36 protein-coding genes and 1 pseudogene are annotated in these 40945 nt (G+C 69.0%); 10 read left to right on the top strand and 27 right to left on the bottom strand.

Annotated elements, in window-relative coordinates; translation table 11 throughout:
- Positions 1-511, bottom strand: a 511-nt coding sequence (locus tag OXR08_RS13145) for an FAD-dependent oxidoreductase (protein ID WP_267350453.1), incomplete at its 3' end; no start/stop codon positions are given.
- A 115-nt stretch (positions 512-626) separates the two neighbouring features.
- Complete coding sequence (locus OXR08_RS13140) at positions 627-773, bottom strand: hypothetical protein (protein WP_267350451.1); 147 nt, start codon at positions 771-773, stop codon at positions 627-629.
- Positions 774-1042: 269 nt separating this feature from the next.
- On the opposite strand from OXR08_RS13140, the gene OXR08_RS13135 reads away from it, so the two are divergent.
- Positions 1043-3514, top strand: a complete 2472-nt coding sequence (locus OXR08_RS13135) for a PAS domain S-box protein (protein ID WP_267350449.1) — start codon at positions 1043-1045, stop codon at positions 3512-3514.
- 21 nt (positions 3515-3535) lie between these two features.
- Here the strand turns inward: OXR08_RS13135 and OXR08_RS13130 are convergent, their stop codons facing one another.
- The 5 genes from OXR08_RS13130 to OXR08_RS13110 all read right to left on the bottom strand — a co-directional run bounded on the left by OXR08_RS13130 (position 3536) and on the right by OXR08_RS13110 (position 9659).
- On the bottom strand, positions 3536-3907 hold the full coding sequence (locus OXR08_RS13130) for a response regulator (protein WP_112383033.1): 372 nt from the start codon (positions 3905-3907) through the stop codon (positions 3536-3538).
- A 97-nt stretch (positions 3908-4004) separates the two neighbouring features.
- Positions 4005-6374: a TonB-dependent receptor gene (locus OXR08_RS13125; RefSeq protein ID WP_267350447.1), complete on the bottom strand. Its 2370-nt coding sequence runs from the start codon at positions 6372-6374 to the stop codon at positions 4005-4007.
- Positions 6375-6463: 89 nt separating this feature from the next.
- The gene (locus OXR08_RS13120; RefSeq protein WP_112383032.1) at positions 6464-7696 is read right to left on the bottom strand and encodes an MFS transporter; all 1233 of its coding nucleotides are present in this window, start codon (positions 7694-7696) and stop codon (positions 6464-6466) included.
- Positions 7693-8769, bottom strand: coding sequence for an LLM class flavin-dependent oxidoreductase (locus OXR08_RS13115; protein WP_267350446.1), 1077 nt, complete (start codon positions 8767-8769; stop codon positions 7693-7695). Before OXR08_RS13115 ends, OXR08_RS13120 begins: the two co-directional genes overlap by 4 nt.
- Complete coding sequence (locus OXR08_RS13110; RefSeq protein ID WP_240313527.1) at positions 8766-9659, bottom strand: aldo/keto reductase; 894 nt, start codon at positions 9657-9659, stop codon at positions 8766-8768. The genes OXR08_RS13115 and OXR08_RS13110 overlap by 4 nt, the downstream gene beginning before the upstream one ends.
- Positions 9660-9688: 29 nt before the next feature.
- Between OXR08_RS13110 and OXR08_RS13105 the strand changes: the two genes are divergently transcribed.
- The 5 genes from OXR08_RS13105 to OXR08_RS13085 all read left to right on the top strand — a co-directional run bounded on the left by OXR08_RS13105 (position 9689) and on the right by OXR08_RS13085 (position 17835).
- The gene (locus tag OXR08_RS13105) at positions 9689-10774 is read left to right on the top strand and encodes a Gfo/Idh/MocA family oxidoreductase (RefSeq protein ID WP_112383030.1); all 1086 of its coding nucleotides are present in this window, start codon (positions 9689-9691) and stop codon (positions 10772-10774) included.
- A 216-nt stretch (positions 10775-10990) separates the two neighbouring features.
- The gene (locus OXR08_RS13100; RefSeq protein WP_267350442.1) at positions 10991-11725 is read left to right on the top strand and encodes an AcvB/VirJ family lysyl-phosphatidylglycerol hydrolase; all 735 of its coding nucleotides are present in this window, start codon (positions 10991-10993) and stop codon (positions 11723-11725) included.
- The gene (locus OXR08_RS13095) at positions 11722-11898 is read left to right on the top strand and encodes a hypothetical protein (protein WP_161555530.1); all 177 of its coding nucleotides are present in this window, start codon (positions 11722-11724) and stop codon (positions 11896-11898) included. Before OXR08_RS13100 ends, OXR08_RS13095 begins: the two co-directional genes overlap by 4 nt.
- Positions 11891-14506, top strand: coding sequence for a bifunctional lysylphosphatidylglycerol flippase/synthetase MprF (mprF, locus tag OXR08_RS13090; protein ID WP_112383028.1), 2616 nt, complete (start codon positions 11891-11893; stop codon positions 14504-14506). The genes OXR08_RS13095 and mprF overlap by 8 nt, the downstream gene beginning before the upstream one ends.
- 29 nt (positions 14507-14535) lie before the next feature.
- Positions 14536-17835, top strand: a complete 3300-nt coding sequence (locus OXR08_RS13085) for a glycosyltransferase (protein WP_112383027.1) — start codon at positions 14536-14538, stop codon at positions 17833-17835.
- A 146-nt stretch (positions 17836-17981) separates the two neighbouring features.
- Here OXR08_RS13085 and OXR08_RS13080 read toward each other — a convergent pair whose 3' ends face one another.
- The 5 genes from OXR08_RS13080 to OXR08_RS13060 form a co-directional block, all read right to left on the bottom strand.
- On the bottom strand, positions 17982-18152 hold the full coding sequence (locus OXR08_RS13080; RefSeq protein ID WP_112383026.1) for a metallothionein: 171 nt from the start codon (positions 18150-18152) through the stop codon (positions 17982-17984).
- Positions 18153-18156: 4 nt separating this feature from the next.
- Positions 18157-18462, bottom strand: a complete 306-nt coding sequence (locus OXR08_RS13075; RefSeq protein WP_112383025.1) for a metalloregulator ArsR/SmtB family transcription factor — start codon at positions 18460-18462, stop codon at positions 18157-18159.
- A 114-nt stretch (positions 18463-18576) separates the two neighbouring features.
- Positions 18577-20991, bottom strand: a complete 2415-nt coding sequence (locus tag OXR08_RS13070) for an ABC transporter permease (protein WP_267350440.1) — start codon at positions 20989-20991, stop codon at positions 18577-18579.
- Positions 20992-21066: 75 nt separating this feature from the next.
- Complete coding sequence (locus tag OXR08_RS13065) at positions 21067-21744, bottom strand: ABC transporter ATP-binding protein (RefSeq protein WP_112383023.1); 678 nt, start codon at positions 21742-21744, stop codon at positions 21067-21069.
- Between the two features lie 14 nt (positions 21745-21758).
- Positions 21759-23066, bottom strand: coding sequence for an HlyD family efflux transporter periplasmic adaptor subunit (locus OXR08_RS13060; protein ID WP_267350437.1), 1308 nt, complete (start codon positions 23064-23066; stop codon positions 21759-21761).
- A gap of 42 nt (positions 23067-23108) precedes the next feature.
- Here OXR08_RS13060 and OXR08_RS13055 point away from each other — a divergent pair, with 42 nt between their 5' ends.
- Complete coding sequence (locus OXR08_RS13055; RefSeq protein WP_267350435.1) at positions 23109-24413, top strand: response regulator; 1305 nt, start codon at positions 23109-23111, stop codon at positions 24411-24413.
- Positions 24403-25536 carry an ATP-binding protein gene (locus OXR08_RS13050; protein ID WP_267350433.1) on the top strand — a complete coding sequence of 378 codons (1134 nt, stop codon included), beginning with the start codon at positions 24403-24405 and terminating at the stop codon, positions 25534-25536. The genes OXR08_RS13055 and OXR08_RS13050 overlap by 11 nt, the downstream gene beginning before the upstream one ends.
- A gap of 16 nt (positions 25537-25552) precedes the next feature.
- Here OXR08_RS13050 and OXR08_RS13045 read toward each other — a convergent pair whose 3' ends face one another.
- From OXR08_RS13045 to OXR08_RS13025, 4 genes are all read right to left on the bottom strand, one after another.
- Complete coding sequence (locus OXR08_RS13045) at positions 25553-25987, bottom strand: hypothetical protein (protein ID WP_112383020.1); 435 nt, start codon at positions 25985-25987, stop codon at positions 25553-25555.
- A 56-nt stretch (positions 25988-26043) separates the two neighbouring features.
- Positions 26044-27156 carry an ABC transporter ATP-binding protein gene (locus OXR08_RS18645; RefSeq protein WP_112383162.1) on the bottom strand — a complete coding sequence of 371 codons (1113 nt, stop codon included), beginning with the start codon at positions 27154-27156 and terminating at the stop codon, positions 26044-26046.
- A gap of 32 nt (positions 27157-27188) precedes the next feature.
- A complete protein-coding gene (locus OXR08_RS13030) occupies positions 27189-27929 on the bottom strand; it encodes a DUF2243 domain-containing protein (RefSeq protein WP_112383019.1) in 741 nt (246 codons plus the stop codon).
- Between the two features lie 84 nt (positions 27930-28013).
- Positions 28014-29039, bottom strand: a complete 1026-nt coding sequence (locus OXR08_RS13025; RefSeq protein WP_267350430.1) for an endonuclease/exonuclease/phosphatase family protein — start codon at positions 29037-29039, stop codon at positions 28014-28016.
- A 161-nt stretch (positions 29040-29200) separates the two neighbouring features.
- On the opposite strand from OXR08_RS13025, the gene OXR08_RS13020 reads away from it, so the two are divergent.
- Positions 29201-29776, top strand: coding sequence for an STN domain-containing protein (locus OXR08_RS13020; RefSeq protein WP_112383017.1), 576 nt, complete (start codon positions 29201-29203; stop codon positions 29774-29776).
- Positions 29777-29815: 39 nt separating this feature from the next.
- On the opposite strand, the gene OXR08_RS13015 is transcribed toward OXR08_RS13020, so the two are convergent.
- The 3 genes from OXR08_RS13015 to OXR08_RS13005 are packed head-to-tail and all read right to left on the bottom strand — an operon-like array spanning position 29816 to position 33236.
- The gene (locus OXR08_RS13015; protein WP_112383016.1) at positions 29816-31069 is read right to left on the bottom strand and encodes a DUF3526 domain-containing protein; all 1254 of its coding nucleotides are present in this window, start codon (positions 31067-31069) and stop codon (positions 29816-29818) included.
- Entirely contained in the window at positions 31069-32505 is a 1437-nt protein-coding gene (locus OXR08_RS13010) for a DUF3526 domain-containing protein (protein WP_267350427.1), read from the bottom strand. Before OXR08_RS13010 ends, OXR08_RS13015 begins: the two co-directional genes overlap by 1 nt.
- Positions 32502-33236 carry an ATP-binding cassette domain-containing protein gene (locus OXR08_RS13005; RefSeq protein ID WP_112383014.1) on the bottom strand — a complete coding sequence of 245 codons (735 nt, stop codon included), beginning with the start codon at positions 33234-33236 and terminating at the stop codon, positions 32502-32504. Before OXR08_RS13005 ends, OXR08_RS13010 begins: the two co-directional genes overlap by 4 nt.
- A 163-nt stretch (positions 33237-33399) precedes the next feature.
- Between OXR08_RS13005 and OXR08_RS13000 the strand changes: the two genes are divergently transcribed.
- Complete coding sequence (locus tag OXR08_RS13000) at positions 33400-33588, top strand: helix-hairpin-helix domain-containing protein (RefSeq protein ID WP_112383013.1); 189 nt, start codon at positions 33400-33402, stop codon at positions 33586-33588.
- Here the strand turns inward: OXR08_RS13000 and OXR08_RS12995 are convergent.
- The 8 genes and pseudogenes from OXR08_RS12995 to OXR08_RS12960 all read right to left on the bottom strand — a co-directional run.
- Positions 33574-33864 carry a hypothetical protein gene (locus OXR08_RS12995; protein WP_267350425.1) on the bottom strand — a complete coding sequence of 97 codons (291 nt, stop codon included), beginning with the start codon at positions 33862-33864 and terminating at the stop codon, positions 33574-33576. The genes OXR08_RS13000 and OXR08_RS12995 overlap by 15 nt on opposite strands.
- Before the next feature lie 29 nt (positions 33865-33893).
- Entirely contained in the window at positions 33894-35384 is a 1491-nt protein-coding gene (locus tag OXR08_RS12990) for an HWE histidine kinase domain-containing protein (RefSeq protein ID WP_112383011.1), read from the bottom strand.
- A gap of 66 nt (positions 35385-35450) precedes the next feature.
- Positions 35451-37070, bottom strand: coding sequence for a histidine kinase famiy protein (locus tag OXR08_RS12985; RefSeq protein ID WP_112383010.1), 1620 nt, complete (start codon positions 37068-37070; stop codon positions 35451-35453).
- A gap of 137 nt (positions 37071-37207) precedes the next feature.
- Positions 37208-38464, bottom strand: a complete 1257-nt coding sequence (locus OXR08_RS12980) for a DUF2254 domain-containing protein (RefSeq protein ID WP_112383009.1) — start codon at positions 38462-38464, stop codon at positions 37208-37210.
- Between the two features lie 9 nt (positions 38465-38473).
- Positions 38474-39061: a class I SAM-dependent methyltransferase gene (locus tag OXR08_RS12975; RefSeq protein WP_267350421.1), complete on the bottom strand. Its 588-nt coding sequence runs from the start codon at positions 39059-39061 to the stop codon at positions 38474-38476.
- Entirely contained in the window at positions 39058-39702 is a 645-nt protein-coding gene (locus tag OXR08_RS12970; RefSeq protein ID WP_267350420.1) for a PIG-L family deacetylase, read from the bottom strand. Before OXR08_RS12970 ends, OXR08_RS12975 begins: the two co-directional genes overlap by 4 nt.
- Positions 39699-40673, bottom strand: a complete 975-nt coding sequence (locus tag OXR08_RS12965) for an acyl-CoA dehydrogenase (RefSeq protein ID WP_205411633.1) — start codon at positions 40671-40673, stop codon at positions 39699-39701. Before OXR08_RS12965 ends, OXR08_RS12970 begins: the two co-directional genes overlap by 4 nt.
- Positions 40670-40945: pseudogene (locus OXR08_RS12960) on the bottom strand (glycosyl transferase family 2); the annotation flags it as partial. The gene OXR08_RS12965 and the pseudogene OXR08_RS12960, both read right to left, overlap by 4 nt.

Below are 40945 nucleotides of genomic sequence, written 5' to 3'. Positions count from 1 at the left end.
CCGCGATCGATTTGGGTGCAGGGGCAAGGGGAGCCCACTCGGGGTGCGCGAAATAGTTGTAGGCCGATCCGGTCGCCAGCACGAGCTGGTCGAAGGGCAGGTCCGCGCCGTCAGCCAGCTTCACCGTCCGCCCCGCCGTATCGACCCCGGTGACATCGGCGAGCACGACATCGACATTCCGCGCGCGCGCCAGCACCCGGCGGATTGGCGCGGCGATATCGGCCGGCGACAGCGCAGCCGTCGACACCTGATACAACAGCGGCTGGAACAGATGATGGTTGCGCCGGTCGATCAGCGTGACCTGCGCCTCGGCCCCTGCCAGCGCCCGCGCACAAGCCAGCCCCCCAAACCCGCCCCCAACAATAACAATGCGCCGCCCGCGGCAGGCGCTTGGCGGCGTTCTGCCCTGCTGGATTGTCGGTGCGATCGTTCGTCTCCCATGCTGTCGGACCCGCGTCCCGTCCTGATCCGCGATCGCGCGGACGCCCGGCATCACCTGGATCATGATCATGCGCCGGAACGCACCAACTATCCGTCTAAGCTAATGTAGTTGAACAAGAATTGTCTGCGCCCGCCTGAACTGCACCCTGCCCGTTGCGTTTCAATGCGGTTGATATGTTTCACGCTCATGATGGAGGATGGCCATGACCGATCACAAGAAGAAGGGCGATTTCCACAAAAACGGCAAGGACGATATCGGCGGCAATGCCAAGCAGGATAATGATCGCAACCCCGACGATCACAGCCGCACCGGCGGACAGAATGCCGGTCATGGCGGACATAAATAACGTCCTTCGACAACGCTGAAGTGGAGATCGACATGGCGCAGAAAGGTGCGGGTGGAAATCCCGGGGCGATTACTGCCAAGGGTGGGGACGGGGCGAGGGGCAGTCTGGGGACCGGGCGCGGCGGCGGTACGGGGACGGGTGCGAAGAAAACGGCCACCAAAAAGTCGCCCGACAAGGGCGAGGACGGCAAAGACAATTCTAGCGGCGGTCATCTGGATTAGTGTCGATCACCCGTACGCGTCGTAAGAGGCGCGATGGCTGAACCGGCGCACACACTCGAACGCCAACAGGCCCTGGTCGATTTCGGCGATTTCGTGCTGGATTGCGCCGATCTGCCGATCATCTTGGAAGAGGCGAGCCGCCTGATCGCCGGCGCCTTGCAGGCTGCGACGGTGACGATCGTGAAAGGCGAAGCCGACACGACCGGATCGGTCGAGGTGCCGATCCTTCTGCCGGGACGCAGACCCTATGGCGTGTTGCGGGTCGAGCCGGATGCGGCCCGCCCTTTCGATCCGGCGGACATGCAGTTCCTGCGCCTGTGGGCGATCGCGCTCGGCCCGGTAATCGACCGGCTGGACAAGGCGCGTGCGCTGGAACGGGCCACCACGCTCAACCGGTTGATCGTGGAGAATGCGCAAGACTATGCGCTGGTCTTCACCGATGCCGATGGCCGGATCGACGGCTGGTTGCCCGGCGCGCAGGCGGTGTTTGGCTGGACGGAGGCAGAGGCGATCGGCCAGCCCGACGCCATGCTGTTCACGCCGGAGGACCGTGCCGCGGGCGTGCCGCAATGGGAAATGGGCGTGGCGCGCCGCGACGGCCGAGCCCCCGATACGCGCTGGCATTGCCGCAAGGACGGCAGCCGCGTCTTCATCAATGGCCAGACAACCGCGCTCAGGCACGACGACGGATCGATCGCCGGCTTCATGAAGATCGGGCAGGACGTCACCGCGCGCAAGCGGGTGGATGCGGCCCTGCAGGAAAGCGAACTGCGCCTGGCCAGCATTCTGGACCAGGTGCCGATCGGCGTCGGCCTGTTCGATACCGACGGGCGCTTCACGCTGAAGAACCCGCAATTGCAGCACCTGATCGGCGATCGCATACCCTCATGCGATCCGGTGGAGGGGCAGCATTGGCAGGCGTTCGACGCGCAAGGCGATGCCGTGCCCGAGCAGAACTATCCCGGTGCAAGCGCACTGCGCGGGGAAAGAACCACCGTTCCGATCGACTTCCGCCATGTCGAGGGTGACAGCGAGCGCTGGTTGCGTGTCACCTCGGTGCCGATGATGGCGGGCGACACCGTCACCGGCGGCGTCGCCGTGTTGCAGGACGTGACACAGGAACGCAGCGCGCAGATCGCCCTGCAGATATTGGCGGCGCGCAACCGTGAGATACTGGAAAGCATCTCCGACGCATTCTACGCGGTCGATGCACAGTGGCGGCTCACCTATATCAACCGCAAGGCGGAAGAAATCTGGGGCCGCTCGCGCCGCGACCTGCTCGGCCGCAATCTGTGGGAAGCCTTTCCGGCGACGTTCGAGCCCCAGGCGCATGACGCCCACCTGCGCGCCGCAGAGACGCGCGAGGTCGTCCGGATGGAGACGGGCTCGGCGATCCGGGGGCACTGGATCGATCTGACCATCTACCCGGCCGCGGACGGCCTTTCGGTGTATTTCCGCGACATTTCCGAACGCAAGACCGCCGAGGATCGGCTGCGCGAAAGCGAGGAGCGCCACCGCGCGATCCTGGACAGCGTGCTGGACTATGCGATCTTCACCACCGATGGGGAGGGGCGGATCGAGACGTGGCCGCGCGGTGCCGAGGCGGTGTTCGGATGGAGCGCCGCGGAAGCGGTCGGCCGGCATGCCGCCATCACCTTCGTGCCCGAGGATCGTGACGCCGGCGTGCCTGACGCCGAACTGGCGGAGGCGCGCGATACCGGCTTTGCCGCCAATGTGCGCTGGCACCGGCGCAAGGATGGCCGGCGCGTGTTCATCGAGGGATCGACCCGCCCGCTGCGCGGCGACGGTGCAGAGCCGCTCGGCTATCTGAAGGTGGGGCAGGACGTCACCCAGCGCCGGCAATGGGAGGGGCGGCAGACCGTGCTGGTCGCCGAGTTGCAGCATCGCACCCGCAACCTGATCGCCGTCGTCCGCTCCATGGCGGACAAGACGATGCGTCGTGCCGCCGATCTCGGCGATTTCCGCGAGAAGTTTCGCGACCGGCTGGAGGCCCTGGCCCGCGTGCAAGGATTGCTGTCGCGGCTGGACGAGCATGACCGGGTGACCTTTGACGAACTGGTGCGCACCGAACTGACCGCGCTGGGGGTGCCAGATGCCGGGCCGGAACGGGTCGTGCTGGACGGCCCTGCGGGCATCCGCCTGCGCTCCGGCACGGTGCAGACGCTGGCGATGGCGCTCCACGAACTGGCGACCAACGCCGCCAAATATGGCGCGCTGCATCAGCCGGAGGGTCAACTGGTCCTTTCCTGGCGTTTCGAGGCCAATGGCGAGGGCGATCGGCCGTGGCTGCATATCGACTGGCGCGAGCACGGCGTCGTCATGCCCGATCCGGGCACCGCGCCGCATGGCTCCGGCCACGGCCGCGAACTCATCGAGCGTGCCCTGCCCTATCAGCTCAAGGCCCGGACCAGCTACGCACTGGAGGAGGACGGGGTGCACTGCACGATCAGCATCGCGGTCTCCGCCACCGTCGCCGACGGCTAGCGACCGCCTGCGCTCCGCCGTTCAGCCGTGGATCACCCGCCCGATCGCCTGCGTCACGATCCGGAGGTTGATCGGCTTTTCGCATTGCACGACCCCGTCGAAGCGCTCCGGAATCACCGATCGATCATAGCCGGTGGTGAACACGAACGGTACGCCGCGTTCGGCCAGCAGGTCTGCCGCGGCGAACACCATGTCCCCGTCCAGATTCACGTCGAGAATGCCGCCATGGATGGCATCGCTCGCCCGGATCAGCGCCTCTGCATCGCGGATGCTGCCCACCGGGCCCAGCACGACGGCACCGGCGTCTTCCAGCTCCATGCAGAGCTCGTCGGCGAGCATATACTCATCCTCGACAACAAGGATGTGGCAATTGCGAAGCGAGGGGTCAGCCATGCGCCCATGTCCGGATATCGTTCGTCATGGCACGGGCGATAGGCCAGCGTGCGCCGGCCCGCGCCAACGTGCATGAGGTTTCCGACAAACCCGCGGTTTAGAAGCCGACCCGGCCGATCACCCCGAAATAGCGATCCGCCTCGCGCGGGATGATGTAGCGATAGCTGCCGCCCGGCCCGCCGCTGGTGATCGATGCGGCAAAGCTCTGGTCGAACAGGTTCTTCACCTGAAAGCCCAGCCGGAAGCGATCCCGCGCGTCGATCAGCGCGACGCCGAGGTCGACCAAGGCATAATCGCCGATCGTCGTCGCCTGCCGGATCGCGGGCGAGGCATCGAACTGGCTGATCTGGTCGGACTGCCACGATCCTTGCGCGTTCAGCCCGAAATCGACCGCTCCGCCGGTGCGGATGCGCCAGTCGCCGGCCAGCGACGCCTTCCATTCCGGCGCATAGGCCAGCCGCGTGCCGGGTGCGATCACGCCGGTGACGGTGCCGGTCGGCTGGCGGAACCGGTCGACATGCGCATCGGTATAGGCCAGCCCACCCGACAGCGACACGTCGCGCACCGGGTTCCAGATCAGGTCCAGCTCGCCGCCCCGTGTCGAAATCCGTCCGGCATTGGTGAAGCGGGTGACGAGGACGCCGGCCACCACATCCGGGTTGTTCGCCTGGAAATTGTCGTAGCGCGCGTAATAGGCGGCCAGGTTCAACACCAGCTTGCCACCGAACAGCGTGTTCTTGATCCCCGCCTCGTAGCTGTCGACCGTTTCCGGTTCGATCACGTTGGTGCCGGTGCCCGCCAGATTGTAGAAGATGTTGTAGGCCGGGCCCTTATAGCCGCGCGTCCAGGTGGCGTAGACGGTGTGGTCGCGCGACAGGTCGAACTGCGCGCCGGCCATGCCCGACCAGTTGTCGTTGGTCGTCTTGGTGGTGAAGGGGATGCCGTTGGCGGCAACCACCGCCTGGGTCTGCGCCGTTGTCGGCGCCACGCCGTTCGCGACCAGCGACACGTAGCGGTCGTACACGCCCTGATCGAAATTGGGCTGGATACCCGGCCCGGTCAGCGCGGTCTGCCGGATGTGGAAGACGTTCAACTGGTCATGGGTAAAGCGGATACCGCCGAGCAGGCGCAACCGGTCGCTGACATTGACGGTGAAGCGCCCGAACGCGGCAAGGTTCTTGAAGGTCGACCCGAAATCGGCGGTGCCCGTCGGCCGCGTCACGGTGACGCCGGGCGCATCGCATCCGGTCAGCACCGCGGCGTTCGGCGCGCACAGCGTGACGTCGCGGCGGAAGGTACGCTCCGTATCCGCCCAGCTGTAGAACACGCCGCCGACATAATCGACCAGCCCGCCGCTCGGCGAGGTGATCCGAACCTCCTGCGTGAAGGTGCGCCCGACCTGCGGCCCGAAATCGTGCAGTTCGTTCAGCCCGGCATTGGCATAGGGCTGCGCCAGCCAGTCGCCGTCGCGGATTTCGGTATTGTCGTAACGGCGCCATGCGGTGATCGAGGTGAGCGTGTTTCGCCCCAGCGTCGCATCGATCTGGAGCGAGCCACCATAGCTTTCCTCGTTGGTCGCGGTCACCAGATTCTGACGCACCCGGCGCGTGCGGTCGCCTTGCGGGGTGGGAAGGATCTGCGCCGCGAGATTGGTGGGGGTCGTCCCGATCACCTCGGCGCAGCAGTCATCATCGGCCTTGCGATAGTCGCCGATCAGCGTGATCGTCAGGTCCGGGGTCGGATCGGCGACGACAATGCCCCGCACGCCCCAGCGTTCATAGCCGTTGACGCGGCGATCGACATTGGGCGCCTCGTTGAACAGGTTGCCGTCATATTTGCTGTAGAAGCCGGTGACGCGGCTCGCCACCCGCTCGCCCAGCGGCACGTCGATCGCGGCGCGGGCGCGATATTCGTTGCCATTGTCGAAGAAGAAGCCGCCTTCGGCATAGCCAGACAGGTCGCGCCCCGGCTTGCGGCTGACGATGTTGATGACACCCGCCGACGCGTTCTTGCCGAACAGCGTGCCCTGCGGCCCGCGCAGCACCTCGATCCGCTCGATATCGACAAGGTCGCTGAAGGCCTCGCCGGCGCGGCTGTAGACCACGCCGTCCACCACCGTGGACACCGACGGCTCGCCCGCGATCGAAAAGGTGGAGGTGCCGACGCCGCGCAGGAACAGCGACTGGTTGATGCTCGTCCCCGATTTGCGGAAGTTGAGCGTGGGGACCAGATATTGCGCGCTTTCCAAGTTGATGCCGCCCTGTCGCGCGATCAGGTCGCCGCCGATCACCGACACCGCGACCGGCACGTCCTGCAACCGCTCCTCGCGCTTCTGCGCGGTGACGACGATGTCGCCGCTGCGCTGCTCGGCCTGGGGCGTCTCCGGCGTGGCATCCTGCGCCGCGGCGGGGCTGGCGAACGCGGCGACCAGCGCGGCGGTCGCGGCGCGGGTGAAAAGATGGTTCATGGACAGGCTCCCCGGCATCATTGTTTCGGGGGTAGCTTGTATATCCCACCGGTGAAATAGGAATATGGCTTTACTTCATGGCGGGTTGATCAGGCTTTAGCGCGGGGGACGGCCGGCATCATCATGCGCAACCACGCAAATCCCAGCAGATAGGACGCGCCCGCGAATACGAAGAGCGGCGTATAGCCCCCACCCGCGCTCAGCACCGCGCCCGTCACCCACACGATCGCGACGCCGCCCAGATTGCCGCAGAACGCGCCGAACGCGGTCACCCGGCCGACCTTGCTGCGTGGCACCACATCGGTGATCGTGCCGAAGATGCTGAGCGAGAAACCCTGATGCCCGGCCAGCACCAGCCCCATCATCACCGTCACCGCCCAATAGCTGTCGATGCGCAGGATGACCGGCACCGGCGCCACGACCAGTGCGGAGACCAGCATCACCGCGGCGCGCACCCGCGCGGGCGCCCAGCCCCGCGCCATCAACCGCCCGGACACCCATCCCGCCAGCAAGGCGCCCAGCCCCGATCCCAGAAACGCGATCGCCAGCGGCAGGCCGAGTTGCTCGGTAGAAAGCCCCAGCTCGCGACGATAGAAATCGGGAAGCCAGAAGTTCAGCAGCCACCACGTTGCATCGGACAGCGCCTTGGCGACGACGATCGCCCAGGTCCGCCGCTCCAGCAGGATCGGGCCATAGGGCGCCGCGCCGTCCGCATAGTCCAGCGCGGGATCCTCGGCAGCGTCGTCGAACACCACGCCGCGCGCCGCGATCCACCACAGCGCCAGCACGACGAACCCGCCGGCCCCCGCAAAGATCAGCGCGCCCCGCCAGCCCCAGGCTGCCGCCAGCACGGGAATGAAGAAGGGCAAGGTGATCGTGCCCGCCGCGCCGATCAGCGTGCCGGCCCCGATCGCCAGGGACCGCAGCCTGGGGCCGAACAAGGTCGCCACCGTCTTGATGGTCAGCGGCGTCTGCACCGCCTCGGTCGCGCCCAGGCCGACGCGCGCGGCGACCACCTGCCACCCGGTCATCGCCCAGCCATGCACCGCCGCCGCCAGGCTCCAGGCGGTGACGCCCGCCACCATCGACCGGCGCACACCCAGCCGGTCGATCATCCAGCCGGTGAACAGGTAGGATAGCGCCGCGGCAAACTGCGTCACCGCCGCCAGCCGGCCGAAATCGGCGTCGCTCCACCCGAACTCCGCCGACATGTCGGGTTTCAGGATGGCGATGATCGGCCGGTCCATCGCGTTGAAGATGCCCGCCGCGCAGAGCAGCGCGAACAGCAGCCAGGCGCGCGAGCGCGAGAGCGAAGAGGTCAAGGCTGCAGCGGCGCGTGATCGAGGTGCGGCAGCACGTGGCGCGCGAACAGGTCCGCCTCCGCCGCGTGCGGGTAGCCGGACAGGATGAACGCCTCGATCCCCTCCGCCCGGTACGCGTTCAGCTTGGCGAGCACCTGATCGGGATCGCCGACGATCGCCGCGCCGCAGCCCGAGCGCGCCCGGCCGATCCCGGTCCACAGATTATCCTCGACATAGCCGTCCTGCCGCGCCGCTTGCTCGCGCAGTTCGGCCTGCCGTGCGACGCCGGCCGACTGGCTGTCCAGCGACTTGGCGCGGATGGCCGCGCCCGTATCGGCATCCAGCTTCGACAACAGGCGTTCCGCGGCACGGCGTGCCTCGGCCTCCGTCTCGCGCACCACGACATGGACGCGGTAGCCGAATTTCAGCGTGCGGCCCCGCGCCGCGGCGCGCGCGCGCAGGTCCGCGACGATGCCGCGCATGCCCTCCATCGTATCGGGCCACATCAGATAAACGTCCGCCCCTTCCGCCGCGGCATCGCGGGCCGCGGGCGACAGGCCGCCGAAGTAGAAGGACGGGCAGCGGCCGGACACCGTCGTCACGCGCGGCGGCGCGACATCCAGTTGCCAGAACTCGCCGTCATGGCGCAGAGGCTCGCCGTTCAGCAGCGTGCGCAGGATGTGCATGGCCTCCACCGTGCGGCGGTAGCGCGGGGCGCTTTCCAGCGTCTGGCCGGGCAGGTCGCTGGAAATGATGTTCACCGTCAGGCGCCCGCCCAGCATCCGGTCGATCGTGGCGATCTGGCGCGCCAGTTGCGGCGGCCAGCTTTCGCCGATCCGCACCGCCATCAGCAGGCGGATACGCGTGATCAGCGCCGCCATTCCTGCGGCGAAGGCGGTGGTGTCGATCCCCAGCGCATAGCCCGACGGGAGCAGCACATTGTCGAACCCGCCGCTTTCCGCCTGCAACACGATGTCGCGACAATGCTCGAAACTGGACGCCAGCCGGGCGTCGGGCACCCCCAGAAACTCGTAATCGTCATCGCACAGCGCGGAGAACCAGCTTACTTCGCACGGGGGCAGCGCGGCGGTCATGGCAGGCGCTCCCCGGTGCCCGCCTGCATCACCGCATACCAGCGTTCCCGGTCCCATTCGACCTTGAAAGCGTCGGTCGCCGCGCGGATGCGCTCGGCCTTTTGCGACCCTACGATCGGAATGATCCGCGCCGGATGCACCATGATCCAGCTCAGCGCCGCGGCGACCGCATCGACGCCGTAAGCCGCACCCTGTTCCGCCAGCAACGCCCCTGCGGCATGCCCCGTATCGGTCAGCCGCCCTCCGCCCAGCGGCGACCAGGCCAGCACCGAAACATTCGCCGCCATCGCCTGGTCCAGCGTGCCGTCGTACAAGGGTGCGACGCGCAGCGGTGAAAATTCGGGCTGCGTCGATACGATCGGCAGGTTCAGGAAACGCTGCAACGCGCCCAGCTCCGCCGGGCTGTGATTCGACACGCCGACGCTGCGCACCTTGCCCGCCTCGACCAGCCGGGTCAGCGCGGCGGCGACCTCCTGCGGATGGGTCAGGAAGTCGCGGCGGTGGATCTGGTACAGGTCGATCACATCGGTTTGGAGCCGGCGCAGCGAGGCGTCGCACGCCGCCCTCAGATAGTCGGCGCTCGTATCATAGGGCACCGGCGGGGTGATCCCGCCCTTGGTGGCCAGCACGATGCGCCCGCGCAGTCCCCGGTCCGCGGCCAGCACCTCGCCCAGTATCGCCTCCGCGCCGCCAAAGCCCTCGGGCGCGTCGAAACCGTAGATGTCGGCGGTGTCGAACAGGGTGATTCCGGCATCCAGCGCGGCATGGACGAGCGCCGTGGCCGCCGCCACCTCCCCCGTCAGCCGCCACATGCCCCAGGCGATGGGGGAGACGGAAATGTCGCTGTTGCCGAGTTGGCGGGGCTGGCGATCGGGAAGGAGCTTGTGCATATGCCCATCAGGTAAATAGGAAATCGGCTATGACTTCAACCGTTCGCTACGGCATCGTCGGCACCGGGATGATGGGCGTGGAGCATATCCGCAACATCGCAATTCTTCCCGGCGCCGAGGTCGCAGCTATCGTGGATCCGGTGGCCACGTCCCTCGACTGGGCACGCGATGCGCTTGGCGACGGTGCTGCCTCCGTCGCGGCGTTCGGCGACGTGGCCAGTTTCGCGCGCGAGGCGCGGGTCGATGCGGTGGTGGTCGCCTCCCCCAACCATACCCACCGCGACGTGCTGGCGCCGCTGTTCGCGACCGGAGCCGCGATCCTGTGCGAAAAGCCGCTGGCGACGACGATGGCGGATGCGCGCTGGATCGTGGAGCAGACCGCCGACCGCGCCGCGCCGTTCTGGACCGGCATGGAATATCGCTACATGCCGCCCGCCGCCGCCTTTATCGAACAGGTGCATGGCGGCCGCGTCGGCCGGTTGCAGATGCTGTCGATGCGCGAACATCGCTTTCCCTTCCTGCAAAAGGTCGGCGACTGGAACCGCTTCTCCCGCAATACGGGCGGCACGATGGTGGAGAAATGCTGCCATTTCTTCGACCTGATGCGCCTGATCGTGCAGGCGGAGCCGGTGCGGGTCTTCTGTTCCGGCGGGATGGACGTGAACCATCTGGACGAACGCTATGGCGGTATGCGGCCCGACATCATCGACAACAGCTACACTGTGGTGGATTTCGCCAACGGCGTCCGCGCGATGTTGGACCTGTGCATGTTCGCCGAGGGTGCGGAACATCAGGAGGAAATCTCCGCGACCGGTGACAAGGCGCGGCTCGACGTGCTCATTCCGCCCGGCGACCTGGTGTTCAGCCCCCGTGTCGAATGGCCCGCGCCCAAAACGCCGGAGGTCACGCATATCTCGGTCGACGATGCCGCGATGCGTGCCGGCTCGCACCACGGCGCCACCTATTACCAGCATGCCGCCTTTCTGGCCGCGGTGCGGGGCGAAGCCCCCGTGCACGTCACCGTCGAGGATGGCCTGCGCGCCGTCGCGATCGGCACCGCGGCCGAGATCAGCGCCCGCGAACGCCGCGTGGTGGAGATGGCGGAATTGATCTAGCCGGGCGCGGCGGATGCGGCGGGCGCGACATTACCGAAAGATCATCTTCCCGCCAGCCTGTTGATAAGGCGCCCTGCCTAATCGCCGTGATCATGCAGGGCCCGGCTTCCCTTCCCCCTCTCCCCGGGCAGCAGCCGCTGCAACGGGGGGATCATCGCCGGCTCCTCGCCATCGAGAAGGTCGCCGATGCCATCGCCATCACCCCTTGCGCGCCGCATGGCTGAAACCCCGCCGCGCCGCCGGTTCGGTTTCGTCATGCTGCTTGCCGGCCCGGCGCTGGTGCTGGGGGCGATCGGCTATCTGGGATATATCGGCTGGTTCGGCGGCCCCGTTTACCGGCTGGTTCCCGCCGCCCGGGCGGCACCCCCGCGTGAGCGCGGCGTCGCGGCTGTCTTCCTGTCGGGAGACTCCGGGGCCAACACCGGCATGGCCCCGCGTTTGATACAGGCGATCGCGGATCGCGGCGTGCCGGTGCTTGCCATCAATTCCCTGACCGCCTTTGCCCATCGCCGCACGCCCGAACAGGCGCGCATGCTGATCGTGGAGGCGACCCGGCGTGCGCTGGCATTGCCCGGCGTCCAGCGCGTCGTCCTTGTCGGCCAGTCCTTCGGGGCCGACATGCTGCAATTCGGTGTCGCCACGATGCCGGCGAGCCTGCGGCCGCGCATCGTTCAGGTCATTTTGGCGGTGCCCGGCGACTCCCTCGTCTTCAAGGCGACGCCGGGCGGCTTTCTGGATGGCCCGCCGGACCGCGCCGCCTTGCCCAGCGCGCGCAGCATCGACTGGCTGCCGGTCACCTGCATCCACGGCACGCAGGAGGAGAACAGCCTTTGCCCGCTGCTCCACGCGCACAATGTGCGCCGCGTGACGCTGCCGGGCGACCATTATCTGCACCATGACGCCGCGGCATTGTCCGCAACGATCTGGCAGGCGATCCGCCGGGGCGGATGACCGGCACCGCGGATGACGGAATGTTCATCCCGCGTCGATCCGCCGGCAAGCTCGGCAACGCTATCGCGGTCGCATCGCACCGTGCGATGACTGGAGAGCCGTTCATGACCATCACGCCGCGCCTGGCTGCCGCCCGGATCCGGCTTCCCGTGACGGAGGCGCCGCGTGGCTGATCCGCTGGCGCTTGTCCGCCGGTACCGCATCGCGCTGACCATTGCCGCGACGTTGGTGCTGGTGGTGCTGGGGGTTGCGGCGATGGAGGCGCTGACGCGCCAGATCACCTTTGCCCAGGTGCGCGCGGCGCTGCACGCGCTGGCGCCTGCCCGCATCGCGATGGCGATCGCGCTGACCGCCGGCAGCTATCTCGCCCTGACCTTTTACGACGTGCTGGCGCTGCGCATCATCGGCCGGCCATTGCCATGGCGAATCGCGGCGCTCGCCTCGTTCACCAGCTACACGCTCAGCCACAATCTGGGGCTTTCGCTGCTGACCGGTGGATCGGCACGCTATCGCATCTACACCCGCGCGGGACTGGACGGTCCCGATGTGGCGCGCGTGATCGCGGTCGCGAGCGCGACCTTCTGGACGGGCATCGTCATCATCGCGGGGGCCGCACTGCTCGTCCGGCCGGGGGAGCTGGCGATCGGCGGGCTGGTCGTCCCGCCGGCGACGCTCCACATCGCCGGGACCCTGATCCTCGCCGCGGCCGCGCTGCTGGTCGGCCTCTGCGCGCGAACGCGCGGACCGCTGCGGCTGTGGCGCTTCCACCTGCCACTCCCCTCCGTGGGCCAGGCCATGGCCCAGATCGGCATCGCCCTGCTCGACACGTCGGCTGCGGCCGCGGCGCTGTTCGTGCTGGTGCCGGATGCGACGCCCTGGCTGCTCCCCGCCTTCATCCTCGCCTATGCGCTGGGCATCGTCGCCGCGGCGGTGACGCACATACCCGGTGGCATCGGCGTGTTCGAGGCCGTGGTGCTGGCGGTGCTGCCCGGCGACCGGACGACCGCCCTTGCCGCGTTGGTGGCGTACCGGGTGATCTACTACCTCGTGCCGCTCGGCGCCGCGATCACCCTGCTGGCCCTTCGCGAGGGGATGCGGCACCGGCGCCGCGCCGCGCAATGGCTTCACGAGGGGCGTGACGCCGCGGGCGGGATCGCACCGCCGTTGATGGCGGTGGCAAGCGCCCTTGGCGGCGCGTTGCTGCTGCTGTCCGGCTCGCTGCCGTCGCTCCATGCCCGCATGGGCGCCCTGGCCGCGATCGTGCCGCTGCCCTTCATGGAGGCGAGCCATATCGCCGCCAGCCTGGTCGGCACCGGGCTGCTGCTGCTTGCGCCGGGCCTGTACCGCCGGCTCGACGGAGCGTTCGTCTCGGCGCGGGCCTTGCTGATCGCGGGTGCGATATTCTCGCTGTGCAAAGGCATCGACTATGAAGAGGCGGCGGTCTGCCTGTCGCTGGCCGGGCTGCTGCAATGGACCCGCGCCGCCTTCTACCGCCACACCGCCCTCACCCAGACGCCGCTGTCGGGTGCATGGCTGGCCGCATTGGCCGCGCTGCTGACGGGTATCGCCTGGATCGGCCTGTTCGCCTACCGCCATGTGCCCTATGACGATGCGCTGTGGTGGCGCTTCGCATGGACCGGCGATGCCCCGCGCTTTCTGCGGGCGACGCTCGCGGCGGCGGTGTTGCTGGCGGCGGTGACCCTGTGGCGCTGGCTGGGTCCGGCCCCCGTGGTCGAGGAGACGCCGGTCGAGCCGTCGGCGATCGCCGACGTGCTGACGCGGGCCGATCGCACCGATGCCATGCTGGCGCTGACCGGCGACAAGCGGTTCCTGCTGTCCGAGGACGGGCAGGCGATGCTGATGTACCAGCGGCGCGGCGCCACCTGGGTCGTGATGGGCGACCCGGTCGGCGACCCCGCCGCCTGGCCGGCGCTGCTCTGGCGCATTCGTGACATGGCCGACCGTGCGCAGGGGCGGCTGCTGCTGTATCAGATCAGCACCCCCGTTCTCGACCTGGCGATCGGCATGGGCCTGAGCATCGTCAAATATGGCGAGGAGGCGATCATCGACCTGCCGGACATGACGTTCGAGACCCCGCGCCTGCGCTCGCTGCGCAAGGCGGAACGCGCCGCCGCCCGCCGCGGCCTGTCGTTCCGGATCGTGCCGGCGGGCGCGGTGCCGGTGATCCTGGATGCGCTGGAGGCGGTGTCCGACGAATGGATGCGCGCCAAGGGGCATGTCGAAAAGGGCTTCAGCCTCGGCCGGTTCGACCGCGACTATATCTGCCGGTTCGATGTCGCACTGGCGATGGAGGGCGACCGCATCGTCGCCTTCGCCAATCTGTGGTTGACGGCAAATGGCCGGGAAGCGTCCGTGGACCTGATGCGCCACCGCAGCGATGCCCCGCATGGCACGATGGACTTCCTGTTCTACCACATCATCGACTGGGCGATGGCGCGCCGTTACGCCCGCTTCTCGCTGGGCATCGCGCCGCTGTCGGGCATCGCCGGACGCCGGCTGGCGCCCGCATGGGCGCGGGCGGCGGCGCTGATCTTCCGCCATGGCGAACGCTTTTACGGCTTTCGCGGGCTACGCGCCTACAAGGAGAAGTTCGCCCCCCGCTGGGAGCCGCGCTACATCGCCGGGCCGCGCGGGCTGGCGCTGGTCCAGGCGCTGCGCGACCTGTCGCTGCTGGTCGGCAGCGTGGCGCCGCGGCAAGATGACCAAGCGGTAATCTCCGGCCCAGTGTCCGCTCACCCGGCATCCCCTATCGCCGCCTGATCCGCATCTGCCACCGGGATTCACGCGTCATGTCCTCCCCCGTCTTCTTCGATCCCACCGGTCGCCGCAGCCGGATTTCGCGCCGGGCCCTGGCCGCGCTGCTGGTGGTCGTGGTGCTCGCCGCGCTAGCCTTTGCGACGACGCTGGTGATGATGCCCCACCGGCGCGAATTGACCCTGCCCTTTCCGCACCCCCACGCCGCCGCTGCCCGCGGCGAGCCGCACCGCCACGGCATGGCCGCATGGCTGCCGCGCCGCGGGGGGGCGGCCGACCGGACCCCGCTCAGCATCGGCTTCTACGTGCCCGGCGACGATGCCAGCCTCGCCTCGCTGCGGCGCAACGTCGCCGCACTCGACTGGGTGGTGCCCTCGCTGGTGAACGTGGCCGGGCCCGATCACCGGTTCACGGTCGCGGCCGATCCCGCCTTTGCACGCACCATGGCCGCCCTGCCGCATCCGCCCAAGGTCCTGCCGATGGTCCAGAACTTCGGCGGCGATGAATGGGACGGCACCGGCACGGCGCGGCTGCTCGCCGACCCGTCCGCGCGCGCGATGCTGACCGCCCGCCTGTCCGCGTTCGTGGCGCAGCGCCATGTCGCCGGGCTGGTCATGGATGTGGAGGCGCTGCCGGCAAGCGCGATGCAGCCCTATCTCGCCTTCCTGCGCCAGCTGCATGCCGCGCTCCCCGCCGGCAGCATCCTGGCCGTCACCGCCCCGGCGGAGGACGAGCGGTGGCCGCTGAAGGCCCTGGCGGCAGTGTCGGACAAGGTCATCTTCATGGCCTATGACCAGCATTGGGAGGGGGGTCAGGCCGGCCCCATCGCCGGGCAGGACTGGTTCGTCCGCCAGGTCGAGGAGGCACGCCGGGCCATTCCCGGCGACAAGCTGGCGGTGGCGCTCGGCAGCTATGCCTATGACTGGCACGGCGACGACACCGATGCGCTGTCCATCGAAGAGGCCTGGCTTGCCGCGCATGACAGCGACACCGTGCCCCGCTTCGATCCCGCCAGCGGCAACGCCGCCTTCGCCTATGACGATAACGGTCAGCGTCACGACGTCTGGATGCTCGACGCCGCGACCAGCTGGAACGAGATGCAGGCGCTGAAGCGGCTGGGCATCGGTGACGTCGCCTTGTGGCGGCTGGGCAGCGAGGATCCCGGCTTCTTCGCCGATCTGGCGGCGATGCGCACCGGCACCCGCCCCGACCTGTCGCATCCGGCCGCGCTGCTCAACACCGATGTCGAGGGTTCGGGCGAGATCCTGCGCATCACCGCCACGCCGCGCGACGGCGCCCGCACGGTCCGCACCGATGCACAGGGCATCATTCGGGACGAACGCTATGCCGCCCTGCCGACGCCCTATGTCGTCCACCGCACCGGCGCGGCCGATCCCAAGGTGCTGGCGCTGACCTTCGACGACGGCCCGGACGGCACCTGGACGCCGCGCATCCTGGACGAACTGGAATCCGCGCACGTGCCCGCCACCTTCTTCGTGGTGGGGGAGAATGCGCTGGCGCATCCCGCCCTGCTGAACCGCATCGTCGCCGACGGGGACGAGATCGGCAACCACAGCTACACCCATCCGAACATGGCGCGGCTGGGGCCGCGCGGCACGCAACTGGAGCTGAACGCGACACAGCGGCTGGTACAGGCCTATACCGGACGGTCGATGACGCTGTTCCGCGCCCCCTATTTCGGCGATGCGGAACCGACCACCACCGACGAGCTGGGGCCGGCGCTGGCGGCGCAGCAGGCGGGCTATACCGTGGTCGGGCTCCACGTCGATCCCAATGACTGGCAGCGGCCGGGCACCGATGCCATCGTCGATCAGGTATTGACCCAGGTCGCCGACGCCACCGCGCAGAACAGCGGCAACGTCATCCTGCTCCATGATGGCGGCGGCGACCGCGCCCAGACCGTGGCGGCGCTGCCGCGCATCATCGCGGCGCTGAAGGCCAGGGGGTACCGCTTCGTCACCGCCTCGCAACTGGTCGGCGTGTCGCCCGCCCAGGCGATGCCGCGCGTCGCCGGGCACGACCTGTGGGCGGTGCGCGCCGACGTCGCGATCTTCGTGGTGCTCGCCGGACTGTCGGCCCTGCTGGCCTGGCTGTTCTACGTCGCCATCACCCTTGGCATCGCGCGGGCGGTGATGATGGCGATACTGGCCCGCCTCCAGGCACGCCGCCACCGCGTCACCCCGCCCGACTTCTCCCCCGGCGTGTCGGTCGTCATACCCGCCTTTAACGAGGAGCGCGTCATCGTCGCCTCGGTCGCACGCGTGCTGGCCAGCGACTATCCCGGCCTGCAAGTCATCGTCGCGGACGACGGTTCGAGCGACCGCACCAGCGCCCTGGTCGCCCAAGCCTTCGCGCAGGACCCGCGCGTCCGGCTGCTGACGCTGCAGAATGGCGGCAAGGCGGCCGCGCTGAACCGCGCCTTGCTGGAGGCCGATGGCGAGATCGTCATCGCGCTCGATGCCGACACGCAGTTCGAGCCGGCAACGATCGCGCGGCTGGTACGCTGGTTCGCCGACCCGGGCATCGGCGCGGTCGCGGGCGACGCGCGCGTCGGCAATCGCGTCAATCTCGTCACCCGCTGGCAGGCGGTCGAATATATCACCGCGCAGAATCTGGAACGCCGCGCGCTGGCCGGGTTCAACGCGATGACGGTGGTGCCCGGAGCCGTCGGCGCGTGGCGGCGCGCGGCGCTGGACATGGTGGGCGGCTATCCGGAGGATACGCTCGCCGAGGATCAGGATCTGACCATCGCCATCCAGCGCGCGGGCTGGCGCATCACCTACGATCCGCAGGCCGTCGCCTGGACCGAGGCTCCGGAATCCTTCCGCGCGCTTGCCAAGCAGCGCTTCCGCTGGGCGTTCGGCACGCTGCAATGCCTGTGGAAGCACCGCGCCATTCTGCGCACCCGCAAGCCTTCGGGCCTCGCGCTGGTCGGCCTGCCGCAGGCATGGCTGTTCCAGATCGTCTTTGCGGCCATCTCGCCGCTGATCGATCTGGCGCTGCTGGTGTCGGTGGTCACGACCGCCCTGCGCGTCAGCCAGCACGGCTGGGCACAGACCAGCGGCGATGTCGGCACGATGGCGCTATACTGGCTCGCCTTCACCGCGATCGACATGGTGTGCGGCTGGGTCGGCTACCGGCTGGACGGCCGCGGCCTGCGCTTCCCCGCCCTGCTGCTCGTGGCGCAGCGGCTGATCTATCGCCAGATCATGTATTGGGTCGTGCTGCGCGCCATCGCGGCGGCGATCGGCGGCTGGACGATCGGCTGGGGCAAGCTGGAGCGCAGCGGGCGCGCGGATATGGCGGGCGCCTGATCGGCCGGTGGCTCTGGCCGGCAGGGGCAGGGCGATCGGGGTGGATCACGCTGCTATCGCCCGGAACCCGGCGGCGCGCCGGCCGGACGCATAACGAGAAAGGGGCCGGTTACCCGGCCCCTTTGCACATTCTAACCGGTCGTCGATCAGCCGTGGCAGGGGCAACCGGCATGTTCGCAGCCGACCGACTGCTGGTGATGATTGGCGCAGTTCTCGCCGCAGAACATGCGGCCATCGGCCTCCACCGCGTTGCCGGTGCTGACGATGCAGACGCAATCGTTGCAGGCGCACTTCACCATTTCGACGTTGACGCTCATGATCTCATTCCTCGTGATTATGGTCTTCGGGTTCCAACACATGGTCCATCATGTTGGTGAGCATGGTGCGGATGTGGCAGTCGGGCAGTTCGTAGAAGACGTTGCGTCCGCTGCGCGTCTGCTTCAGCAATCGCCCCGCCCGCAGCAACCGGAGATGCTGCGAGACGAGGCTCTGGCTGACGCCGACTTGCTCCGTCAGATCCCCGACGGATCGCGGACCCTCGAGGCAGGCCACTACCAGTCGCAACCGGTTCGGCTCCCCCAACAGGCGGAACAGTTCTGCAAGCTGCGTTCCTTCGTCTTGTGTCATGCACCCATCAACATATGAACACGTCCTAATATGTTCATGTCATGATGCCTGTCAATGAGATTTCAACAGCGATGACATTTTCGCGGGTGCGTCTCCCTCGCACCCGCGTCGGCTTCAGTCATGCCGCAGCGCCCATGCCGGGGCGGCGCGACTGGCGCGCAGCGACTGGCCGAGCACGGTCAGCACCGCGACCGCGATCGCCAGCAGGCTCGCCCCGATGAAATACAACGGCGACAGCGTGATCCGGTCGTCGAACCCGGCCAGCCACGTCCGCATCGCGACAAACGCCAGCGGCCAGGCGATCAGGTTGGCGAGCAGCACCGGGCGCAGGAACTGCCCGACCAGCAACGCGACGATATCGCCCGATGATGCGCCCAGCGTCTTGCGGATGCCGATCTCCTTGATCCGCCGCGCCGTGTTGAACGAGGCCAGCCCCCATAGCCCGACACAACCGATCAGCACCGCCAGCCCCGCACCGATCGCGAACAACCGCGTGGCCTGTTCATCGGCCTGGTAGAAGCTTTCCAGTCGCTGACCGACCATCGCGGCGGAGAATGGCACGTCGGGCGCAATCCGGCGCCATGCCGCCCGTACGGCCTCCAGCATGGCCTTGCGGTCGCCGGAGAAGCGGATCACCGCCACGGGGCTTGGTGGCATGTCCCGGTTATAGACATAATAGACCGCGCCCTCGGGCGTGCGGGGCGAGAAGAAGCGCAGTTGGTCGATCACGCCGATGATGGTGCGCGGCAGGCCGCCGCCGACGGTTTGGCCGATCGCCTCTTGCGGCGTGCGGAAGCCGAGTGCTGCCGCCGCCTTGCGGTTGATGACGATGTTGCGCCCCTGCGGCCATGTCCGCCAGTCGCTGGAATCGTCCGCACGGTGGGCATCATCGAACAACCGCCCGGCCAGCAGGCGCGGGGCATAGGTGTCGAAGAAGCCCTTTCCCGTGGTGACTGCCAGGATCGACACGCCCGGCTGTGGCCTGCCGGGTACCTCCACGGCATCGACATTGGCCGTACCGTCACCACCCGGCCCGATGCTGCCGACGCCCACCGATGCCACCCCGGGAATGTCGCGCATGGCGGCCAGAATGGACCGCGCCCGCTCTGCCCATATGCCCTGATCCAGGAGCGACGGCACGACCATCAACCTGTCGCGCCGGAACCCCAGATCGGTCTTGCGGCTGTGCGCCATCTGCGCCGTCAGCACGACCGTTCCGATGACAAAGGCGATGGCAAGCCCGAACTGGAGCACGACCAGCGCCTCGCGCAGGTGCGATCCGCCGCGCCCGCCGCCCCGACCCAGCATCGCCACGCCCGGATAGCGGGACAGCAACAGTGCAGGATACCAGCCCGCCACCACGCCGACGACAAGAACAAGACACAGCAGCGTCGGCACGACGACCGCATAGGGAATGGTCAGCGACAGCCCGCCCGCGGCATTGACGAAGGGCAGGCCGATCTCCGCCAGGATCAGGGCGACGAGCGCCGCCACCGCCACGATCACGATCGCCTCGCCGAGGAACTGGCGAAGCAGTGCCGCGCGGTCGGCACCCAGGACCTTGCGCATCGCCACTTCGCGCGCCCGCAGGCTCGCCTGCGCGGTGGCAAGGCTCACATGATTGACGATCGCGATCAGCAGGGTCAGCGCCCCGACCACGCCCATCGTCACCACCGTCAGCTTGCGGCCGGCGCTTTCCGGCCCGGTGGGTTGCAGATGGCCCGCGGTGATCGGCAGCAACGGCAGCGAGATGACGGCCGTCGGGTCGGGCCCAAGATCCTGGCCCGCACGCCGTTTGATGAAGGCCGGCAACCGCTGCTGGAAGGCTCGGGCGTCCGCGGGCGTGCGAAACTTCACATAAGTCTCGAGCGACGCCGTACCCCATTTATACCACATCCACTGGGTCGGTGGTGCCGTGCGGGGAATCTGCATCAGGATCGAGAAGCGAAGCGCGGTGTTCGCGGGCAGGTCCTCGAAGATGCCGGCGACACGGTAGGTGGCAGGAGCATCGACGGCGATCCGCATCGTCTGTCCCATGGGATCGCTCTCGCCGAAGAATTTGTGCGCGGCCGATCGGCTGAGCAGGACCGCAGACGGGTCGGCCAGGGCGCGCGCGCCATTCCCGCGCACCATCGGCAGGGCGAATATGTCGAAGAAGGACGGATCGACCTGCGCCACATCCTCCCGTGTCGCCTGATCGCCGCGGATGACGCTGCCGCCATCCTTGCCGCCGCGTATGCGGGTGCCGGCAAGGTCCGGAAAATCTGCTCGCATCTGTTCCAGCATCCCGGCCATCGTCTGCGGATAGGTTCCGTTGAACGTACCGCCGGGCAGATGCAGCTCGGTCTGCACCCGGTAGATCCGGTCGTGATCGGGCAGCCATGTCTCGAACCCCGTCTCGAACCGCACATACAGGCCAAGGACGAGGAACACCGCGATCCCCACCGCCAGCCCGCCGATGTCGAGCGCGGCGTGCAGCTTGTGGCGGGTCAGCGAGCGGTAGAGCGACAACAGGGCAAAGCGGTTCATCGCGGGTGTCCGTTGCAATAAGGTGATGGCGGTCCGCCGCAGCGGACGATGGGGCGCCGCCCCGGCCGGAATGGATCAGATCGCGCGCATGGCGCTGGCGACGATGCGACCGTCGAGCATGTCGATGCGCCGTTTCGCCATGTCGGCATGGCTGGGCGAATGGGTGACCATGACGATCGTCGCCCCTTCGTCGTTCAGGCCGGTCAGGATGTTCATCACCTGCTCGCCATTGGCGGTATCCAGGTTCCCGGTCGGCTCGTCGGCCAGGATCAGTTGCGGTGCCCCGACGATCGCGCGCGCAATGGCGGCGCGCTGCTGCTGCCCGCCCGACAACTGGTGCGGATAGTGGCGGGCGCGGTGCGCGATGCCGACCTTGTCCATCGCCGCGGCCACTTGTGCCCGCCGGTCCCCGGCATCCTTGCGATAGGCGAGGCCGAGCGCGACATTCTCCTCGATCGTCAGTTCGTCGATCAGGTTGAAGCTCTGGAACACGAAGCCGAGTGTCGCCCCCCGAAACCGCGCCAGCGCCTTTTCGTCCAGCGCAGCCAGATTGCGGTCGCCGAACAGATACCGTCCCCCCGTCGGCCGGTCGACCGTGCCCAGCGTGTTGAGCAGCGTCGACTTGCCGCAACCCGATGGCCCCATGATGGCCACGAATTCACCCGCCTCCACGAAGAGGTCGATGTCGTGCAGCGCGGTCGTCTCCACCTCGTCGGAAATGTAGCGGCGCTGGATGTTCTCAAGACGGATCATGACGCTCCCTTGGCCTATCGGATGTTGAGGATGTCGCCCTTTACGGACGCGGTATTGCTGGTCAGGATGCGCTCCCCGGCCCGCAGGCCCGACAGGATCTCGATCTGGTCAGGATTGCGCCGCCCGGTCCTTATCGCACGCCGGCGCGCATGCCCGCCCTGCGCGTCGAGGACGAAGGCGGACGAACCGCCGCTCGCATCCAGCCAGCCGCCGACCGGCGCCACCAGGGCGGGCGCGGTGCTGCCCAGTGTGATGCGGATATCGATCGTCTGGCCCCGGTTCAGCCCGGCGGGCACATGGCCGCCCCGCCCCCTGTCGAAGGCGAGTTCGACGCGGAACCGGCCATCCTTCACCGCCGGCAACACCCTGGACACCGTCAGGTGCACGCCATCGCCCAGGCCGCTGGCGGTGGCCCCCTGCCCTGCCGCGACGCGGCCGAGGAAGTATTCGTCCACGTCCGCCTCCAGCTTCCACGATCCTTCGCTGTCGACCTGCCCGGCCGGATCGCCCGCCTTCAGCGTCTGTCCCGGCTGGATCGCAAAGTTGGTCAGCCGGCCGCCGCTGGGCGCGCGGATCACCAGCGCATCCAGGCTGGCGCGGACCGCCTGCAGGTTGCTTTCCAGCCGCCCGCGCGTGTCCTCCAGCCTCTGTCCCTGTATCGCGGTAATTCGTGCCTCCGTCGCGCCGCCCGATTGCAACTGCGCCAGCCGCCGTTCCTGATAGGCGGCTTCCTCGGCAAAGCTCTTCACCCCGGCGTCGGAAACGATGCCCCGGTCGTGCAGATGCCGGCGGATACCCAATTCGCGCCGTGCCTTGATCAGGTCGTAACCGGCTTGTGCGATCTGCGCCGCCCGGTCGAGCCGGTTGCGCGCAATGCCCAGATCCTCGCCCGCCACACTGCCCAACTGGCTGGCGATCTGTGCCTCGCGGGTCAGCACGTCCAGCTTCAGGGTTGGATTGGCCAGCGTGGCCAGCGGCTGGCCCTCGGTCACCATCGCCCCGTCCTGTACCAGCAGCTTTTCCACCTGCCCGCCGGACAGCACTCCCACCAGCGTGGTCACCCGCGGTGCCACGGTGGCGCGCACCGGCAGATAGTCGGCGAACGGCGCCCGCGCGATCGTGGCCGTCTCGATGTCGGCCGCCGCGACATTGGTCGATCCCCCCGCCGGCAGGAGCCGCCACATCGTCACCGCCGCCACGATCGATCCCAGCACCAGCAGCACGCTCCAGCGCCGCCACCACGGCGTGCGGGCGCGTGCGATCCGGCGATCCATGGTGGCGCCGGTGGAAGCAGTTGCGTGAACGAACTGTTCGGTCATCATGCGAACACTGTCGCCCGGAACAACCGAAAAGCCTAAACCCCGATGAAACAGCCATTTCTATCCGGTGCCCGTCCGGGCGACCGTCCGGCACCGGACACGGTGTCCACCAATGGACACATGGAAATGCCGTCAAGCCGCACGATCCTGTTGATCGACGACAACCCGGCGGTGGCGCGGGCGATGGAGATCGCCTTCCGCATGGCCGGTCACCGGCTCGATACCGCGGCCGGACCGGAGGACGCATTCTCCCGCCTGGCCCAGCGTCGCTATGACGCGATCCTGCTCGACATGAACTTCACACCCGCGGAATCGAACGGCGAACAGGGACTGGCCTGTCTGGCCCGGATCATCGCGGACGATCCCGCCGCCTGCGTCGTGGTCATCACCGCGCATAGCGGCATCCGTATCGCCGTCGCCGCGATGAAGGCGGGTGCGCGCGATTTCGCCATGAAGCCGTGGCGCAATGCCGAACTCATCGCCAAGGTCGATGCCGCCATCGCACGGGGCGCGCCGGCGGCACCGCCCTCGCTCCACCCCGGCGCGCCGCCGGAACCCGCTCGCCTGCTCGGCGACAGCCCGGCCATGCACGCGCTGCGCGATCTCATCCGCCGCGTCGGGCCGACCCCGGCGGGGGTCACGATAACGGGGCCCCCCGGTAGCGGCCGGACGCTGACCGCACTTGCGCTCCACGCCGCCTCCGCACAGGCCGACACTCCGCCACCGCGCATCGACCTGCGTGACGAAGCGGCCTGGGCACGGCTGGATCAGGGGGGCGGCACCGCCATCCTTCGCCATCCCGACCGGCTGGACGGTATCGCACAGGCCCGGCTGCTCGATCGTATCCCGGCCGGGTTGCGCTGCCTCGCCATCGCCGACGGCACCGCGTCGCTCGATCCCGCCTTGCGACGCAGGCTGGCGACCATCGAGATCGCGGTGCCGCCGCTTGCCGATCGCAGCGACGATGCCGTGTTGCTCGCCCGCCACTTCGCCCGCATCGCCGCCGAACGGTTCGGGCGGCCGGGAGCACGGATGACCGAGGCGGCAACGGCCGCGATCCGCGCCGCCACATGGCCCGACGAGGTCCGCGGCCTCGCGCTTGCGGTCGAACGCGCGGTGCTGTTGTCCGAAGACGGGATGATCGATGCCGCCGCCCTCGCCATGCCCGCACCGGTCGCCGTGGCGACATTCGGCGCCGCGCCGGACGCGAATTTCGACCTGAGCGATGCCGAACGCGTGATGATCGAGGCGGCGTTGCGCGAACATCGCCACAACGTCACCCATGCCGCGGCCGCACTCGGCCTCAGCCGCGGCGCCTTGTACCGCCGGATGGCCCGTTATGGGCTTTAGGCGCAGCCTGCCGGCGATCGTCTCCGGCCTTGGCCTCGTCGCCTGTGGCATCGCCGGCACGATCGCCTGCCATGCCGGGCTGTGGGGACTTCTGACGGGGGCGATACTGGCGGCAATCTGGCTCGGCACGCTGCACTGGTGGGCGCTGGTTCGTCCCCGCGACGTTTCACCCCCGGCCGCGACTGGCCGGGCGGATGCCGATGCCATGGCGCTGCGCATCCTGCTCGACGCCGCACCGACGCCGCTGCTCGCGATCGACCGGGGGGCCGTGCGCGCACTCAACCGCGCCGCCCGCGCGATGTTCGCCACCCCGGACCGCGTGCTTCCCGCGCCGGCGATCCTCGACGATCCCGCCGCCACCCGCCTGCTTCACGAGGGGCGCCGCTGGCGGATCGACCGCGTCGCCATGCCCGACGGCCGCAGCGTCGCCGCCCTGATCGACATCGAACACGAAGAACGCACCGCCGAAGCCCGCGCGGCGGCCGATCTGATCCAGATTTTGGGGCACGAACTGATGAACGGCTTAGCTCCAATCGTCTCGCTGGCGGACAGTGGCATGGCCGCGCTTCGACCGCGCGAGATCGACCGGGACCTGCTGCACGAGATCCTCGGCACGCTTTCCCGCCGCGCGGAAGGGTTGCAGCATTTTACCAAGGCCTACCGCGCCCTTGCCCGCCTGCCCCCGCCCGTCCGGCAACCGGTGGCCTTGCGCGGCATGGCGGACGATCTGGCCCGGCTGTTCGCGGGACGCTGGCCGGACATGGCGCTGTCGGTGACCGCGGATGCGGCGGAATGGCCCCTCGACCGCGATCAGCTTTGCCAGGCGCTTTGGGCCCTGCTTCAGAACGCGGCGGAGGCCTGCCTTGCCACGGCCCCTCCCCGGATCGCCTTGCGCCTGCGGGTCGCCGATCGCTGCCTGACGATCGAGGTGGAGGATAATGGCCCCGGCGTGCCTCCCGACAAGACAGGCCATATCTTCCGGCCGTTCCACACCACCAAGCCCGATGGCACCGGCGTCGGGCTCAGCCTCGCGCGGCAGATCGCCCTGGCGCATGGCGGCCTACTGACGCTGCAACAGGTGCCCGGCACCATCTTTCGCATGGTGCTGCCGGACGCCCGTTAAACCGGCGCCGCCATCGTCAGGCGGCGTGGCGGGCCGCCCCGTCGCTGGCCTGAACATGCGCCGGCGCCGCTGCCCGCGCCTTTGTCAGCAGATCGGCATCGCTCAGGTCGCGGTGGTCGATCCACCAGCGGGCATCGCCGACCGCGGCACAGGCCGGGTCCGGATCGCCGCCGCCCGCCGCCTGCACCATGCGCGCCAGTCGCTTCGCCCGGATGCTCGCTGCCCAGCCGACCTGCCGCTCGCTGCCGACCAGCGGGGCAAGGCACAGATGGGCGACCGCCGCATCGTCCAGGGCGCCGGCCGCCGCGTCCTCCGCCTTCCGGTCGGCAACGAAGCAGGCACGGCATTTGGTGGTGGTCAGCCAGCGTGCCTTTCGCGCCTTCTCGCTGGTGGAGCCGGGGATGTAATGCGCCTGCTCATGGCCGCAGGCATGGGTGATGCAGTGGGTCATGGCCCGAATCGTGACGCGCGCGATTCACCGCGCCAAACGGCTTGAGTCGGACCGAATCAAATTTGCGCCGAATGGTTTGCACGGGGCGGCGCACCGATGCGCGGCAGGGCCCGACCCTCGCCGTCGAACGCATGGACCAGCTCGGGCCGGATACCGAAACGCAAGGTCGCGCCCAGCATCACCCGCCGGTCCCCCGGCAATTGCGCGACCAGCGTGTGGTGCGCGCCCGGCGTGCCGAGATGCGCGAAGGACAGGGGGCCCAGCCGCTCGAACAACTCCACCGCGCCGCCGAACGGCCCCTGCTCGTCCAGCACCAAATGTTCGGGCCGCACCCCCATCGTTACCGCCGCCCCGACCGGCGCCCGCACCGCGGCCCGGACCTCGGCACCATCCCCCAGCTGCAACGCGACCCCCGCCGCATCGGCCGCGACCACGGTTGCCGCCGCGAAGTTCATCCCCGGCGACCCGATCGCGCGCGCCACCGCCAGCGTCGCGGGGGCGTCATACAGCGCGATCGGCCCGCCCACCTGTTCCACCCGCCCCTCGCTCATCACCACGATGCGATTGGCCAGCGTCATCGCCTCCAGCTGGTCATGGGTGACGTAGATCATCGTCGCGCCCAGTTCTCCGTGCAGCCGGGCGAACTCGTGCCGCATCCGCACGCGCAGTTCGGCATCCAGATTCGACAAGGGCTCGTCGAGGAGCAGCACGCGCGGCCGGCGGACGATGGCGCGGGCGATGGACACGCGCTGCCGCTGCCCGCCGGACAGGGCACGCGGCCGCCGGTCGAGTAGCGGCAACAGGTCCAGCGACCGTGCCACCGCCGCCACCCGCTCCGCGATCTCCGCCTTGGGCCGGCGCGCGACACGCAACGGAAAGGCAATATTCTCCGCCACCGACAGATGCGGATAAAGTGCATAGGACTGGAACACCATCGCCAGCCCGCGGTCGGCGGGGGCGGCATCGGTCACGTCGCGCCCGCCGATCGCGATCCGCCCCGCGCTCGGCTCCTCCAGCCCGGCAATCAGGCGCAGCAGCGTCGATTTGCCGCACCCCGATGGCCCTACGATGACGACGAACTCGCCATCCTCGATCAACAGGTCGGTCGGTGCCAGCACGTCCACCGCGCCAAAGCGCTTGCTCAGTCCCTCGATCCGGACGCTCGACACATCTTCCCCTTTTTCCCGCAGCATACAGCGGATCAGGCCGCGCTCCAGTTGAAACATCCCGCCGGCAGTCCCGCGCCACTGACCAGCAGCGCACCGCGCCGGTAGAATGCGGCGCGGCGCTCAGGCGCGACGTCCACCACCATCACTCCCATCGCCCGGTCGCTCCACACCAGCCTCGCCCCCTCGGCCAGCACCGCGCCCATTGCCGCCGCCGGCGTCACGCCCGGCGCAAAGACCAGCGTGGTGAACCGCGCCCCCTCCGCCGGCCGCGCCGACCAGAAAGCCGCGCCCAGCGTCACCACCGCCACCATCGCCGCCGCCGCACCGCCCGCCGGCACCACCCGCCCCCGGCGCAGCATCATCCAGCCGAGCAGCAGCGGCACCACCCCGAACGCCGCGAACCAGATTACGTCCCACACCAGGGGCTGCGCACTGTCCACCCGGATCCGGTGAATACCCAGCACCCAGTGCGACAACACGCTGTCGAGCACATGCCACGCCCCGAAGCCGACCGGCACCGCGCCCACCCAGTGCGTCGACCCTGCCGCCGTGCGATGCCGCCACAATCCCACCAGGCCCGCCAGCGCGACCAGATACATCAACGCATGGAAATATCCGTCCCAAAGCACCTGCATCCGCAAGCTGTCGACACCGGGCACCAGGCTCAGCAGGTGATGCCATTGCAGGATCTGATGAAGCACGATCCCGTCGAAGAACCCGCCCAGCGCAAAGCCGAGCACGCCGCCCCACCGCACCACCGGGTCCTTGCCCATCACCCAACTCCCACCAACCGGGAAGGCCAACGCGCGGCACGGCCAAGTAGCGCCAACAGAAGAACAATCGTCGCCCCGACGTGGCTACCAGTCCAGGCGATAGGTCACCCGGAACCCGTCATGATCGGACAGTTGCGGGCCGGAGGCGGCGCCATCGAACATCGCCTCGACCCGGATCGGCGTCACCCGCACCCGCGCCCCGTCGGCGAAGAGCTGAAGATCCTCGGTATCCATCCATGGCGCGTCGCCGTCCCACGACACGCGCACCGCACAGGGCGAGGCGGGGGCCGCGCAGAAACGATGCACCATGGTCAGCCCGTCCAGCGCGGCATCGAACCGTGCCAGCCGCTCGGGCGCACCGCGCATGTTGAAGTCGCCGCCAAGGATGGTCGGCACCTTCGGCTCGCCTGCCGCCGCCACGAAGCCGGCCAGATCGTCCACCTGGATCGCATGCGCGGCACCGCTGCGCGCGGCCGGCACGCGCGACGCGCCTTGCGAGTTCAGATGCGTGTTGAAGATGTCCACCGGCTGCGGCACGCCGGGTATCCGGATGCGCACCTGCTGCATCCCCTTGTTGCTCAAACAGTCGAACCCGGCGCAGCGATGCTTGCCGAATGGTTCGGATGCATCGGCAACGATCGGATAGCGGCTGAGGATCGCCAGTCCGGAGCCGACGAGGTGAAGCCCGGTTTCGCCCTTTTTCCACCGAAACGGCCCCGCCATCGCATCTGGCGCGGGGCGGCGCCGCTTCTGCGTGCGCGACGGCCCCCACGCCTGATAGGGATAGCCCGCCTTCGTCATTGCCGAGACCGCGGCCGGGCTGAACATCTCCTGCACCAGCACCACGTCGGGCGCCTCGCCCTTTGCATTCAGTTCGGCCAGCCGTGCCCCGATGCGGCGCAGGAAGGGCGCCCGGTTGCGCCGCGCCGGCCATCCCAGCCCCTCGATATTGAAGGTCAGCACGTCCAGCGTCGCGCTGCCCCCCGCCACCGCTGCCGCCCCCGCATGGGTGTCCAGATCGACCGACGCCCGCGTCACGGGGGGAAGCGTCGTACAACCGGCCAGCGCCGTCGCGATTCCGCCCGCCAGCCATGGCAGCGGCGCCCACATCCCCCGGCTAACGGTCAACCTGTTACAACGCCACGAAATCACCGGACGACCCGATACCGGACCAGAACCGTTCCGCCAACCCGGCATCGGGCGAAGCCGACAATCGGTTGCAACCAGGACATGCTTTCCTCGTTGAGCCTGCATCACCGACAGGAGTTCATGTGACCAGATTCTACCTTGCCGCGCTCGCCCTCGGCAGCGCCACTGCCTTTGCCGCCCCGGCCGCCGCGGAATGCAATCGCGCCCCCGCCACTTACGCCATGCCCGCCCAGCGGCTGGATCAGGCGGTGCAGCAACTGGCCCATATCAGCGGATGTTTCGTCAAGATGGACCCCGCCATGGTCGCCGACCGCCGCGCCCCCGCGTTGAAGGGTCGCTACCGACCGGAAGAGGCACTGGCGCGACTGGTGCGCGGCACCGGATACACCGCGCACAGCACCCCGGAAGGTCTGGCCTTTGACGGCGATCTGCTGGCGGTCACCATGTCGCAGGCGCGCGCGCTGCGCACCGCCGTGCAGACGCATGCCCGCGCCGGCCATCTCTCCCCGGCTCAGGCCACCCGCCTGCGCGCCACGCTGACCGAGGTGGAGCGCACCGTTCCCCGTCAGGTCAACGCGCAGGGCATGTTGACGCCTGCACAGAAGCGCGACGCGATCACCAAGCTCGATGCGGTGCGCAGCGCCGTCGGCCCGATAGAGGATGCGCGCGGCTGGGCAGCGTTCAAGCGCGCGGCCTGAGCCTCATCGATCCCCTTTCATGCGCGGTGACGGCTGCCGTCACCGCGCATCGAACCGCGGCGCCTTGCCGAAATCCGCCAGCCCGAACGGCCGATCGTGAAACAGATAGGCGTAATAGAATTCGCGCAGGGCCCGGTGATAGGCGCGCACCCGGTCACGATAGGCCAGTTGCGCCTTGGCATCGGTATCCGCCAGCCGGGTCAGCGCGGCCTGCACGCCGACCGGCGGCAACAGCCAGCCCAGTGCATCGCCCACCGCCGCACGCCGCTCCAGCCCGGCGCGATAGGCCGCGACCTGCGGCGCGACGCTGCGGTCGCCATTCTGGTGAAAGGCGAAATACCATTTCCAGTGAAACGCCGTCGGCAACGGCGCTGAATCCGCCCATTGCGGATGTTCGGCATAGAAACGCCGCATCGTCGCCTCGCGCGGAATATCCCATGCCCCGTTGACGGCCTCGCGCTGCGCCAGCGCGATCGCGCTGCCCGGCGGCACCGGTACCAGCCGGTTGACCGCCACATGCGCCGCGGCGGGCACCACCAGCACCAGCAACAGCCAGATCGCCGCCAGCGTCGCGGCATTGGTCACCGAACTCCACCGAAGGCGCGACACCAACGCCGCCACACCCACCCAGAAGCCGGTATAGGCGACGGTCAGCGCCAGCACCGCCAGCACCGTTACCGGGCCGACGCCCGACACCGCCGCACCCACCAGGAACGGCACCCCCACCGCCAGCACGATCAGGGCAAGGCGCAGCAGCGTGCGGCGTCGCATGACGCGGCTCGCGCCACCGGGCAGCACCGCCAGCATCCGTGCACGCCCCGCCTCGCGCTCGCCCGACGCCAGATCGTGGAACAGCGCGATGGTGAACAGCGGCACCAGGAAGACCAGCACGAACGCCCATTCGAACCGGCCGGGCAGCGCCAGTTCGGGGTTGAAATTGTCGCCGTCATAAATTTGCGCTTCCAGCCCCAGCGCGCGGATGCGCAGAATATAGGGGGAAACATCCCGCATGCCGAGCGCGGCGAAGGCCAGCGGCGATGGCGGGTCCCAGGTGGCGTGGAAGGTGTAATAGGCCGCATCGCCCGGATCGCCCTTGGGGGCGGCCCAATGCGCGACCGCGGCGACATCCTCGGCCTGGGCGGGCGCGATCCGCGCGATCGCGGCGCGCTGCCGGGCGACCTCCGCCAATCCCGTCGCGACCGATGCTGCGCCGAGCAGCGCCAGCAGGACCAGCGCAGCCAGCGCCAACCGGTTACGCAGCAGCAGGATCAGTTCGTAACGCCAGATACGCATCAGCGCGCTCCCAACCGGCGGGTGACGAGCGCAAGTCCGCCCAGCGCCGCCATCAGCCATGCCGCCACCATCGCCAGTCCCGGCAGCGCCGCCGCGGCCAGGGTGGCGCCGGTGGGTGCGTCGAAGGTGAAGGGCGGTATGGCCTGCCAATGTCCAGCATCGATCCGCTTGCGGCGGTCGGCGCCTGCGTCTTTCGCGGTGTCGTCGGCGTAGCGGACGCTGTCCGCCTGTAACCGGTTCAACCGCTGCACCAGCATGTAGCGATAGCGTTCCGCCTGCTCCAGAAAGCGCCGGTGTCCGGCATTGTCGGTGCCCGCCGCCGCCATCGACAGGTCGCGCAGCGCCACCGCCGGGCTGAGCAGCCCCGCCACAGCGACCAGCGCACCCTGACGCTCCTGCGCGGCAAAGCCGGCCGCGGCATAGCGGTCGAACAGGCCGGAGGTGATCCGCTCGCCCTCCACCGCCAGCAGGCCCTTGTAATTGACCGGCAGGTCCTCGACCCGCTCGACGCCGTAGCGGGCCAGGGTGCGGCGCTTGAACGCGGCAAAGGTCGGGTCGTCGGGATTGTGGCTGTCGCCGGCACGGCGCAGGTCGCGCGCAATGGCGATGTCGGTGTCGATGCGGTTGGCCAGCGGCACCGCGGCCCCCGCCAGATCGGGCGCGACCCGCGGCACCAGCACCACCGTCACCGACCATAGCGCCAGCAGCACCAGCAGCGCGTCGCGCGACCGCTTCACCGCGGCGGATACCAGCACCACCAGCACCGTCCACAAGGCCAGATAGGCGAAATAGCCGCCCGCGATCACCAGCATGGGCAGCGCATGCGCACCCGGCTGCCCCGCGATCAGCATCAGGGCGATCACCGCCGGCACGCCGGCGACCGCCGCCACCGCGCCCAGCGCTGCCAGCTTGCCGCCCACGATGCTTGCCCGCGACGCGCCGCCGACCAGTAACGGGCGCAGGGTTCCCCGCTCCCGCTCGCGCGCGACCACACCGAAACCCAGAAAGATCAGCAGCAGCGGCGCGACCGACTGCAGGACGAAGGCCGGCGTCAGCTGGCCGAAGCGGACCAGCATCGAACTTTGTTGCACGTCGCCGAAATTGGCGGTGTTCTGGCGATGCCCTTCCAGGAACATGCTGTTGCCGGTGAACGCATCGACCCCGGGATCGAACGCCGCCAGCGGCCCCAGCGGGCGATAGATGAACTGGCCATAATGGACCATGCGGTGCGGGTGCCGGTCCGGCTGCGCGTTGAACGCGGCCGCCGCCTCCGATTGCTGGCGGGCGCGCGTGTCGGCGATGGCACGCTGATGCCCCCATGCGGTCAGCGACGCGACCAGCGTCAGCACCACCAGCAGGATCAGCGCGACCGCCGCGACGCGGTTGCGCGTCATCAGCCGCAACTCGTCGCGCGCGATCAGTCGGGCCGCGCTCATGCCGCGATCCGCTGCTGGAACCGGTCGTGCAACGCGCGCACGTCGAACCGGTCGGGCCCGACCGCGGCGATCTCGTCGGCGATGCGCCCGCCGTCCAGATATCCAATCCGGTCCGCCAGGTCGGCCGCACTCAACAGGTCGTGCGTCACCATCAGCACCGCCGTGCCGCGGTCGCGCACCGCATGCAGCAACCGGTTGAAATCCGCGGTCGCCCGCGGGTCCAGCCCGGATGTCGGCTCGTCCAGCAACAGCACCGGCACCGCGCGCAGCAACGCCACCGCGATCGCCACCTTCTGCCGCATCCCCTTCGAATAGCCGCTCAGGCGCCGGTCCCACGCATCCTCGCCCAGCCCGGCCGCGACGAAGGCTTCCCCGATCGCCCCTCGCGGCTTCGGTTCGCCGGCTAGGGCCAGCAGGTAATCGGCATTCTCCATCCCGCTCAGGTGATCGTAGAGCGCGACGTTTTCGGGCAAATAGGCGATCCGTCCCCGCGCCCCGTCCGCGTCGCGGCCGGGATCGATCCCGGCGACCGACACGCTCCCCCGCTCCACCGTCGTAAAGCCGAGCAGCACCGACAGCGTCGTCGACTTGCCCGCGCCGTTACCGCCGAGCAGCGCATAGATCTCGCCCGCCGCGACATGCAGCGACAGGTCGTTCAGCACGCGGTGGTCGCCGTAACGGACGGCAATATCGCCGAGCGCGATCGCGGCGGCAGCTTCAATGGTCGACATGGGTGTTTCCCCGGGAAAACAGCGAACTCGTTGGCAGGGCTCATGACGTGCCCCCCCAAAGCCTGTCAACGGCGATGTTGTAACATTTCATATCTCGACGCGGATGCAGCCATCGTTCCGACCGGTGCGTTGGGGCCGCGCAACGCAGGAGACGACACCCATCATGGCCACCGACATCAACACCGCGACCGCCGAGCAACTGGATGCGGTGCCCGCGCTCAAGGGCCATGGGTTCGAGATCGTCCGCTACCGCGAAGAGCGCGGCCGCTTCACCGACCTGCGCCAGTTGGACGAGGTGCCCGGCCTCGCCGGCAAGGTCGACCCCGACGAGCCCGCGCTACGGGTCGGTTGAGGGCAGCGCGGCGAACCAGTCGGCATACACGGTGGTGCGCGCCATGTGGCGGTTCAGGTCGAGTGCGCCGTCGGTCCACCACACCGGACCACGCTCGCCGAGCGCCCGTTTGGCCGCATCGACCGCCGCATGCGCCGCCGCCTCGGCCGCCGCATCGCCCGCGCGTCGCGCCACCCCCACCGCCCGCCGCGCCGCCATCAGCTCGTCCACCAACCGCTGCCGCCGCTCAGCCGACAGCCCCGGATCCGCCGTGCGCCACAACCGCCCGCGCACCACGATATAGCGGCCATCGGGCGTGGTGAGGGTCAGACCGGCGCCTCGATCTCCAAGCGGACGCCCTCCGGTCGATAGGCGATGGCGGGCACCCCGCGCACATGGGGGCCCAGCACCCGTGCTATCATCCGGCTGCCGAAACCGGTCCGCGCCGGCGGCACGACCGCCGGGCCGTCATGCTCGATCCAGCAGAAGGTGAAATACCGGTCCGCCCCCACACCGCACAGCGCCCAGCGGATCACCACCTGCCCCTGCGGCACCGACAGCGCACCATATTTGATCGCATTGGTCGCCAGTTCGTACAGCGCCATCGACAGCGCCAGCGTGATATCCGGCGCCAGCCGGATCGCCGGCCCTTCCGCGGAGAAGCGATGCCCGTCGCGGTCGATGAACGGCGCCAGCACGCGCGCAACGATGTCGCCGATCGTCGCCCCCTCGATCTCGTCCTGGATCAGCAGTTCGTGGGCGGCGCCCAGGCTTGCGATCCGCCCGGCCACCGAACGCCGGGCCTCCGCCAGCGAGGGGGCATCGCGCAGCGTCTGGCTGACGACCGCGCCCACCGTCGCCAGCGTGTTCTTCACCCGGTGGGTCAGCTCGCGCGCCAGCACCGCACGGTGCTCCTCGGCGAACTTCCGGTCGGAAATGTCGGTCGAAAAGCCCGCCACCATGCGCGGCGCGCCGTCCGGCCCGCGCTGCATCTCGGCACGCGTTCCCACCCAGCGCTGCTCGCCCGCCGGCGTCAGGATGCGGAATTCGGTCGCGCAGGGGTGGCCATGCCGGATGGTGGCGACCAGCACGCGGCGCATCTGCCCGGCATCCTCGGGATGGATGCAGGCCAGCAGGTCGGCATAGGTGAAGGGCCGCTCGGCCATGCGCCCGAACAGGGCCTTGCAACTGTCCGACGCGACCAGCTCGCGCGTGTTCAGGTCGAACGACCAGGTGCCCAGCCCCCCCGCCTTCAGCGCCAGCGCCAGCCGCGCCTCGCGCTCGGCCAGTGCCGCCTCCCGCCGCGCCACCGTCGCGGTCAGCCTCTCGCGATCCTCCTGCAACCGCGCCAGCCGGTGCCGCTCCACCGTGACATCCAGTTGCGAGGCGACGAACCAGCGCGGCGCCCCTTCGGCGTCGCGCACCGGCGTCACCTTCAGCCGGTTCCAGAACGGCGTGCCGTCACGGCGATGGTTCAGCAGGTCGATCTCGATCGGCTCGCCCACCGCCACCGCGGCACGCAGCCGTGCCACATCCGCCGCATCGGTCAGCGGCCCCTGCATGAACCGGCAGTTGCGGCCCAGGATTTCGGCGGCGGGATACCCGGTCAGCGCCTCGAAAGCCGCGTTGACATAGACGATCGGCGTATCGGGCAGGCACGCATCGCACACCACCATCGGCGCCTGCGACACCGCGAACGCCGCCAGGATGGGATCGTCCGGGTCGAGCCGCCGCACAAAGGCGTCCAGCGCCGCGCGGATCGCGGGTGGCGCGTCAAACGGCCGGGTCGGCGTCGGGGCGAGGGGCGGTCGGTCCAAAGTTTCGCTAACATAAAGTAGCTTGCCGCCCCGATCAATCGAGCCGCAACCGTACCAAACCGCCGGTCATCCGATCCCGGTCGGGCCGTCGATCACCTGTCGCACCTTCACCGCCAGGTCGCTGCGCTTGTACGGTTTCTGGATCAGCTCGAACTCGGCGCCACGGGCATCGACCCGCTCGATCGAGGACTCGGCATAGCCTGTGGTCAACAGCACGCGCATCCGCGGGCGACGTCGCTTCACCTCGCGTGCCAGCATCACGCCGTTCATCCCGCCCGGCATGATCAGGTCGCTGAACAGCAGGTCGATCGCGTCGCTGCCATCCAGCACGCGCAGCGCCGCATCGGCATTTTCGGCGCGCAGCACGGTGTAGCCGAACTCGGTCAGCACCGCCTCGGCATAGTCGCCGACATCCACCTGATCCTCGACCAGCAACACCGTCTCGGTGCCACGCTTGTCGACCAGCGACCGGGGCATCGGCGAGCGTTGCGGATCGGTGCCCGCATCCTCGCACGGGAACAGCATGCGCACCGTGGTGCCATGATCTTCCTCGGAATAAAGCCGCAATGCGCCGCCCGACTGCTTCATGAAGCCATAGACCATGGACAGGCCCAGGCCGGTGCCCTTGCCCTGATCCTTGGTGGTGAAAAAGGGTTCGGTGACCCGCGCCAGGATTTCCGGCGACATGCCCGTGCCCTCGTCGGTGATCGCCAGCATGACGTAATGGCCCGGCGGCAGTTCGCCAAACCCCTTGTCCCCCGCCTCGATCGTGCGGTTGGCGACGTCGATGGTGATCGTGCCGCCGTTCGGCATGGCATCGCGCGCATTGATCAGGATGTTGATGATCGCCAGTTCGGCCTGCGTCGGATCGATCCGCGCGTTGCAGGTCGGCCCTTCGTGGCGAATGCGGATGGTGATCGCACCGCCCGCCGTCCGCTCGATCAACGGCTGAAGCTGGTCGACCAGATCGACGAGGTTGACGATCCGCCCCTGCAGCTTCTGCTTGCGCGAAAAGGCGAGCAGTTGCTGGGTCAACGTCGCGCCGCGTTCCGCCGCCTGCAACACCGCGCGCATCGACCTGGCCGCCTTTTTCCGGTCGAAATCGCCGTCACGCTCCAGATTGTTCAGCACGATGTCGCCGAACCCCTGGATCACGGTCAGCAGATTGTTGAAATCATGCGCCACCCCGCCGGTCAGCTGGCCGACGGCCTCCATCTTCTGCGCCTGGCGCAATCCTTCCTCGGCATCCCGCCGCCGCGTCACGTCGAGCTGCGATGCAAAGAAGTAGATCAACGCGCCGTCGACGTCATAGACCGGCGAGATGAACAGCGCGTTCCAGAACGCCGCACCATTCTTCTTGTAGTTCAGCACCTCGACCGAGGTTTCGCGCCGCTGTTCGACCGCACGCCGTACCTCCGCGATGGTGTCGCGGTCGGTGTCCGGGCCTTGCAGCAGCCGGCAATTCTGCCCGATCAGTTCGTCCCAGCCATAACCGGTCATGGTGATGAAGGCCGGATTGGCGAAGACGATGGGGTTGTCGTGCTGATTGGGATCGGTGACGATCATCGGCATGCGCGTCGTCTTCACCGCGGCAAAGAAGATCGTGTTGTGATCGCTTCCCATGTCATGGTCGGCATGACCGGAAAGATGAGGTGGCGGTCCGCCTTTCGGTTTTTCCGGTGTCATTACTGCCCGCCTGAGTGATCGCGCTGGAATATGGCATGCCCCGAAGCGCCGGCCGGTCGCCCATAAACTGATCGAGTTTGGGATCGTTCCGACATCTGCCTATAGGGCGCCGGTTGCGGATACGCTACGTGCATCGGCTATGCCTTGACGGCCGGCCATGATCGCTCATGACCGCGCCGGAACGCCTCGACATCCGCGGGATCCTCCATCGCCGCGGCCACCCGCACCGCCTGTTGCTTCGCCATCGCCGCGATCGGCCCTCGCGCGGCCGGCAGCCCGGCATGCAGCGCGGCCAGCGTGCTGCTCAGGCGCAGCGACACCTCCACCTCCTTGCTGCCTTCGCGCAGGATCGGGCGGAACGCATCGTCCAGCATGTCCTCGATGCTCGGACGCTCCAGATAGACGGGATAGCGCCCGCATTGCGCGTCGCCGTCCGGCACGGCATCCCGCCCCAGCGTCAGCAGCACGCGCAACAGCGCGTTCAACACCTCGATGGCAGTGCCCGGATCGTTGGTCGCCGGTGCCAGGGCGCGGCTGGCGATTTCGGACAGCGCGATCAGGCCCAGCCGCGGATCCTGCTCGAAACGTCGATGCCGCTCGATGGTGAACGCCCCCGCCAGCGCCCGGCGCACCGCGTCGTCCGGCTGCCCCTCCACCCGCATCATCGCACGCGCCGGATGAACCATCGTACCGGGCAGCACCACGACATGGACGATCAGCCCATGCTTCTCGGCCATGCGGCCAAGGGCCGGTACGTCGATATGGGTGATATAGCCGGTTGTCGGGCTGATGATGGCGGTCGCATCGTCCGGCACCGCGATCGCGGCGCGACCGCACAGCACCGGATGCGCCGCGAAATCCGCCATCGCCGTGGTCGCGGCCGTCTCCACCCGGTCGATCACGTCGGCCATCCGGCCGAAACCGGTGATATGGCCGATCCAGCGCAGCAGCGTGACGACCACCAGCAGGATGATGACCACGGTCGCGGCGAACAGGATGATCCGTCCGTCCGAGCCATAGGCGCTCGTCTTCAACCCGACGATTCCCACCATCGAAAAGACGAAGGCACCCAGAAAGGTCGACAACGCGTTCTGCGAGGTGGAGTCGCCCAGCATCAGCTGCGTCGCGCGCGGCGTGCCCAGTTGCGTCGCCGATGCATAGGCGCTGACCATCGCGGTCAGCGAGAAGGTGGTCACCGCCAGCATGCTGGACGCCATGATCTGGAGAATGGTGCCGACCGAATCCTGCCCGATCTGCACGTCGAAGTCATAGGGCAAGTACGGCGTGACGAGACCAGCCAGGATCGCCAGCGCGACGCTGCATAGGCTGATCAACGCGGCCCGGAACCACACCTGCCGGACGATCCGCGTCACGATCCACGACCAGCGGCCCATGGCCCTCTCCTATACGCCGCGTCGCATGGTACAGCCAAGCACCACCCAGCGTCCATTGCGCCTGACGACGCGCACGCGCCAGCGCCGCCCCGTCGCCGCCAGGAACGCGCGGTGCAGCGGCGCGGCATGTTGCGCGAAGTCGTGGAAATCGATGCGGTGATGCGCCAGCACCAGCATGCCGCCCGGCGCCAGCACGCGCACCACGTCGCGCGCGGTCCGGGCCATCGCGCGGGGGGACAGGTAATATAGCAGCTCGGCGATCACCACCGCATCATAACGCGCCCTCGGCAGGCGCGCCGGCACCGCCAGGCGCAACGCACGCGCCCGGCCTGCCCGTGACCGGATCGCGCGCGCCACCAGCGCGGTGCCGCCGGCGGTCGCCTCGGTCGCGTCCAGCCGCAGCGCGCGGGGGCCGATGGCGGCGCTGTTCGATCCGTTGCCCGCCGCCAGTTCCAGCACCCGCCCCCATGGCCCCGCGCCCAGCGCGTGCAGGATCGCGGCCCGCTTCACCCCCTCGTCCCGGTCGGTGAAGGTGCACCAGGGGTCGTCGCTTTGGGCAAAGGTGTTTTCGAACCCGGCCAGCGTGATCGGCTTCACCGCCGCACCGCCACGAAACATTCCTGCGGCCGGCTGAACGCCGCGATCTGCGCGCGCGTCATGGTGAAGCCCGCGGGATCGTCGGTGATCCGCCCGGTCTGCGTCGCATAGCGGCGGATGGCATGACGCTTGGCCAGCCGTTCCTGCGCGGTCAGCGGCATCGGTTTCGCGCCCGGCAACCGGTTGCCCGCCGGCCATACCGGATAGGCGAACCAGTGCAGGCCCGGCACCGCGACCCGCGCCGCGCACGCCGCGACCACGCGGTGGTCGGGATGGTCGTCGTCGATCGCGGGGACCAGTGCCGCGGCCGGCCGCGGCACCCGCGCCGCTGCGCGCCCGATACCATGCCGCACCTTGCCGGCATGCGCCGCCAGGTCTCCGTCGGGCAGGTTCAGAAACGTCACCGCGCCCGCCGCGACCCCGATGCGGCGCATCGCGCCCCGCGTCTCGCGCCGCCGCTCCGCCACCAGCCGTGCGCGCGGCCATGCCACGCTGCCGGGGTGCGAGGCGCGCCCGTCGGTCACCACCAGCACCTGCACCGCCACGCCTCGCCGACGCAGCCGCGCGACCAGCGCGTGCGCCGCGATCGCCTCGTCATCGGGATGCGGCGCGACCACCAGCAGCGATTTCGGCGTCTTCACAACGCCGCCCGCAGGATGCCCGCCGCCACCGCCGCGCCCACCTGCATGCGCTGGGCATCGGGCGCGGGCTGGCGCAGATAGGTGGACAGGTCCGCGATCCGCGCCGCGATCGGGTGGGTGGTGAACTGCGCCTGCACCCCCACCGCTTCCTGCGCCAGCGCGATCACCTGCGTGCCCGCGCCGTACACCGCCGCCCGCGCTGCCGCCACCAGCGGCAGGCGCGCGTCCGGATCGTCGAACCACCCCTCGCCCGCGGCGCGCACCGCCGCATTCGCCCCCTGCGCCAGACCGTACATCGCCGCCAGCCGCCCCGCCTGATGCGGATCGCTCGCGCGCTCCGCCGTCACCAGATGATCGCGCGCATGCTCCACCACCGCCGCGATCCCGCCTGCCTGCACCGCCGCGAACCGCAACGCTCCCCCGACGAACCACGGCTCGCGCACATAATCCCCCGGCACGCCGATCAGGTCGTCCGCCGTCACCGCGGCCCCCTCCCACCGCACCACATGGCTCTCCGACCGCTGCATCCCCGCCACCTGCCACGCCCCGCGATCGATCGCCGGCACGGTTCTCGCCATGTCCACCAGCAGCAGCTGCCGACCGCCCGGCGCGTCCACCGTCACCAGTGCATGGCTGATCAACCCCGCCCCCGACGCGAAGCTCTTGCCCCCGGACAGCCGCATGTCCGTCAGGCTCAGCGCTTCGCCGGGCAGGTCGGCGTTCCACACGCCCAGCGTCCCGCCCCGCGCCACCAGCGCCGCCACCCGGGCGCGCTGTTCGTCGCGCGCATAGCGCATCACGATCTGCACCGCATCGACATGGCCTTCGAACAACCGCCCCAGCGGCAGGTCCTCGCGCCCGACCGCGAACAGCAACCGCAACAGCCGCAGCATCCCCGCCCCGCTCGCCGGATCCCCCAGGCTGTCGAGCTGCTGCGTCAATTCGGCGATACGCGCCGTCATCCCGCTCACGCCGCCACCGCCTGCGCATCGCTCAGCTTGGCCAGTTCCGCTTCCGCCAGCGCCAGCGCCACCGGTCGCATGCCGCCTGGCGGGACCGGCACGACCCGCATCGCAAAGGCCTCCGCATTGGGGCAGTCGCGGGCGACCCCGATCAGGTGATCGGTGGTCAGACCGATCGGCACCGTGCGCGCATCGATCGTCCCGTCCCTGAACGCCCCCCTCGCCGCTGCCTGCATCCGGTACTGCCACGCTGCATCCGCCGGGTGCGCGACCTCCACCCC

This window comes from Sphingomonas sp. GM_Shp_2, from assembly GCF_026540875.1.
GTDB lineage: Bacteria > Pseudomonadota > Alphaproteobacteria > Sphingomonadales > Sphingomonadaceae > Sphingomonas > Sphingomonas carotinifaciens.
The sequence above is the reverse complement of the archived record's forward strand: the minus strand, read 5'-3'. Positions and strand labels throughout refer to the sequence as shown.

What these genes read in the sequence shown, in the direction of transcription:
- OXR08_RS13140 (WP_267350451.1), bottom strand. Translation starts at nt 773, where the DNA reads ATGACCGGCATTCTGTCCGCCGGTGCGGCTGTGATCGTCGGGGTTGCG.
- OXR08_RS13135 (WP_267350449.1), top strand. Translation starts at nt 1,043, where the DNA reads ATGGCTGAACCGGCGCACACACTCGAACGCCAACAGGCCCTGGTCGAT.
- OXR08_RS13130 (WP_112383033.1), bottom strand. Translation starts at nt 3,907, where the DNA reads ATGGCTGACCCCTCGCTTCGCAATTGCCACATCCTTGTTGTCGAGGAT.
- OXR08_RS13125 (WP_267350447.1), bottom strand. Translation starts at nt 6,374, where the DNA reads ATGAACCATCTTTTCACCCGCGCCGCGACCGCCGCGCTGGTCGCCGCG.
- OXR08_RS13115 (WP_267350446.1), bottom strand. Translation starts at nt 8,769, where the DNA reads ATGACCGCCGCGCTGCCCCCGTGCGAAGTAAGCTGGTTCTCCGCGCTG.
- OXR08_RS13110 (WP_240313527.1), bottom strand. Translation starts at nt 9,659, where the DNA reads ATGCACAAGCTCCTTCCCGATCGCCAGCCCCGCCAACTCGGCAACAGC.
- OXR08_RS13105 (WP_112383030.1), top strand. Translation starts at nt 9,689, where the DNA reads ATGACTTCAACCGTTCGCTACGGCATCGTCGGCACCGGGATGATGGGC.
- OXR08_RS13100 (WP_267350442.1), top strand. Translation starts at nt 10,991, where the DNA reads ATGGCTGAAACCCCGCCGCGCCGCCGGTTCGGTTTCGTCATGCTGCTT.
- OXR08_RS13095 (WP_161555530.1), top strand. Translation starts at nt 11,722, where the DNA reads ATGACCGGCACCGCGGATGACGGAATGTTCATCCCGCGTCGATCCGCC.
- OXR08_RS13085 (WP_112383027.1), top strand. Translation starts at nt 14,536, where the DNA reads ATGTCCTCCCCCGTCTTCTTCGATCCCACCGGTCGCCGCAGCCGGATT.
- OXR08_RS13080 (WP_112383026.1), bottom strand. Translation starts at nt 18,152, where the DNA reads ATGAGCGTCAACGTCGAAATGGTGAAGTGCGCCTGCAACGATTGCGTC.
- OXR08_RS13075 (WP_112383025.1), bottom strand. Translation starts at nt 18,462, where the DNA reads ATGACACAAGACGAAGGAACGCAGCTTGCAGAACTGTTCCGCCTGTTG.
- OXR08_RS13070 (WP_267350440.1), bottom strand. Translation starts at nt 20,991, where the DNA reads ATGAACCGCTTTGCCCTGTTGTCGCTCTACCGCTCGCTGACCCGCCAC.
- OXR08_RS13065 (WP_112383023.1), bottom strand. Translation starts at nt 21,744, where the DNA reads ATGATCCGTCTTGAGAACATCCAGCGCCGCTACATTTCCGACGAGGTG.
- OXR08_RS13060 (WP_267350437.1), bottom strand. Translation starts at nt 23,066, where the DNA reads ATGATGACCGAACAGTTCGTTCACGCAACTGCTTCCACCGGCGCCACC.
- OXR08_RS13055 (WP_267350435.1), top strand. Translation starts at nt 23,109, where the DNA reads ATGAAACAGCCATTTCTATCCGGTGCCCGTCCGGGCGACCGTCCGGCA.
- OXR08_RS13050 (WP_267350433.1), top strand. Translation starts at nt 24,403, where the DNA reads ATGGGCTTTAGGCGCAGCCTGCCGGCGATCGTCTCCGGCCTTGGCCTC.
- OXR08_RS13045 (WP_112383020.1), bottom strand. Translation starts at nt 25,987, where the DNA reads ATGACCCACTGCATCACCCATGCCTGCGGCCATGAGCAGGCGCATTAC.
- OXR08_RS13030 (WP_112383019.1), bottom strand. Translation starts at nt 27,929, where the DNA reads ATGGGCAAGGACCCGGTGGTGCGGTGGGGCGGCGTGCTCGGCTTTGCG.
- OXR08_RS13025 (WP_267350430.1), bottom strand. Translation starts at nt 29,039, where the DNA reads ATGTGGGCGCCGCTGCCATGGCTGGCGGGCGGAATCGCGACGGCGCTG.
- OXR08_RS13015 (WP_112383016.1), bottom strand. Translation starts at nt 31,069, where the DNA reads ATGCGTATCTGGCGTTACGAACTGATCCTGCTGCTGCGTAACCGGTTG.
- OXR08_RS13010 (WP_267350427.1), bottom strand. Translation starts at nt 32,505, where the DNA reads ATGAGCGCGGCCCGACTGATCGCGCGCGACGAGTTGCGGCTGATGACG.
- OXR08_RS13005 (WP_112383014.1), bottom strand. Translation starts at nt 33,236, where the DNA reads ATGTCGACCATTGAAGCTGCCGCCGCGATCGCGCTCGGCGATATTGCC.
- OXR08_RS13000 (WP_112383013.1), top strand. Translation starts at nt 33,400, where the DNA reads ATGGCCACCGACATCAACACCGCGACCGCCGAGCAACTGGATGCGGTG.
- OXR08_RS12985 (WP_112383010.1), bottom strand. Translation starts at nt 37,070, where the DNA reads ATGACACCGGAAAAACCGAAAGGCGGACCGCCACCTCATCTTTCCGGT.
- OXR08_RS12980 (WP_112383009.1), bottom strand. Translation starts at nt 38,464, where the DNA reads ATGGGCCGCTGGTCGTGGATCGTGACGCGGATCGTCCGGCAGGTGTGG.